This is a genomic window from uncultured Chitinibacter sp. (assembly GCF_945957625.1).
Classification (GTDB): domain Bacteria; phylum Pseudomonadota; class Gammaproteobacteria; order Burkholderiales; family Chitinibacteraceae; genus Chitinibacter; species Chitinibacter tainanensis.
The window spans coordinates 115343-173013 of the sequence record NZ_CAMFLP010000005.1 but is presented as its reverse complement, the minus strand read 5'-3'; the positions used below and the strand labels follow the sequence as shown (position 1 = coordinate 173013).

At 57.4% G+C, this 57671-nt stretch carries 47 protein-coding genes and 1 tRNA gene (2 of these 48 running past the window's edge); 23 read left to right on the top strand and 25 right to left on the bottom strand.

Annotated elements, in window-relative coordinates; all coding sequences use genetic code 11:
- The 4 genes from QV747_RS08530 to QV747_RS08515 all read left to right on the top strand — a co-directional run.
- Positions 1-1525: the 3' portion of a FecR domain-containing protein gene (locus QV747_RS08530; RefSeq protein WP_273432723.1), read on the top strand. The gene continues 131 nt to the left of window position 1, outside the view; the window shows 1525 of its 1656 coding nt (coding positions 132-1656); its start codon lies off the left edge, out of view; the stop codon is at positions 1523-1525.
- Between the two features lie 3 nt (positions 1526-1528).
- Complete coding sequence (locus QV747_RS08525; RefSeq protein WP_273432721.1) at positions 1529-3790, top strand: CHASE2 domain-containing protein; 2262 nt, start codon at positions 1529-1531, stop codon at positions 3788-3790.
- A gap of 194 nt (positions 3791-3984) precedes the next feature.
- Entirely contained in the window at positions 3985-5793 is a 1809-nt protein-coding gene (locus QV747_RS08520; RefSeq protein ID WP_288791497.1) for a TolC family outer membrane protein, read from the top strand.
- A gap of 77 nt (positions 5794-5870) precedes the next feature.
- Positions 5871-6464 carry a response regulator transcription factor gene (locus QV747_RS08515; protein WP_047391359.1) on the top strand — a complete coding sequence of 198 codons (594 nt, stop codon included), beginning with the start codon at positions 5871-5873 and terminating at the stop codon, positions 6462-6464.
- On the opposite strand, the gene QV747_RS08510 is transcribed toward QV747_RS08515, so the two are convergent.
- The 4 genes from QV747_RS08510 to orn all read right to left on the bottom strand — a co-directional run bounded on the left by QV747_RS08510 (position 6461) and on the right by orn (position 8766).
- Positions 6461-6850: a VOC family protein gene (locus tag QV747_RS08510; protein ID WP_273432108.1), complete on the bottom strand. Its 390-nt coding sequence runs from the start codon at positions 6848-6850 to the stop codon at positions 6461-6463. The genes QV747_RS08515 and QV747_RS08510 overlap by 4 nt on opposite strands.
- A gap of 75 nt (positions 6851-6925) precedes the next feature.
- Positions 6926-7636, bottom strand: a complete 711-nt coding sequence (locus QV747_RS08505; RefSeq protein WP_273432106.1) for a YafY family protein — start codon at positions 7634-7636, stop codon at positions 6926-6928.
- Positions 7636-8148 (bottom strand): CinA family protein, encoded by a 513-nt coding sequence (locus tag QV747_RS08500; RefSeq protein ID WP_273432105.1) that lies wholly within the window; start codon positions 8146-8148, stop codon positions 7636-7638. Before QV747_RS08500 ends, QV747_RS08505 begins: the two co-directional genes overlap by 1 nt.
- Positions 8149-8169: 21 nt before the next feature.
- Positions 8170-8766, bottom strand: a complete 597-nt coding sequence (gene orn / locus QV747_RS08495) for an oligoribonuclease (RefSeq protein WP_052190494.1) — start codon at positions 8764-8766, stop codon at positions 8170-8172.
- Here orn and QV747_RS08490 point away from each other — a divergent pair.
- The 3 genes from QV747_RS08490 (at position 8758) to rsgA (ending at position 11396) form a co-directional block, all read left to right on the top strand.
- Positions 8758-10110 (top strand): M48 family metallopeptidase, encoded by a 1353-nt coding sequence (locus tag QV747_RS08490; RefSeq protein WP_308445258.1) that lies wholly within the window; start codon positions 8758-8760, stop codon positions 10108-10110. The genes orn and QV747_RS08490 overlap by 9 nt on opposite strands.
- A gap of 71 nt (positions 10111-10181) precedes the next feature.
- A complete protein-coding gene (locus tag QV747_RS08485) occupies positions 10182-10496 on the top strand; it encodes a 4a-hydroxytetrahydrobiopterin dehydratase (protein WP_028449309.1) in 315 nt (104 codons plus the stop codon).
- A 15-nt stretch (positions 10497-10511) separates the two neighbouring features.
- Positions 10512-11396 carry a ribosome small subunit-dependent GTPase A gene (gene rsgA, locus QV747_RS08480; RefSeq protein ID WP_273432102.1) on the top strand — a complete coding sequence of 295 codons (885 nt, stop codon included), beginning with the start codon at positions 10512-10514 and terminating at the stop codon, positions 11394-11396.
- Between the two features lie 33 nt (positions 11397-11429).
- Here the strand turns inward: rsgA and QV747_RS08475 are convergent, their stop codons facing one another.
- Complete coding sequence (locus tag QV747_RS08475) at positions 11430-12008, bottom strand: DUF2062 domain-containing protein (protein WP_273432100.1); 579 nt, start codon at positions 12006-12008, stop codon at positions 11430-11432.
- 160 nt (positions 12009-12168) lie between these two features.
- Here QV747_RS08475 and QV747_RS08470 point away from each other — a divergent pair, with 160 nt between their 5' ends.
- A complete protein-coding gene (locus QV747_RS08470) occupies positions 12169-14382 on the top strand; it encodes a bifunctional (p)ppGpp synthetase/guanosine-3',5'-bis(diphosphate) 3'-pyrophosphohydrolase (RefSeq protein ID WP_273432098.1) in 2214 nt (737 codons plus the stop codon).
- A 172-nt stretch (positions 14383-14554) separates the two neighbouring features.
- A complete protein-coding gene (locus tag QV747_RS08465) occupies positions 14555-16441 on the top strand; it encodes a methyl-accepting chemotaxis protein (RefSeq protein WP_273432096.1) in 1887 nt (628 codons plus the stop codon).
- A 123-nt stretch (positions 16442-16564) separates the two neighbouring features.
- Here QV747_RS08465 and pyk read toward each other — a convergent pair whose 3' ends face one another.
- The 16 genes from pyk to QV747_RS08380 form a co-directional block, all read right to left on the bottom strand.
- Entirely contained in the window at positions 16565-17998 is a 1434-nt protein-coding gene (gene pyk / locus QV747_RS08460) for a pyruvate kinase (RefSeq protein ID WP_273432094.1), read from the bottom strand.
- A 175-nt stretch (positions 17999-18173) separates the two neighbouring features.
- A tRNA-Arg gene (locus QV747_RS08455) sits at positions 18174-18248 on the bottom strand.
- A 77-nt stretch (positions 18249-18325) separates the two neighbouring features.
- Entirely contained in the window at positions 18326-18760 is a 435-nt protein-coding gene (gene fliJ, locus QV747_RS08450) for a flagellar export protein FliJ (RefSeq protein ID WP_034619092.1), read from the bottom strand.
- A gap of 21 nt (positions 18761-18781) precedes the next feature.
- A complete protein-coding gene (gene fliI, locus QV747_RS08445) occupies positions 18782-20170 on the bottom strand; it encodes a flagellar protein export ATPase FliI (RefSeq protein WP_028449303.1) in 1389 nt (462 codons plus the stop codon).
- Positions 20171-20175: 5 nt separating this feature from the next.
- Positions 20176-21087: a FliH/SctL family protein gene (locus QV747_RS08440; protein ID WP_273432092.1), complete on the bottom strand. Its 912-nt coding sequence runs from the start codon at positions 21085-21087 to the stop codon at positions 20176-20178.
- 8 nt (positions 21088-21095) lie between these two features.
- Complete coding sequence (gene fliG / locus QV747_RS08435) at positions 21096-22103, bottom strand: flagellar motor switch protein FliG (RefSeq protein ID WP_231550461.1); 1008 nt, start codon at positions 22101-22103, stop codon at positions 21096-21098.
- 12 nt (positions 22104-22115) lie between these two features.
- A complete protein-coding gene (fliF, locus tag QV747_RS08430; protein WP_273432089.1) occupies positions 22116-23837 on the bottom strand; it encodes a flagellar basal-body MS-ring/collar protein FliF in 1722 nt (573 codons plus the stop codon).
- A 26-nt stretch (positions 23838-23863) separates the two neighbouring features.
- Complete coding sequence (fliE, locus tag QV747_RS08425) at positions 23864-24187, bottom strand: flagellar hook-basal body complex protein FliE (protein WP_028449300.1); 324 nt, start codon at positions 24185-24187, stop codon at positions 23864-23866.
- A gap of 75 nt (positions 24188-24262) precedes the next feature.
- The gene (locus QV747_RS08420) at positions 24263-25600 is read right to left on the bottom strand and encodes a sigma-54 dependent transcriptional regulator (protein WP_273432087.1); all 1338 of its coding nucleotides are present in this window, start codon (positions 25598-25600) and stop codon (positions 24263-24265) included.
- Positions 25601-25662: 62 nt separating this feature from the next.
- Positions 25663-26742 (bottom strand): chemotaxis response regulator protein-glutamate methylesterase, encoded by a 1080-nt coding sequence (locus tag QV747_RS08415; RefSeq protein WP_047391401.1) that lies wholly within the window; start codon positions 26740-26742, stop codon positions 25663-25665.
- Positions 26743-26765: 23 nt separating this feature from the next.
- Positions 26766-27377 carry a chemoreceptor glutamine deamidase CheD gene (gene cheD / locus QV747_RS08410; RefSeq protein WP_028449297.1) on the bottom strand — a complete coding sequence of 204 codons (612 nt, stop codon included), beginning with the start codon at positions 27375-27377 and terminating at the stop codon, positions 26766-26768.
- Positions 27374-28261 carry a CheR family methyltransferase gene (locus QV747_RS08405; RefSeq protein ID WP_273432084.1) on the bottom strand — a complete coding sequence of 296 codons (888 nt, stop codon included), beginning with the start codon at positions 28259-28261 and terminating at the stop codon, positions 27374-27376. Before QV747_RS08405 ends, cheD begins: the two co-directional genes overlap by 4 nt.
- Positions 28262-28325: 64 nt before the next feature.
- Positions 28326-31085 carry a methyl-accepting chemotaxis protein gene (locus tag QV747_RS16630; protein ID WP_373317315.1) on the bottom strand — a complete coding sequence of 920 codons (2760 nt, stop codon included), beginning with the start codon at positions 31083-31085 and terminating at the stop codon, positions 28326-28328.
- Positions 31086-31096: 11 nt separating this feature from the next.
- The gene (locus QV747_RS08390; protein WP_028449296.1) at positions 31097-31576 is read right to left on the bottom strand and encodes a chemotaxis protein CheW; all 480 of its coding nucleotides are present in this window, start codon (positions 31574-31576) and stop codon (positions 31097-31099) included.
- A gap of 11 nt (positions 31577-31587) precedes the next feature.
- A complete protein-coding gene (locus QV747_RS08385) occupies positions 31588-33717 on the bottom strand; it encodes a chemotaxis protein CheW (protein ID WP_273432081.1) in 2130 nt (709 codons plus the stop codon).
- 24 nt (positions 33718-33741) lie between these two features.
- Entirely contained in the window at positions 33742-34107 is a 366-nt protein-coding gene (locus QV747_RS08380; RefSeq protein WP_273432079.1) for a response regulator, read from the bottom strand.
- A gap of 174 nt (positions 34108-34281) precedes the next feature.
- Here QV747_RS08380 and QV747_RS08375 point away from each other — a divergent pair, with 174 nt between their 5' ends.
- The gene (locus QV747_RS08375) at positions 34282-34941 is read left to right on the top strand and encodes a glutathione S-transferase N-terminal domain-containing protein (RefSeq protein WP_273432077.1); all 660 of its coding nucleotides are present in this window, start codon (positions 34282-34284) and stop codon (positions 34939-34941) included.
- Positions 34942-35064: 123 nt separating this feature from the next.
- A complete protein-coding gene (locus tag QV747_RS08370; protein WP_028449292.1) occupies positions 35065-35796 on the top strand; it encodes a YebC/PmpR family DNA-binding transcriptional regulator in 732 nt (243 codons plus the stop codon).
- Between the two features lie 111 nt (positions 35797-35907).
- Here the strand turns inward: QV747_RS08370 and pbpC are convergent, their stop codons facing one another.
- From pbpC to QV747_RS08355, 3 genes are all read right to left on the bottom strand, one after another.
- Entirely contained in the window at positions 35908-38106 is a 2199-nt protein-coding gene (gene pbpC / locus QV747_RS08365) for a penicillin-binding protein 1C (protein WP_273432075.1), read from the bottom strand.
- 7 nt (positions 38107-38113) lie between these two features.
- The gene (locus QV747_RS08360) at positions 38114-43807 is read right to left on the bottom strand and encodes an alpha-2-macroglobulin (RefSeq protein WP_273432073.1); all 5694 of its coding nucleotides are present in this window, start codon (positions 43805-43807) and stop codon (positions 38114-38116) included.
- A 261-nt stretch (positions 43808-44068) separates the two neighbouring features.
- Positions 44069-44368 (bottom strand): DUF2325 domain-containing protein, encoded by a 300-nt coding sequence (locus QV747_RS08355; protein ID WP_028449290.1) that lies wholly within the window; start codon positions 44366-44368, stop codon positions 44069-44071.
- 252 nt (positions 44369-44620) lie between these two features.
- On the opposite strand from QV747_RS08355, the gene QV747_RS08350 reads away from it, so the two are divergent.
- The 9 genes from QV747_RS08350 to QV747_RS08310 all read left to right on the top strand — a co-directional run bounded on the left by QV747_RS08350 (position 44621) and on the right by QV747_RS08310 (position 52587).
- Complete coding sequence (locus QV747_RS08350) at positions 44621-45340, top strand: oligogalacturonate-specific porin KdgM family protein (RefSeq protein ID WP_273432071.1); 720 nt, start codon at positions 44621-44623, stop codon at positions 45338-45340.
- Positions 45341-45520: 180 nt separating this feature from the next.
- A complete protein-coding gene (locus tag QV747_RS08345) occupies positions 45521-46531 on the top strand; it encodes a sulfate ABC transporter substrate-binding protein (RefSeq protein WP_273432069.1) in 1011 nt (336 codons plus the stop codon).
- Between the two features lie 72 nt (positions 46532-46603).
- Positions 46604-47437 (top strand): sulfate ABC transporter permease subunit CysT, encoded by an 834-nt coding sequence (cysT, locus tag QV747_RS08340; protein ID WP_273432067.1) that lies wholly within the window; start codon positions 46604-46606, stop codon positions 47435-47437.
- Positions 47437-48303 carry a sulfate ABC transporter permease subunit CysW gene (gene cysW / locus QV747_RS08335; RefSeq protein WP_034619019.1) on the top strand — a complete coding sequence of 289 codons (867 nt, stop codon included), beginning with the start codon at positions 47437-47439 and terminating at the stop codon, positions 48301-48303. Before cysT ends, cysW begins: the two co-directional genes overlap by 1 nt.
- Positions 48304-48306: 3 nt before the next feature.
- Entirely contained in the window at positions 48307-49347 is a 1041-nt protein-coding gene (locus QV747_RS08330; RefSeq protein WP_028449286.1) for a sulfate/molybdate ABC transporter ATP-binding protein, read from the top strand.
- Positions 49348-49744: 397 nt separating this feature from the next.
- On the top strand, positions 49745-50743 hold the full coding sequence (locus tag QV747_RS08325; RefSeq protein WP_273432064.1) for a sulfate ABC transporter substrate-binding protein: 999 nt from the start codon (positions 49745-49747) through the stop codon (positions 50741-50743).
- Between the two features lie 166 nt (positions 50744-50909).
- On the top strand, positions 50910-51719 hold the full coding sequence (locus tag QV747_RS08320) for an EAL domain-containing protein (RefSeq protein WP_273432062.1): 810 nt from the start codon (positions 50910-50912) through the stop codon (positions 51717-51719).
- 16 nt (positions 51720-51735) lie between these two features.
- Complete coding sequence (locus tag QV747_RS08315; protein WP_273432061.1) at positions 51736-52344, top strand: alpha/beta hydrolase; 609 nt, start codon at positions 51736-51738, stop codon at positions 52342-52344.
- Between the two features lie 81 nt (positions 52345-52425).
- Entirely contained in the window at positions 52426-52587 is a 162-nt protein-coding gene (locus QV747_RS08310) for a hypothetical protein (protein WP_273432059.1), read from the top strand.
- A 96-nt stretch (positions 52588-52683) separates the two neighbouring features.
- Here the strand turns inward: QV747_RS08310 and QV747_RS08305 are convergent, their stop codons facing one another.
- Positions 52684-53952 carry a putative Na+/H+ antiporter gene (locus tag QV747_RS08305; protein WP_034619018.1) on the bottom strand — a complete coding sequence of 423 codons (1269 nt, stop codon included), beginning with the start codon at positions 53950-53952 and terminating at the stop codon, positions 52684-52686.
- Between the two features lie 318 nt (positions 53953-54270).
- On the opposite strand from QV747_RS08305, the gene QV747_RS08300 reads away from it, so the two are divergent.
- The 3 genes from QV747_RS08300 to QV747_RS08290 all read left to right on the top strand — a co-directional run.
- Positions 54271-56052: a serine hydrolase gene (locus tag QV747_RS08300; protein WP_273432057.1), complete on the top strand. Its 1782-nt coding sequence runs from the start codon at positions 54271-54273 to the stop codon at positions 56050-56052.
- Between the two features lie 90 nt (positions 56053-56142).
- Positions 56143-56838: a response regulator transcription factor gene (locus tag QV747_RS08295; RefSeq protein WP_028449281.1), complete on the top strand. Its 696-nt coding sequence runs from the start codon at positions 56143-56145 to the stop codon at positions 56836-56838.
- 3 nt (positions 56839-56841) lie between these two features.
- Positions 56842-57671 carry the 5' portion of an ATP-binding protein gene (locus QV747_RS08290; RefSeq protein WP_273432054.1) on the top strand. 535 nt of this gene lie beyond the right edge of the window, so the window shows 830 of its 1365 coding nt (coding positions 1-830); the start codon lies at positions 56842-56844; its stop codon lies off the right edge, out of view.

Genomic DNA, 57671 nt, shown 5'->3' with positions numbered 1-57671 from the left:
CACGCTGGCGCGCCAGCAATTACTGCGCCCCAGCGATTGGGCAGTGGTGGCCAAGCTGAACAAAATCAGCGACCCGAATATCCTGCAGCCCGGCAGCAGCTTGTCAATACCGGTGCGCCTCTTGCGTGGCCAACCGCAAACGGCCACGGTACAACTGGTGCGCGGTGAGGTCAGCATTAGCGCTGGTCCCAATCGCGGTAAACCGCTGGCTGCCGGCCAGACCTTGCGGGAAGGCGACGTGATTCGCGCGGGGGCCAATGGCTGGGTAGGCCTGCTGCTGAGCGACGGTAGCCAGCTGTATGTGTCACCCAATAGCCAGTTTGGGCTGCAAAAAATGCGCGCGATGCCCCAAGCCAATCTGCGCCAGACCGAATTACAGCTTAAAGCCGGCCGCGCCGATTTTGCCGTCCAGCCGCAAACTAGCGGTTCGCGCTTTGAAGTGAAAACGCCGCTGGCGGTCACCGGCGTACGTGGTACCCGCTTTGGCGTAGCCACCAGCGGGCAGCGCGCACTCACCGACTTGGTGGAAGGCAAAGTCGCGATCAGCAGCGCTCAGGCTCAAGCCGAATTGGCCCCGGGCGAGGGCTGGCTGCGCGAAGCCGGCCAGGCCCCCAGCGTGCAAGCCCTGCCGGCCGCGCCAGTATGGATAACGCCGCCCACACAAATCGATGCCCTGCCCTACACCCTGCCGCTGCCCGCCGTGAGCGATGGGGACCTCCTCGTGGGCCAGCTCGAAACCTTAGACACCCCGCCGCGGCTATTGTGGGTGGAACGCGGCCCACAACTCACGCTCACCGGCCCGCTGACTGATGGCGACTACCGCCTGCGGGTGCGGCTGCAAAGCCGCAATGGCCTGCAAGGCCTAGAGCAAATTCAAACCGTTAAACTGAAAACCACGCCACAAGCGCCACTGCTGCAGGCACCACTGGCTGGCAAGCCCATTCCCACCGGCGCGCGGAGTTTTATTTGCGCAGGCGATGAAGATGCCAAGGGGTATCTGTTTGAAATCAGCAGCAGCAAAGACTTTCTGAGCCATACCCAGCAACACATTAGCCAGGGCAGCCTATGCCGCTGGGATCACAGCCTCGCCACAGCCGGCCAATATTACTGGCGCGTGGCCACGCTAGAGCAAGCCGATAGCGCCGCCAGCCGCGGGCCGTTTAGCCCGGTGAGCGCGCTGCAGGTGGTGCCAGCCCCAGTCGCGCCCGAGCCCACTCTGGCGTTTGCCGATGGCCTGACCGTGCAATGGGCCGGCGAAGCGCAGCAGCAATATCAGCTCCAGATTGCCACCGAGCGCAGTTTTGCCCAGCCGCTGATTGATCGCACCGTCAGCGAGCCGCAGGCCAAGCTTGATCTACCACTGGGCTGCATCGATTACTTTATCCGCCTAGAAACCATCAATCAGTACGGCATGCGCTCGGGCTTTTCCAAGCCACGCAAACTGAATCTGCCCCCGGTACTGTGCAGCAGCAATGGTCGCGGGATTGTGGATGCCAATGGCCAGCCTGTGCGGCAGAAGCAGTAAGGCATGCGCCTGCCCTTGATCTGGTTCGCCAGGATCGCCCAGCACAGCCCACTGCGCCTGCTGGCGAGGATAACGCCATGGGCGCTGCCGCTTTTGCTGCTGACGGCCAGTGCGCTGCTTGGCTATCAAAATGGGCTGGGGCGCGGCGATTTATTGCTGCAGGATTGGGCCAGCCGCCAGCAAAACCGCCCCGCCGACCCCGAGATCGCGCTGATCGTCATCGATGACACCAGCATCGCCGCGCTGGGGCGCTGGCCGTGGCCGCGCGAATTACACGCCCAGCTGTTGGACCGCCTGCAGCAGCTACCCGCCAAAGCCATTGGCTACGATGTGATTTTTAGCGAAGCCGCCGAGCCGAGCAGCGATGCGCAGCTGGCCAAGGCGCTCCGCGCCAATGGCAATGTGGTGTTGCCGGTGTTTGATGCCTGGCAGAACTCACCCGCCGGCGTAACCACCCAAACTGTCTTACCGCTGCCCACGCTGGCCGCCGCCGCCGCGGGGCTGGGGCATATACACCCGACGCTGGATGCCGATGGCGTCGTACGGCAGGTGCCGCTCGCGCGGGCGCCCGGCTGGCCGCACCTGAGTGCCGCATTACTGGCGCTGGATAGTCAGGCGGTGCCCGCCGATTTCTCGCCACGACGGATTGCCTTTAGCGGCCCGGCGGGGCAATACCCCCAATACAGTTTTGCCGAGGTATGGGCCGGTAAGGTAGACCCCGCTTTGCTGCGCGGCAAATACCTGCTGGTGGGGGCGGCGGCCACCGGCTTGGGCGACGCCTACGCCACGCCCAGCACCCACGCCGAACAACGAATGACTGGGGTCGAAATCTTGGCCCACACCTTGGCGATGCTGAAACAGGGCCTGCACTGGCGCAGTGCCACGGGGCTAGAAAATGCGCTGTTTACCGCGCTGTGGACGGCACTGGCCTGGCTGGCCATCCGCTATACCCGCCCACAATGGGCGCTGCTGGCCTTGCTGATCAGCCTGCCGGCCATCGTACTCTGCACCAGTTGGCTACTTGCCAGCACCCAAGTGCTGGTGGCGCCGCTGGCGGCTTTATGTAGCGTGGTCTTGCTGTATCCGATCTGGAGCTGGCTGCGGCTGGAGCTGGCGGTGCGCTTTTTTGCCCGCGAGCTAGCGCGCATCCGTGCCGAAGACCCGGTCTTGGCCAGTCTGCCCCAATCTGGCGCCGGCGCCGATGTGCTGGGGCGCAAAATGGCCACCCTGGGCCATGCCGTGGGCCAACTGGCCGGCCTGCGCCGTTTGGTGCACGAAAGTCTGGCTCAGCTGGCCGATGGGGTGTTGATTTGCGATGCCGATGGCGCGGTGGTGCTGAGTAATCCGGCCGCCCAGCGGCTATTGCCCAAGCTGGAGAGCGAGTCACGACCGCAGGTTTTGGCACTACTGGCCGCGCAGGGCGCGCAGCTGGAGGCTGCGGCGTTGTTTGCACCAACAGGCTACACCCAGAATCTGCAGCTGGCAGATGGCGCAGCCGTCTTGCTCAGCTGCCGCCCGCGGCTGGATCGGCAGCAGCAATTGCTGGGCTGGGTAATGAGCTTAACGGACCTGAGCGTGGTGCAAGCTGCCCAAGCAGCCCGCGATGAGGCGCTGGATTTCCTCTCGCACGATATGCGCTCGCCACAATCGGCCATCCTCGCCTTATTGGAGCTGCACGCTGGGCACGCTTCAGCCGGGCCTGATCTGCTGGCGCGCATTCGCCAGCATGCCGAACGCTCGCTGGCGCTGGCCGAAGACTTTATCCAGCTGGCGCGCGCGCGCCACCAGCAATACCACTTTGCCCCCACCGATCTATTGGACCTGTGCTACGAAATAAGCGATAGCTGTTGGGAAAAGGCGCAATTGCATGCCGTACGCATTAACGTACGATGCGAAAGTACAACAAATCGCTGGGCCGCTTATCCGGCCGATCGCAGCTTGCTGGGTCGAGCCATTGGTAATTTAATCGAGAATGCACTCAAGTATGCCGCCAGTGGTGGGCAGATTGATTGCCTCATCCGCGATGGCCATGCCGGCGGGGTGATACTGGCGGTGCGTGATTACGGGCCGGGTTTATCGGCCGCGCAGCTAATGCAATTGGGGCAAAAATTCAAACAGTTAGCGAGCGGTGCATCCGGCGCTGGCTTGGGGCTGAGCCTGGTGCAAACCGTAGTGGCGCGGCATGGCGGCGAGCTGGAAATCAACAATGCAGCTGGCGGCGGACTATGCTTTCAAATGATCTTGCCAATGGCTGACAACTGTTAACAATTGTTAAGCGCATTGAAATAGCATATTTGCTTGGTTACTATCTGCGAAAAATTACCGCGCCAGACGGAAAAATTAGAAGATTTTAATATACCGGTGGTATTTTAGCAGTCTGCATGCTGGGCCCACTAGGGCTTACATCACATTTTACTAATATAAAAAGACATCAGTTATACACGGACAAAGGATCATCTATGAAACCGCTCGTTCTGCTGCTGGCTGGCCTTTTCGCTAGCCCGGTTTTCGCCGCCAACACGCTTAAAGACGCCGTAGAGCAAACCATCCTCAAAAACCCTGAAGTGCGCATGAAATGGCTGAGCTACAAAGCCGCGGGCGAAGAGCAAAATGCCGCCAAAGGGAATTACTATCCACGCGTCGATCTGAATGGCTATTACGGCGTGGAAAACAAAGATTATCCCAACAGCAAAACCGGCAGTTTCACTCACCCTGGCGTGAATCTGGAATTGCGCCAGATGTTGTTTGATGGCTTTGCCACCCAAACCGAAGTGCGCCGCCTCGGTTATGGCAAACTGACTCGCTATTACGAATTACTGGCCGCCAGCGATCAAGCGGCGCTGGAAACCACCCAGGCGTATCTGGATGTCTTGCGCTACCGTGAGCTGGTGAATCTGGCGCGTGACAATTACGCCATCCACAAAGAAACCTACGATCAGATCGCCGAGCGTGTGAATGCTGGCGTGGGCCGCCGCGTGGATCTGGAAACCGCCACCGGCCGTTTGGCGCTGGCCGAATCCAATTGGCTGACCCAGTCTTCCAATCTGCATGATGTGTCCGCCCGCTACGAACGCCTGACCGGCATGGCTCCAAGCAATGACATGAGCAAACCAGCTGATCTGGCCTCGGTGTTGCCGCGCGATACCGCCAGCCTGCGCACTCAGCTGGCAACCAACCCGCAATTCAAAGCTGCGGTGTACAACATCCGTTCCGCTCGCGCCGATGCGCAAAACAAGAAGAGCGATTACTACCCAACCTTCGAGCTGCGCGCCAGCCAAGGTTTGGATAAAAACCGCGACAATCTGGATGGCAACTACCGCGACGGTAGCATCCAGCTGGTGATGAATTACAACCTGTTCCGCGGTGGCACCACCACGGCACGTGCGGCGCAATACGCCGAGCTCTTGAATGTGGCCTATGAAGTGCGCGACAAAGTCTGCCGCGATATTCGCCAAACCACCCAGATCGCCTGGAACGACACCGCCAAGCTGAAAGAGCAGATCGGCTATCTGGATCAGCACGTGCTGGCCACCGAGAAATCGCGCGATGCCTTCCGCCGCCAGTTCGACATTGGCCAGCGCTCGCTCTTGGACGTACTGGATACCGAAAACGAATTGTTCGAAGCACGCATCGCCTTGGTGAATGGCGAGTTTGACTACCAGCTGGCGCAAGCGCGCGTACTGGCGCAAACCCACCAGCTGTTGGGCGCGCTGCAACTGGCCCCGCTGGAAAACACCGCCCCGGCGGATGATCTGGGCGACAGCATCAGCGATGATGAAAAAATCGCCTGCGGCGGCAATCTGATCGACAGCGTGAAACTCGACCGCGACGCCGCCCTGGCCGGTCGTCCACCACGCCCAGCCATGCCCGCTCCGGCCCCAGCCCCGGAAGCCAAACCGGCGGACAGCAGCACTTGCGAGAAAGCCGTCACCGATCTGGTCAGCAACTGGTCGGCCGCCTGGTCGGGCAAACAGCTGGACACCTATCTGGGCTTCTACGCGCAAAGCTTTGAAGCCAGTGGCGGCCGCAGCCGCGCCGATTGGGCTGCCAAACGCCGTGTGCGCGTGACCAAAGAAGGCCCGATCACGCTGAAACTGGAACAGCCAAGCTGCAAAGTGGTGAGCAAAGAGCGCAGCGAAGTGACCTTCACCCAGCAATACCACTCGCAAGACTACAGCGACACCGTGCAAAAGACGCTGGAGCTGGTGCAGGAAGGTGGCAAATGGAAGATCCAGCGCGAGCGCGTGACCAGCGGTCGTACTGAGTAATACTACCCCTACCTATTGTGCTGCAGGCATTAACTATAATGCCCTGCAGCACAATACCCGCTTAGATTGGAATACGCATGAGTCAGTTGATTTATCTGCTCAGCCAAGATGCCGGCCTGCTTAAGCACTGGCAGCAAGCGTGGGGGGAGCGTTGTCAGCCCGTCGCTTATCCACTGCCGGATTTGGCTCCGGACAGCATCGTGGTGCTGGATACCCAGCATCCAGCATGTCAGATTGTTGAAAAATGGCGGGCCGCTTTACAGCGCTACGCCAGCATTGCCACCAGTACCGTGCCCAGCGATGAGCAAGGTCACCAGTGGCTGAGCATGGGAGCACGCGGCTACTGCCACGCGCTCGCACCGAATGAATTATTGCAGCAAGTTATGGCCGTGGTTAGTGCTGGCGAAATCTGGGCCGGCCGCAGCCTGGTACAGCGGATTCTGGCCGCGATCAACCATTTACCCGCGCAACAGGCGCCCGATTTATCGGCCCTGAGCGAGCGGGAACTGGAAACCGCCCGCTACGCCGCCAAAGGCTATGCCAATAAGGAAATCGCCCGTTTTTTGAATATTTCCGAACGCACGGTCAAGGCGCACTTGACCAGTTGCTACGAAAAACTGGGCATTGCCGATCGGGTGCAGCTCACCTTGCGCTTAAATGGCCTGAACTAAACCCCGCCTTCAGCTTGGGCTGGCACGAAGTAACGCAGGCGATGGCCATCGATATCGGCCAGCACCAGCGTCGTGCCAAAGTCCATTTCCGTAATCGGCTGGATTAGCGTCCAACCCGCCGCGACACCGGCGGTTTGGGCGGCTTCCAGCGCCGCCAGATCAGCCACCGTGCTGCACAATTCGCCCCGCGCGCCCTGCCCCTCTGCCACCGGCAAGACCCCAGCCTGCTGCCACAAACCCAGTTTGCGCCCAGACGGCAGCACAAACAACGCAAACGTCGGGCTCAGCTCGACTGGTGCTTGCCCCAGTAAGCGCTGATACGCGGCGGCACTGGCTTGTGGATCTTGGACATAAAGCAATACATAGCTAGGGTCAAAAGCAGACATGGTCATTCTCCGTGGTTTGGTCAGTGAGCTGGCCACTGTGGCCTGCCCGTACCCCCACTATGCGCCATGCCAGTGTCAGAAAATGTCAGCAGTCGCCACGCTACGGGCAATGCCTTCCTGCGCGCGCCAAGCCTGCAGTAACTGCGCCCGCGAACCAGCATAACGCGCCCCCGATGGCTCGCAGTGGCTAATGCGGTCGGTGCGAAAATGGCGAAAACTCTGACGCAACTCGCACCAGGCCACGAGCACCCGCACTTGCTCAAAGTAGCCAATCGCCAGTGGCCAGATGGCGCGGCGCGACGGAATCTGCTGCAGATCGAGGTAATGAATCTGCAGCACCTGCTGGCGGCGGATCGCTTGGCGCAATTGCGCCAGCAAGGTATTACTCTCGGGCGCCAAGGGTACAGGCCCCACCAGCTGCACCGCTTGCCCCGGCTGCGGGCGGCGCTCCGGGGGTAGCACCGCACTGATTTTGGCCAAGGCCTGCCGCGCGGCGCTTTGCAAGGCCGGATCGGTGCGCTCGGCCACCCAGCTCAAACCGAGCAAGACAGCATCCAGCTCATCTTGATCAAACATCAGCGGCGGCAAAACAAAACCGGGCTGGAGCACATAGCCCAGCCCGGCTTCGCCGCTAATTTCCGCGCCCTGCGCCTGCAGGGTGGCAATATCACGGTACAGCGTGCGCAAACTGATACCCAGCTCCGCCGCCAGCACCTGCCCGCTCACCGGAAAACGATGCTGGCGTAAGAGCTGCAGCAAATCCAGCAAGCGGGCCGCGCGTGCCATCAGGCTGCCTCTAGCAATAATTGGGCTAGACGCTCCAAGGCACGGTATACCGTGGCAGCCCTGATCTGTGAACGGTTTCCGGCAAATACCTGCCGTTCGGTCACAATACCAGCCGGGGTCGCCCAAGCCAGCCACACCGTGCCGACTGGTTTTTCTGGCGTGCCGCCACTGGGCCCGGCGATGCCGGATACCGCAATCGCCCAGCGGGCGCTGGCATGGCTGGCCGCGCCTTGCGCCATCGCCGCCACGACCGGTTCGCTCACCGCGCCCAGCCCGTCAATAAACGCCGGTGGCACATCCAGCATCTCAGCCTTGGCGTGGTTGGCATAAGTGATATAGCCGCGCTCAAACCAAGCGCTGGAGCCGGCAATCTCGGTGATCGCCGCCGCAATCAAACCACCGGTGCACGATTCAGCCGTCGCCAGCGTTTCACCCCGCGCGAGCAAGAGCTGGCCAATTTCGGTGGCTAGCGCGTCAACTTCGCGGGCAAACGGTGCAGGAAAATCAGTCATCGCCGCTCCTAGGCCGAATGCTTACGCGTCATCTTCTTCGGTTTGCAGTAGCGTCACATCCACGCCCTGCCCCGGCAGCTTGATGAAATGCTCACGGTAAAATTTCATCTCGTCGATGGATTCCTGGATATCCGCCAAGGCCGTGTGCGCGCCACGTTTTTTAAATTGCTTAGCCACTTGTGGAGCCCAGCGTTTGCACAGCTCTTTCACGGTAGAGACATCCAGATTGCGATAGTGGAACCAGCTTTCCAGTTGCGGCATGTATTTCACCAGGAAGCGGCGATCCTGATGCACCGAGTTGCCGCACAAAGGCGAAGCGCCTTTAGGGCAATATTGCGCCAGAAACTCGAGCATTTGTGCTTCAACCGCGGCTTCATCCAGCGTTGATGCTTGCACGCGGGCGGTAAGGCCGGAATTGCCGTGCGTTTTCGTGCACCATTCGTCCATCGCATCGAGCACGCTCGCAGGCTGATGCACCACTAGCACCGGGCCTTCGGCCACGATGTTCAGATGGCTGTCGGTGATGATCAGCGCGATTTCCAGTACGCGGTCGGTTTCGGGCTCCAGGCCCGTCATTTCCATATCAACCCACGCCAAGTAGTTCTGGTCTTGTGGCATACTTACTCGCTTGAATTTAATCCAAACCGCTATTTTAGCCGCAAACCGTACCGCTGGGCGCACGCCCGCTACGGCCGGCTTGCCCCACCGATGACTGCCAGCCAATTTTCTATTCTGTTTGTGTTTGCCCTTGTCGCCAGCGTTGCGCTGCAACTATGGCTGGGCATGCGCCATATCAACCATGTTTTGCGCCATCGCCAGACGGTGCCGGCGGAATTTGCCGCGCAAATCAGCCTCGAATCGCATGGCCGGGCGGCCGCCTATACCGTGGCCAAAACCCGCTTTGGGCTGTTTGTGAGTATTTTTGATGCCATGGTGTTGGCCGCCTTCACCCTCGGCGGCGGTATCGAGTGGTTTAGCCAGCTGAGCCAAAGCTGGTTCAGCCATGAAATAGCCCAAGGGTTGGCCCTGATCAGCCTCTTGGCCATCGCCAATTCGCTGCTAAGCCTGCCGTTTGCATGGATTTCCACCTTTGTGATCGAAGCGCGCTTTGGCTTTAATCAGATGAGCCCCAAGCTCTTTATTGCCGACACCCTCAAATCCACCGCATTGGCGGCGCTGATTGGCCTGCCGCTGGTCGCTGCGGTACTGTGGCTGATGGCGCGTATGGGCGAGCAATGGTGGCTGTATGTCTGGGGTACTTGGCTGGGCTTTTCGCTGCTCTTGATGTGGCTATTTCCGACTTATATTGCCCCGCTGTTCAATCGCTTTGAGCCGCTGGCCGATGGCGAAATGAAAACGCGGATTGAAACCTTGCTGGCGCGCTGCGGTTTTCAAAGTAATGGCCTGTTTGTGATGGATGGCAGCAAACGCTCTAGCCACGGCAATGCCTACTTTACCGGCCTAGGCAAAGCCAAGCGCATTGTGTTTTTCGATACCCTGCTCAATCATCTGGCTCCGCAAGAAGTGGAAGCCGTGCTCGCGCATGAGCTAGGGCATTTCAAACACCGCCATATTGCCAAACGCCTGATCTGGACTTTTGCCCTGATGCTGGGCCTATTGTGGCTATTGGGCCAGCTCAAAACCGAGCTGTGGTTTTATCAGGGCTTGGGCGTGCAAAGCGCTTCAACGGCCAGCGCTTTGCTGCTGTTTTTCCTGGTCTTGCCAGTGTTTACCTTTATCTTTTCCCCGCTGGGCTCACTGATGTCGCGCCGGCATGAATATGAAGCCGATGCCTATGCCGCCAGCCAGACTGCGGCCAGTGATTTGGTGGCGGCTTTGGTGAAGCTGTACCGCGATAATGCCGCCACGCTCACACCTGATCCGCTGCACAGTATGTTTTATGACAGCCACCCACCGGCCAGCTTGCGAATTGCTGCCTTGCAACGCTTAGCCCAAGGATGAGATTGCGCTGGCGAGGGTAAAAAACCGTGCTAGAAAGACACTGTTTACCCCCGCCAAACAAGGAGCGCACCATGGCACTGGCTGACGAACACTGCGCCGCAAAAGCTGACAAACTCGATGAAGTCGCCGCCGAAATGTTGTGCACCGAGGTGCACGACTGGATTATCAATAATGGCTCGCTGGAAAAAATCTTCCGCTTTCGCAATTTCCACGAGACCATGGCCTTTGCCAACGCGGTGGCTTATCTTGCGCACCAGCAAGATCACCACCCGGCCATGGAGTTAACCTTTTCGCGCTGCAAGCTGAGCTGGAATACCCACTCGGCCGGCGGCCTTTCACGTAATGATTTTATTTGTGCCGCGCGGGTGGATTTACTTAAGCCCTAGCGACTTCAGGACCTCATGACCGACACCACCGCCCGCATCGTTACCAGTTACGGCAAAGTTTATATTGTGGAATTAGCCGATGGCCAACGCCTGTCGGCCTCCACCCGCGGCAAAAAAACCGATTATGCCTGCGGCGATCGGGTAGCCATCACCGTACTGAATCAAGAACAAGCGGTGATCAATAAGGCACTAGAGCGGCAAACCCTGCTCTATCGCTCTGATCAGTGGAAAAGCAAACTCATCGCAGCCAATGTCACGCAAATCATCATCGTGGTGGCGCCAGTGCCCAGCTTTTCGGATGAACTGATTGGCCGGGCACTCTTAGCCGCTGCCGAAGCCGGCATCCGCCCACTGATTTGCCTGAATAAATGTGACCTCCCTGAAAGCGAGCAAGCCCGCGCGCGGCTGGCCTACTATCAGCGCTATGCATATCCGGTCGTAGAAATCTCGGCCAAACAGGATTTAAGCCCGCTACGGCCATGGCTAGCCGGCCAGGTGAGCGTACTGGTGGGGCAATCGGGCATGGGCAAATCCACCATCACCAATGCGCTGATTCCTGACGCGAATGCGCGGGTGAATGAGATTTCACAGGCGCTGGATTCCGGCAAACACACCACCACCCACGCGCAGCTATATAAGCTAGATGAAACGGCCGAGTTGATTGATTCACCGGGTTTGCAATCATTTGGGCTCGCCCACGTGGCGGCTGAAGACTTGCCGCGCTTGATGGCCGATTTTGTGCCGTATATTGGCCAATGTCGCTTTGCCAATTGCCGCCACCGGCAAGAGCCCGGCTGCCAAGTCACCGCCGCCGTGGCAAGCGGCGACATCGCCCCCGGCCGACTGGAGCTCTTGCACCGGCTGCAGGATGAAATCTATCTGGCCAAAAACAATTACTGAGTCAGCGCAGCAGATGCGATGAAAAGCGAGCGATTAGCTCGCTTTTTTATACCCACCCTCGGTATTGGCCTGCACACGTTGATTACGCTTGGCCACCGAGCGATACACCGATAGGCGCCACCCCAGCTGCACCAGTACAAACGCCCCAAGCGCCAGCAAAATCCCCAGCAGTGGCAGCCCAACCAATAGAGGCGCGCCCAGTGCTGCCAGCCAATCTGGCAACGCCAGCAGCCAATCCCACAACCCCAGTTGCCACAGCGACGGCATTTGCGCCATGGTGGCAACGCCATCCTGGCCCGTCACCCAACTCCCCAAGGTGAAGGCCAGCCAATACAAAGGGCCAATAGTCAGGGGATTAGTGTAAAAAGTGCCCAGCACCGCCACCGGTAAATTCACCCGCCACCACCAGGCCAGCAGCGAAGCCGTGATAATCTGCAAAGGCCCCGGAATCAGCCCGCCCAGCATGCCGGCCGCCAAACCACCCGCCACCGAGCGTCGATTCAGATGCCAGTAATTAGGGTGCTCAAACCAGTGCGCAAAGCGCCGTAGCACCCGGTTTTCTTGCAACTGGGCTTGATCTGGCAAATATCGACGCAATAGTTTTCTGGGCATGACAGGTTTCAGTTCATAATTTCGCTATCACAGACCCACTATTTTCGGCAAAATTCAGTGTGCTGGCAGTTTTTTCTGCCAATCGGAGCTCACCGGCGCCTGCCGGCCCCCGCTTGTGCCCGTTTTGCTGGCCGCCCGACTGTTAGAGGCTACGTTTTTCATGGTTGCAGTTACCCGCCCCCTTGCCCAATCGATTGCTGAAGCGGCCGACCCAGATCGCTGGCTGGCCGCGCTGGCCGAGCGCTATGCTCCGGCCGAGCTCACGCGCCTGCGCGAAGCGCTGGACTGGATTGCCGAGGTGTATGGCGATGCACTCAATACCGATACCGACGAGCCGCTGTTTTTACACGCGGTGGCCAGCGCCTCCATCGTGGCCGATTTGCGCATGGATGCCAACGCGGTCATTGCCAGCCTGCTATTTTGCATCCCGGACAAACTGGATAAATCCGCCGAAGCGATTGAAAAACGCTTTGGCCCGGTGGTCAGCAAGCTGGTGGATGGCGTGAGCAAAGTGCGCAAGCTACGCGCGCTGGCAAAACCCGCCAGTGGCAAAGCCGATGACTACGCCCAGCAGGTTGAAGCGCAGCGCAAAATGCTGCTGGCGATGGTGGAAGACATTCGCGCAGTGCTGATCAAATTGGCTTGGCGCACCCAAACCATGCACAGCATTGCCAAATTGCCCGAAGAGCGCCGCCGCAAAATCGCGCAGGAAACACTGGATGTGTTTGCCCCACTGGCCAACCGGCTGGGGGTGTGGCAAATCAAATGGGAGCTGGAAGACCTCGGTTTTCGCTTCCTGCATACCGACACCTACAAAAAAATCGCCAAGCTCCTGGACGAGCGGCGGGTAGATCGCGAGCATTTCATCACCGATGTGCTGGAGACGCTGCGGCGCGAGCTGGCCAAAGCCGGCGTTACTCACGTGGATTTGATGGGGCGGCCTAAACACATTTACAGCATCTGGAAAAAGATGCAGAAGAAAAAGCTCGATTTTTCCGAGCTCTACGATATCCGCGCCGTGCGCGTGCTGGTGGATGATGTAAAAGATTGCTACACAGTACTCGGGATTGTGCACAACCTGTGGCAGCCGATCCCGGGCGAATTTGACGACTATATCGCCCAACCCAAAGGCAATTTCTATCGCAGCCTGCACACGGCGGTGATTGGCCCGCAGGATAAAGCGGTGGAAGTGCAAATCCGCACTTTTGAGATGCACGATCATGCCGAACATGGCGTGGCAGCCCACTGGCGCTACAAAGAAGGCGGCCACGGCGATGCGCGCTATGAAGAAAAAATCGCCTGGCTACGCCAGCTGCTGGATTGGCGTGAAGATGTCGCCGCCGATGATAAGTTTACCGACGCCTTCAAAGCCGAGCTGTTTCAGGACACCATCTATGTGCTCACCCCCGCCGGGCGGGTGATTGCCCTGCCCAAAGGCAGCACGCCGGTGGACTTTGCCTATCACCTGCACACAGATCTGGGGCATCGCTGCCGTGGGGCCAAGATCAATGGCCAGATCGTGCCCTTGAATACCGCGCTGGAAAACGGCCAGCGTATTGAGATTCTGGCCACCAAAGAAGGCGGGCCTAGCCTTGATTGGCTGCACCAAGGCTATGTGAAAAGCCATCGGGCAGCGCAAAAAATCCGCCACTGGATTCGCCAGCAAAATCTCGATGTAGCGCTCGAAGCGGGCAAAAACCTGTATGACAAGGAAGCGTCGCGCGCCGGCGCGAGCAATCTGAATCAGGATACCGTCGCCAGCCGCCTGCAGTGCAAAACCATTGATGAGGTGTATGTTGGCCTGGGCCAAGGTGAAATCAGCCTGCGTGAGCTCAATCTGGCCTTTAGCGATGCACAGCGCCCCGCCGAACCACCGGCCGAAGAAACACCAGAAGACTTCGTGAAAGCGGCTCGCGCCAGCCAGCATGGCGAGGGGATCTTGATCGAGGGCATCGACAAACTGATGACCATGCTGGCCAAGTGCTGCAAGCCCGTGCCACCCGACCCGGTTATGGGTTATGTGACCAAAGGACGCGGTATTTCTATTCACCGCTGCGATTGCTTAGCGCTGAAACGCCTCGCCGCCGATACACCAGAGCGACTCATTAAAGCCGAATGGGGTAATTTGCAGGGTAATGGCCATGTTTTTGCGGTGGATATTCAAGTGGAAGCCAATGAGCGCCCCAATTTATTGCGCGATCTCACCGATATTATGTCGCGCGAAAAAATCAATGTGAGCGCGGCGAATATGCAAGCCCGCGATGGCCGCTCGCGGATCGCGCTCACAATTGAAATCCGCGACAACGAACAATTACAAAAAATATTCGCCAGAATTCAGGAAGTGTCAGGCATTATTCGCTGCCAACGCCATTGATGCTATTAAAAATGCGACAGCAGAAGCGCATAGAATTCAATTACTTGAAATAAAGGCGAAAGCCAAACCCATGTTGGCTTTCCATCCCTAAACCGGCCCTTTAGAATTTGGCAATATTACCGATCTTGGTCTATTGCTAGATAACCACCTCGCAGTTCAAAAGGGCCTCACTATGTTTACTTCTCTGCGCGTCCGTCTGATCGCCTTCGTTGCCGTTCTGGTGCTCATCATCGCCTCCCTGCTCACGATGGGCGCATACATCAAGATGCGCAGCCAGATGCTGGAACAGGGCTTACGCAGTGAAGTGAGTGGCATTGCCACCGGTTACAACGTGATGCTACGTAACTGGATCGACGACAAAAAAATGATCGTCAGTTCTGTGGCTAAAGCCTTGGAAACTGCACCAGATCCGATCCCTACCTTGCTGCAAGCCGAGAAAAGCGCCAAATTTGATTCGGCCTACTTGGGCGTACACGACAAACAAATGATCACCACCCGTGATCTGGGTCTGCCTCCAGGCTACGACCCAACTGGGCGTCCTTGGTATCAGCAGGCGCTTAAAGAAGACAAAACAGTGATGACCCCGCCCTATATCGATGCGGGCACCAAAAAACTGATTTTGTCTTTTGCCGCCCCCGTCAAAAAGCAAGGCCAAGTTTATGGTGTGATCGGTACCGATATTATTTTGGATGACATCGTTAAAGACGTACTGAACATCAAACTGATCGGCGATGGCTACGCCCTGCTGGTAGATAAAACCGGTGCTGTTTTGGTTGCCGCAGATCAAAGCAAAGTCACCAAACCCAGCACCGAAGTGAGCCCAGCCCTGACCGCCGATGCGCTGGCGGGCATTGCCAGCAGCGGTGATATGCTGCGTGCTGATGTCGCAGGTGCCGGTAAATTTATCTTCGCCCGCGCGATTGATAACAGCGATATTTATCTGGTGTTGATTATCGATGAAGCCGCAGTACAACAACCGCTGCAACAATTGCTGCTGCTAGCCGTGGGTACTTTGGTGGTGATTCTGCTGGTGATCGTACCAGTGGCCAGTGTGTTGGTGAATCGCATGCTCAATGGCCTGCGCCGCGTCCGCGACGGGATGATTGAAATTGCCCAGGGTGAAGGTGATCTCACCCGCAAAATTCATATCGAAGGCAACGACGAAATCGCCGAAACCGCCAAAGCCTTTAATCAATTTACCGATCGCCTGCGGCTTATGTTTAGCGACCTGCGCAAGGAAACGGAAAACCTCACCAGCGGGGTGCAGCAGATCAATCAGGTGATCAACACGCTGGCGAATGATTCACGCGTGCTGTCGGATATGGCCGCGACCAACGCCGCCACCATTGAGGAAATCACCGTCAGTATCAGCCACATTGCCGACAATGCAGGCGAAGCCAACGATCTGGTGAATAACACCGGCGCCCTCTCGGCCGATTCAGCCAAAACCATGAACGAGGTCGCGGCCGAAGTGGGCAAATCAGCCAGCGAAGTCAGCGAATTGTCTTCCCTGCTCGATCGCCTGAATCAGCGTAGCCAAGAAATCAGCGGCATTATTCAGGTCATTAAAGAAATTGCCGACCAAACCAATCTGCTGGCGCTGAATGCAGCGATTGAAGCGGCGCGGGCTGGCGAGCAAGGCCGCGGGTTTGCCGTGGTGGCGGATGAAGTGCGCAAACTGGCCGAACGCACCAGCTCGGCCACGCTGGAAATTACCGGCATGATTGACGGGATTCGCGGCGAGACCAACGCAGCCGTGCGCAATATGGAATCGACACTGAATGCAGTTCAAAGCGGGGTGAGTTTGTCGAACGAAGCCGCTGGCAAGATTGTGGATATTCGCCAGAATATGAGCCAAGTGATGGAGAAAATGAGCGAAATCGCGCTGGCCACCAAAGAGCAGCAAGATGCCACCACCATGATGGCCCAAAGCGCCGAAAACATCACCAACCAGATGCAGCAATCCGATGCGGCGTTGTATCGTGCCAATCAGTCAGTAGAGCAACTCAACCACTTGGCCGGCTTCCTGCGGCAAATGTTTGGGCGCTTCAAAGTTTAATACTCAAGCAGGGTATTGCTAGGTAAGTATTAAATTGAAATGCTTTCAGAGCAATACCCCATTAAAAAAGCCACCTTACGGTGGCTTTTTTCATAGGCGAAATAAACACCGCCGACTAGCATCTCAGCGGCCGGAAAAACCCGCTTTCACAATTTTCAGGCAATTAGTACCGCCACCTAAGCCAACAACATCACCAAAGGTGAAAGCAATCAGATCGCCTGGCTGCACAATCCCACGTTTAAGCATTTCACTCTCGGCGCGTACCAGCAGCGATTCGCGATCCGTGTTGTCATGCGAGAGCATCACAGGCTCAACATCACGGAACAAGGCCAGCCGGCTGTAGGTTTCAGCTTCCGGCGTCAGCGCATAAATCGGTACACCCGAAACCACGCGCGACATCCACAATGCGGATGAACCTGACTGGGTCAGCGCTGCGATCACCTTGATATTCAGGTGGTTGGCACTAAACAGGGCGGCCATCGAGATCGCCTGATCAATGCGCGAAAACTCACCGTCCAGCAAGGCCGCACTGCTCACCTTATAGTCTTGCGATTGCTCGGCTTCCAAACAAATGCGCGACATGGCCTCCACGGTTTCCACCGGATACTGGCCTGATGCGGTTTCGGCCGACAACATCACCGCATCGGTCCCATCCAGCACCGCATTGGCCACATCCGACACTTCGGCGCGCGTCGGCACCGGGCTGGAAATCATCGATTCCATCATCTGGGTGGCGGTGATGGTGAGTTTGTTCTGCTTGCGGGCAGCCTTGATCATGCGTTTTTGCAGCGCCGGTACGGCCGCATCGCCCACTTCCACCGCCAGATCACCGCGCGCCACCATAATGCCATCGGAAGCCTCAAGGATTTCATCCAGATTGGTAATTGCTTCGGTGCGTTCGATCTTGGCGATCAGTAGCGCTTTGCTACCGGCGGCGCGCAGCAAGGTGCGCGCCATATACATATCGGCCGCACTTTTCGGGAACGACACCGCCACATAATCAGCATGTAGCTTGGCGGCGATTTTGATGTCTTCCATATCTTTGGCCGTCAGCGCCGGCGCAGTCAGCCCCCCGCCTTGGCGATTGATGCCCTTATTATTGGAGAGCACCCCCCCCACCAGCACGGTGGTATACACTTTCGGGCCTTCAACCGCATCAACAATCAGCTGGATCTTGCCATCATCTAAGAGCAAAATCGCCCCCGGCTCCACATCATTGGGCAGCTCTTTATAATCCAGCCCCACCGTGTCTTGGTCGCCCATTTCGCAATTGGCATCCAAAACGAATTTGGCCCCTTTGGCTAATTCAATTTTGTTTTTCTTGAATTTGCCGACGCGAATTTTTGGCCCTTGTAAGTCAACCATAATCGCCACCGCCCGACCTAGCTTTTTCGCCTGCTCGCGCACCAGCGCTGCACGATCCAGATGATCCTGCGCGGTGCCATGCGAAAAATTCAACCGCACCATATTCACGCCCGCCGCGAGCAAACGCGCCAAGGTAGCTGCATCACCCGAAGCGGGCCCCAAGGTGGATACAATCTTTGTGCTACGTAACATGCAGGACTCCTTTGCGGATTAATTCGAAGACTGACATCGACCAGTCATGGTCCAATGATTGTTAAGTATTGTGACAAGATATGGCGCTCAGGCTCTGAGCATGATCAATTTCCGCCAAATTGCTTTCAATAATAGAAAAAAAGTGGCGTAAACGCAGAAAAGTGCAGTGAGAAGATGGCGTCCCCAGCGGGAATCGAACCTGCATCAGCCCCTTAGGAGGGGGCCGTTTTATCCATTAAACTATGAGGACGCAATGCCGAATGGCAGGCGCCATTCTAACAAGAAAGCCGCCTGGGCGCACGGTATGTCGCGCAAGGGGAAGCGCAATCAGTGCTCGCGGCGGATACGGCTATTAAAATCATCGAGGATTTTTTGCTCGCGTTTGTTTTCTTTGGCCATTTCGCTGCGCTCATGCCGATCGCGTAGGGCTTCGAAAGCTTTCACCTTACGCTCACAATCCTGCCAGCTGATTTTGCGCTCTTGATACAACTGGGCTAGCCGCTGCACCTCATTCCCCTGCTGCTGGGCGGCGCCATCCAGCTTGGCCAGAAAGAGCTGAAAATCCCGCCACTGAATCACCGACATGCCTTGCTGGCCATTTTGAGTCAGGCGGGCGCGGTATTCATTGCGAAACGCGTCCACCTGCTCGAGTTTGGCTTGCGCTTGTAGCCACGCGGCTTGCGCGGTTTGCATCGCGCGCGAGGCTTCCTCGCGCTCATCCAGCGCCAACTGCAGTAAAAAAGCAAAACGGAATGCGGCCACGATCAATCCCTAGCGGGTGGCTTAGCCAAAGAGCTGCGCCAGCTTCATTCTAGCGCCCTCATACCCTTCACGCTCGGTGATGGCCTGCTGCAAGAAAGCCTCAAAGGCCGGATGGCGACGAATGGCCTCATCCAGCACCGGATCGGAGCCTGGCACATACGCGCCGACGCTAATCAGATCTTTACTGCGCTGATAGCGCGAATACAGATATTTAAAGCGGCGCACGAGCTCAAATTCGTCGTGGCGGATAATGTCGTGCATCACCCGCGAGATCGAGGCTTCAATATCAATGGCCGGATAATGGCCAGCCTCGGCCAGCTGGCGGCTTAACACAAAGTGCCCATCCAAAATAGCCCGGGCATTATCGGCAATCGGGTCTTGCTGATCATCACCTTCCGAGAGCACGGTATAAAAAGCGGTAATCGAGCCACCACCTTCGCGGCCATTCCCGGCCCGCTCCACCAATTGTGGCAGCCGGGCAAACACCGAGGCCGGATACCCTTTGGTGGCGGGGGGCTCGCCAACAGCAAGGGCAATTTCGCGCTGCGCCATCGCATAGCGGGTCAGCGAATCCATAATCAGCAGCACATTCCGCCCCTGATCACGGAAATACTCGGCAATACTGGTGGCATAAGCCGCACCATACAGCCGCAACAGCGGGGAGGTATCGGCTGGCGCCGCCACCACCACACTGCGCGCCCGGCCCTCTTCACCCAGAATATTCTCGATGAAATCCTTCACCTCGCGGCCGCGCTCACCAATCAGGCCCACCACCACCACATCGGCTTCTGTGTAGCGCGCCATCATCCCTAGCAAGACCGACTTACCCACACCAGAGCCGGCGAACAAGCCCAAGCGCTGCCCACGCCCAACCGTCAGCATGGCATTAATGGCGCGTACCCCGACATCCATCACGTGGCGGACGGGCTCACGATCCATCGGATTATAGGCGCGGGAAAATAGCGGGTAGTAGGCTTCGTTATGCAGCGGGCCTTTGCCATCGAGGGGGCGGCCCAAGCCATCGAGAATCCGCCCCAGCAAGCCCCAGCCCACCGGCACTTGCCGGCCATGATCTTCGGCGCGGCGCTGCGCGGGGCGTGGCCGGCCGTATTCGGGCCGCCACGCCGCCACGTCTTCACGTGGCATCACGGCAGCCCCCGGCTCTACGCCGTAAATTTCGGTAATCGGCATCAGAAACAGCCGCTGCTCGTGAAAGCCCACCACCACGGCTTCGACTTTATGCCCGCTGGGCGTCATCACATCGCAGGATGCGCCAATGGGTAAGCGCAGGCCCACGGCTTCCAGCACCAAGCCGGAAACCCGCGTGAGCCGTCCACGTGGCAACCATGGCCGCACCGCCTGCACCGCGGCGCCGCAATCACGCAGATAGGCCTGTAGATCATTGAGCATGGCGATTAGCTGTCCGGCGCGGCTGGCGCGGCGACATCGGTATCGCGCAGCAAATATTCATCCGCGACTTCGGGCTCGGCAAGTGGTGCAGTCGGAGCGACCGTAGATACATCACCCATGTATTGCTCGCCAGGCCATTCAATAGGCTGCTTTAAGGGCAATACCCCGGTTATTTTTTCCCAGCGACTAGCCAGCGAATACTCAAGCTGGGTCACCGGGGTTTCGATTCGGCAGCTACCACTGGCCAGCTGCTCATCGGGGATGATTTTCCAAACATCGGGGGGTAATTCAAACTGCAAATCTTGCGCCAGTAAATCCAGATCGCTGGGCGCCAGATATAGCCGGGAAGGATTGCTAGGGCTGGGGATCAGATCGAGCGCCTCGCGAATTTGCGCCAGGCGCAATTTCGGGTTCTCATGCATTGCCTCACCCACCATGTGCCGCGCCACCAACAAAGCCAGCTCCAGCACGCTATCGGCCAAAGTGGGCTCCGCCGCTTGCAGCTGCACGGTGGCATTACTGAGCACGTTTTGCAATTGCTGCAACTCGGCGGCCGCTTGCGCTCGGCCTTCAGCCAAGCCCGCCTGATAGCCTTCTTCATGCGCCTGCTGCTGAATCGCTTCGATTTCTTCGGCCGTTGGATACGGCATCGCATCGGCCACTGGGGCGAGATCTGCTGCCACATCAGCCTGCTCTTGCTCTACCGGCTCGTGCGCTGACTCAGCCAGTTCCTCTGCCACTAGCTCGGCTGCCGCGCTCATTTCGGCAGCGGGCTCGGCCTCGGCACTTGCTGGAATATGCGCCAGCGGGTCGAGAAAAGCCGGGCGCTTATGGTCGCCCAGTAGCGAATTAAACTGCCAGCGCTGAAACTCCGAAAGCTCTTCGCTCGGGATAATACGACGGTTTGGTGCAGTCACAGCGCGCCTTATTCAATCATGCCTTCGCCGCCGCTACCGCCGAGGACAATCTGCCCTTCATCGGCCAGGCGACGAACGATTTTGAGGATTTCTTTCTGCTCGCCTTCCACCTCGGACAATTTAACCGGCCCTTTGGCTTCGAGGTCTTCGCGCAGCATTTCTGCCGCCCGCTGTGACATATTTTTGAAGATTTTTTCGCGCAGCGCCTGGCTGGTGCCTTTCAGTGCCACCACCAGCGCATCGGATTGCACTTCGCGTAGCAGCAATTGAATGCCACGATCGTCGATGTCCATGACGTTGTCGAAGGTGAACATCTTGTCCTGAATCTTCTGCGCCAGCTCAGGGTCGTATTCGCGAATATTGGCCACCGCCGAAGCTTCGACCACGCCGCCCATAAAGTTGAGGATGTCGGCGGCCATTTGTACCCCGCCCATTGCACTTTTCTTGAGTTTGTCCGAGCCAGACAGCAGCTGGGTCAGCACATCATTCAGCTCTTTGAGCGCGGCTGGCTGCACGCCTTCCAGCGTGGCGATCCGCAGCAAGACATCGTTGCGTACCCGCTCGCTGAAATTACTCATGATTTCGGACGACTGATCGGGCTCGAGGTGCACCAGAATCGTGGCGATAATCTGTGGGTGCTCATTGCGGATTAATTCCGCCACCGCGGTGGAATCCATCCACTTCAGTGATTCGATGCCGTTATTGTCATTGCCCTGCAAAATCCGGTCGAGCAGATTGGCCGCTTTGTCGGTACCCAGCGCTTTAGTTAATACCGAGCGAATGTACTCATCGGCAGCGCCCAGATTGGCGCGGTTTTGGGTGGCAGCGATAAAGTCCCCCAGCACCGAGTCGATTTGCTCGCGGGTAACCGATTGCATATTGGCCATTTCAAAACCGAGCTTCTGCACTTCTTTCGGGCCAAGAAACTTAAACACCTCAACGGCGGCTTCTTCACCCAGCGACATCAGCAGCAGCGCGCTTTTGTGCACACCATCTTCATTCATATTGGACGGCATATGAGCTCCTGCTTAAGCGACCTTGTTCGGGTTTTTGTCCTTCTCATCCGGTGGATTCATCCACTCACGCAAAATGGTGGCCACCATCCGGGGATCATTTTTAGCCAGCTCTTTAGCCTGCTGCAAGAGATCGGCAAAGGCCGCCATTTTGTTCTGTTCTTCCGGTGATTCATCACCTGTGCCCTGCTCCAGCGCAAAGATATTGCCGCTGCCAGCCTCGCCCAAATCAAGCTCGACATTGGTTTCCTGCTCTTTGCTGCGCGTGAGGTCTTTCATCAGCGGCCGCACCACGAAGAACAGCAGATACAGTGAAGCAATACCGATCACCAGCATCTTAATCACGTCGAGCGCATTGTTCTGTACGTAGGTAAGCGCTTTATCCTGTAGCGGCTTTTCTTCCAGCGGAATCGACTCCGCAAAGGCCGCATTCACCACATTAATCGAATCACCGCGCTCTTTGTTGTAGCCAATGGCTTCGCGCACCAGATTATTGATCTGGGCCATTTCCGCTGGGGTAAATGGCACGTAGGCCACTTTACCACTCTTATCCTTGCCCGCTTTGTAGTTCAGCACCACCGCTGCCGACAAGCGCTTCACCACGCCAACGGGCTGTTTCACATGCTGAATGGTTTTATCCACCTCGTAGTTGGTGGTGGCTTCTTTACGCAAATTGGTCGCGCTCACCGCCTCCGCCGCCGAAGCACCACTGGCGACCGGGGCTGTAATCGGCGCAGTAGCAGCGCCTGGCGGCTGGTTGGACAACGCGCCGGGAACGCCCATCGCACTATCGGTGGCAGAGCGCCCGGACTGATCCAGCGTCTGCTGGCTGCGAATTGCGGCAGCATTGGGCGGCGAGTTGGGTTTAAAGGATTCGGACGTTTGCTCGATTTCGGCAAAGTCAATTTGGGCAGTCACTTCGGCCCGCACATTGTCTTTGCCCACAATCGGGGTGAGGATGGCTTCAAGCCGCTCAACAAAGCCACGTTCGATTTGCCCGACATATTGCAACTGCCGCTGATCAAGATTGCCACGCGCATTTAGATCAGCGCTGCGCGACAAGAGATTGCCATCCTGATCCACCACGGTGACATTCGCCACCGGCATACCGGGAATGCTGGAAGAAACCAGATGGATAATCCCGGCGATTTGCCCGCCATCCAGCTGCCGGCCCGGATGCAAAGTAAGCACCACCGACGCAGAGGGTTTTTGTTGGTCCCGCAGAAATACAGTCTGCTTGGGGCTCGCGAGGTGTACGCGCGCTTTTTCAACCGCCGAGATGGACTCGATCGAGCGAGTAAGCTCACCTTCTAGCGCGCGTTGATAATTCACTTGTTCGGCAAACTGCGACACCCCGAATTTCTGGTTGTCCAGCAATTCAAAGCCTACATTGCCGGCTTTGGGGAGTCCTTGGGCAGCCAGCTTGAGGCGAACATCATAGATCTGCTCGGCGGGCACCGAGATCATGCCGGCATCGAGTTTGTAGGGGATTTTCATCTGCTCGAGCGACTGAACGATGGCGCCGCCATCTTTGTCGGGCAGATTGGTAAAGAGGATACGGTAGCTCGGCTCGCGAGTGTAAAGCAGTGAGCCCGCAATCGCCGCAATCAAAACGGCGAACACCACCATGGCAAGAATCTTGCGGCCAGCAGGAAGCGCGTCAAAGCGTTGCCGCAGACCACCAATATTTCTTCCCGTCACCAAGGTGTTATCTGCCGCGACGCCTGCTTCTGCCATACCCTACCGATAAGCTGGTTGCAGGATTAAACCTGCATGTTCATAACTTCCTGATAGGCAGTCACCAGCTTATTGCGGACTTGGACCATGGTTTGAAAACTTAAGCTCGCTTTTTGCAACGACACCATCACATCTTGCAAATTGGCATCCGGGTCACCTGCTTGAAAAGCGACCTGTTGAGCTTGAGCATCCTGCTGCACTTGGTTGACTTGATCGATCGATTGCTTGAGCACGGCCGCAAAATCGGGGCCTTCGGTCGCACCTGTCGGCGCATTTGCTGGTTGCCCAGCAGCCAGAGCCGACATCGATCGTAATTCACCGAGCAGCTGATCAATTCCTTGCACGCTCATGACTACTTACCTTCCTTGCAAAATTGTAGGGGCGCACGCTGCGGGCAGCAAGCACTTCCTACACCCTGTCGTCTTTTAAATGGGCAATTCGCCATCTTCTTCACGGTATTGCGCTAGCTTATAGCGCAGAGTCCGCTCACTCATCCCTAATCGTTCCGCCGCTTGCTTACGCACGCCGCCACAGGCCAGTAATGCATCGAGGATCATGGTCTTTTCCATATCCTTGATATTTTTGCCTACCGGCATGGGCTCAAGCATTGATTCAACGCCCGCAACCGCGGCAAAACTTGCCGCCACCTGCGGCAAATGCAAATGTTCGGCGGCAATTTCTTCCGCCGGCGCCATAATTAAGGCTCGCTGAATAACATTGTCGAGCTCCCGAATATTGCCCGGCCAGCGATGCGCACATAAGGCTTGCTGGGCACTGAGCAGTAAAACTGGCACTCGGCGCTTTTGCGCACCGGCATACCGATGAAGCATGTTTTGTGCCAACGGCAAAATATCCGCCGCCCGATCACGCAGCGCCGGAATCGCCAGCGGAAACACATTCAGTCGATAAAACAGATCCTCGCGAAAGCGCCCTGCTGACACCTCCGCCGCTAAATCTCGATTGGAGGTGGCCAAGACCCGGATATCAAGCGCAATCGGCTTATGTCCGCCCACTCGTTCCAGCTCCCGCTCTTGCAACACCCGCAACAACTTGGCCTGTAGTGCCAAAGGCATTTCGCTCACTTCATCCAGCAGCAGTGTGCCGCCCTGCGCCTGCTCAAACTTACCCAAATGCGTGGCGGCAGCACCAGTAAACGCCCCTTTTTCATGGCCGAATAAAGTGGACTCCAGCAGTTGCTCTGGAATCGCCGCGCAGTTAATCGCCACAAATGGCTTGTTTGCACGAGGACTTTGCCGATGAATAAAACGTGCCATCACCTCTTTGCCGACCCCCGACTCACCAGTCAACATGATCGAGGCATCTGAACTCGCCGCCCGCCGCGCAATTGCCAGTAGTTGCTGCATTGGGGCCGACTCGGCCACCATCGCATCCTCGCCCAAATCAGGTAGCAGGAAGCGCTCCACTTGCTCCAGCAATTTGTGTGGCTCAAACGGCTTGGGCAAGTAGTGACTCGCCCCCGCATGCATCGCGGCCACGGCCTTCTCGATCACTCCATAGGCGGTCATCAAGATCACCGGCAAGCATGGGTAGCGCAGCTTGATTTCCTGTAGCAGCGTTTCGCCATCCATAGGCTGCATCTGCACATCCGACACCACTAATCCCACTTGATGATTTTCCAGAATTGCCAACGCGCTTTGGCCATCTTCCGCCACGAGCACGCTATAGTGATCCAGCTCCAGCGTATCAATCAGCGCCTCTCGCAGGTCATCGTCATCTTCAACGATCAATACCGGCAAACCCATCCATTTTTCCTTTTTACTTCAAATCACTCAGCGCAATCTTGCTTCTGAAAATGCGCATTAAATTAAATCCGTAACGCGCGGCTACTATTGGCATTCACCCACGCCATTACGCGCTGCGACATGTCTTTCAGCGGCACAATCTCGTCCACGCCGCCCATCGCAATCGCTTCTTTCGGCATGCCAAACACCACGCAGCTTTGTTCGTCTTGCGCAAAATTGTGCGCCCCCGCCTGATGCATTTCCAGCATGCCCTGGGCGCCGTCTTTCCCCATTCCGGTAAGGATCACGCCTACCGCGTTGCGGCCGGCGATATTGGCTGCAGAGCGAAACAAAACATCTACCGAAGGCCGATGCCGATTAACCGGCTCGGCTTTCGAGAGCTCGCAAATATAGTTGGCACCCGATACCCCCAGCAGCAAATGCGAATGCCCCGGCGCAATATACGCGTGCCCCGGCAAAATACGCTCGCCGTGCTCAGCTTCTTTCACGGAAATACGGCATAAGCTATCTAGGCGGTTGGCAAACGATTTGGTGAACGACTCGGGCATATGCTGGGTAATCAGCACCGCCGGGGCATCGGGCGGCAAAGGCATCAGAAAATCTTTCAGCGCCTCGGTCCCGCCGGTTGATGCGCCGACGATAATCAGCTTTTCCGACTTCAGCAGAGGCCGCGAGGTTTTAGGCAATACTGCGTCCGCCGTCCGATTGGGGGCAACTGGAAGATGCGTCATGCTATGGGGTTTCGCTTTGGCGGCCATGCGGATTTTTTCGCGAATCTCTTCGGTGTAAGCATCGATTTTACTTGCAATATCGACTTTCGGCTTAGCAATAAAATCAATTGCCCCCAATTCCAGCGCTTTAAGTGCCACCTCGGAGCCTTGCTCAGTGAGCGAAGAAATCATTAGCACCGGCGTCGGCTTGAGCCGCATCAGCCGCTCTAGAAAATCCAAGCCATCCATTTTGGGCATTTCGACATCAAGGGTGATGACATCGGGATTCAAATTGCGAATTTGCTCCCGCGCTACCAGTGGATCTGGAGCAGTCGCCACGCACTCCATGTCCCCGGATTTATTGATAATTTCCTTGAGCAAGCTGCGGATTAAGGCCGAATCATCCACAACTACAACTTTGATTTTTGCCATCTTGTCACTCCCTACGCCACGCTCTAGCTAAATAGCTCGACATCGCCACCCATATCCAAATGCGTAAGGCGAGATTCGTAGCTTTTTTCGCGTTCCACGATGGTGTTGTTGTGGACTGTTTTGAGTTTTTTTACCAACACTCGGCCCGTTTGCGGAAAGAAATAGACTTTCCGTGGATAGATATCGAGCAAATCCTGCGCCACAATTGGGATGCGTTCGAGCGCTAAAAAGGACTTCACAAAGTCAGCGTTGCGCAGCCCTACATTGTTGACCGTAAACCCGCGCAACACATTGCCACCACCAAATACCTTAGCCTCGAGGCGGTTTTTGCTCGCGCCATTTTTCAGCAGCTGATTAATCAGCATCTCCATCGCATAGGTACCGTAGCGCGTTGAGAGCCCATTCACCGAGGCCATCTCTTCGTGCGAATCAGGCAACATAAAATGATTCATACCACCGATCCCGGTCACCACATCGCGGATACACGCGGCCACACACGACCCCAGCACGGTCACCAGCACCATGTCGCGGGTGGTGACGTAGTATTCACCAGGCAAGATCTTGGCTGCTTCGGATTGAAAATTCTTGTCAAAATACAAGCTAGGCGCGAGGACTTCTTCATAAGGATGGGTCATGAGCGACGCCCCCACTCCTGCAGCGCCCGCTCTGTGAGGCTATAAGTGGTTTTGCCAAAGGGGCGATACCAATCGGACATATAGTGCAGATTTTCGGAGTGGCCCACGTATAAGAGCCCGTCAGGCTTTAAGCGTCGCCCCATTTTTTCCAGAATTTGCCGCTGAGTGGGCTGATCGAAATAAATCATCACATTGCGGCAAAAAATAGCATCAAACTGCCCTTGTAGTGGCCATTGTTCGCTCAGCAAATTAATCTGCCGAAAATCGATGAGGCTACGTAGCGGTTTTTTCACGCGGACTTTACCTTCATTGGGGCCAGCGCCTTTCAAGAAAAACCCCCGTTTACGTTCTAGCGACAATTTTTCCACTCGATCTAGCGGATAAACCCCGCGCTCGGCGGTGGCCAGCACATGGGTATCCAGATCAGAAGCAATAATCTCAACGGCGGGATTGGCGCTTTGGCAGGCTTCAAAGGCAGTCATCGCCAGTGAATAGGGCTCTTCTCCGGTGGATGATGCGGCACACCAGATCCGAAATGGTCGCTCACGCGTACGTTCAATTTGCTCAGCCAGCATATCGAAATGATGTGCTTCGCGAAAAAACGCCGTCAGATTCGTGGTAAGTGCATTTACAAATTGCTGCCACTCCTCCGCATCCGGATTAGCCTGCAACATATCCAGATACCCCGAGAAGGTATCCATCCGCAAAGCACGCAATCTGCGGGATAGACGGCTATACACCATCTGCATTTTGCTTTCATTGAGCCGAATGCCGGCATGCTGATAAATCAGCGCCACCACCCGTTTAAAGTCTTTTGGGGTGTAGGAAAATTCGTGCTCATTGGGCATCAATAAGCCAACGGGCTGCTCAGGATTGGGCACCATCAACTCCCGCCATCAGAGGGAAAAATGGGGGCCGCAGCCCCCAACTGGTTTGGGCGAGGCCTACTTAAAACTCTTCCCACGCATCATCATCGCCACCGATCTTCGGCACCGGCCGGCTCGCTTTTGGCGCTGCCGCCACTGCTGCCCGCTTTGCCACGGGCGCACTCACTGCGGTGCGCTTGCTCAGCGTGGGCAAGGTTTTGCCGCCCGCTAATTTAAAGATCCCAACGGTTTGCGTGAGGTTGCCCGCCTGCTCTTCTAGGCTTTCTGCCGCCGCAGCCGCTTCTTCGACCAAGGCTGCATTTTGCTGGGTGTTTTCATCCATGTGGGTAATGGCCTGATTCACTTGCTCGATTCCGGCACTTTGCTCGTTGGAGGCCGCCGAAATCTCACTCATGATGTCAGTCACTCGGCGCACAGCCCCCACGACGTCTTCCATCGTGTGGCCAGCCTGATCGACGAGTTTCGAGCCAGCCTCGACTTTCACCACCGAATCACCAATCAGGGTTTTAATTTCTTTCGCCGCCGCCGCTGAGCGCTGCGCCAAATTACGCACTTCAGAAGCCACCACCGCAAAGCCACGCCCCTGCTCGCCCGCACGGGCCGCTTCTACCGCGGCATTCAAGGCCAAGATATTGGTCTGGAAGGCAATGCCATCAATCACCGCGATAATATCGACAATTTTCTTGGCGGATTCGTTAATTTCCGACATGGTCGCCACCACCTGGCTCACCACTTCACCGCCTTTCACTGCGATATCCGAAGCTCCAATCGCCAGCTGATTCGCTTGCTTGGCGTTTTCGGCATTTTGTTTCACCGTGCCGGTCAGCTCTTCCATGCTGGACGCGGTTTCTTCCAAGCTTGCTGCTTGCTGCTCAGTACGGCTAGATAGATTGCTATTACCGGCCGAGATTTCTTGCGCCGCCACATTAATGGCCCCAGCCGCTTCCTGAATGCTGAGCACGATCTCAGCCAAGCGCGCACAGGTGAGGTTGCAATCGTCTTTCAAACGTCCCAGCAGGCCGTGGTAGTCGGCAGTGATATTTTGCGTGAGGTCACCCTGCGCCAAACCGGCCAGCACCCGGGCGATATCGTTCATCGCCCCTTCGGTGGAGCTCGCCATCTGATTCATCCCTTCGGCCAGTTTGAGCATAAAGCCCTCTTTACCTTCGGGATTAATCCGGTGACTGAAATCACCATTGGCTGCCCCCCCCACCAGCGCATTCACCTCATTTTCCACCGCCACTTCCGCGGTGCGATCAACCCATTCCACCACCGACCCCAACCGTTTACCGGTGCTATCGACCACGGGATTAGCAATTAGCAAAAAGGTCTGCCCGGCTACCGTGATTTGCGAGCGATAAGTGCCCTGCAGATTGGCGAGCAAGCTGGCTTGATGACTTGGATTGCGATGGAAACCATCCATACTGCTACCCAGTAATTTATTTACATCAAAATTCGGCAGCACTTTGCGCAATTCATGCTGCACTCGCGACAGCATATTGGTCACGGCACGGTTCATATAGATGATGGTGCGGTTTTCGTCGGCCAGCATCACATTGGTGGAAGTGGAATCCAGCGCGCCCAAAATACGGGCTCGCTCATCCGACACCACTTTTTCGCGCTCCATCTGTGCTATCAATTGCGTCTGATCCAGCCACTCCACCACATACCCGCTGCGCTGGCCGTTTTCGCCCCAGACTGGATTTATGGTCAAGGCAAAATTACGGCCACCAATCGTGAGCTGGGCTTTATGGGTATGGCTCAGTTGCGCCAGCATATTTCGTTGATGCTGCGGGTTTTTATGGAAGCTATCGATATTGGTGCCAACCACTGTTTGGGCGCTAAATTGCGGCAGCTCTTTGCGCAGATCGGCTTCGGCCGCGGCTAGAAGCTGATTTTGCGCTTTATTGCAGTAAATGATATTGCGTTCGGCATCGGCAATCATCACGCTGGTTGATACCGAATCAAGTGCGGTACGGATACGGGCATTCTCAATCGCCACACTCGCAGCTTGGCGCAGCGCTTGCTGCATTTGTCGGATGCGTGCGAGCAAACTCTGCTCATCGCCGGCATGGCTGGGCAAGTCTTGTTGCAAATTGCCTTGGGCAATATTGGCAACCATTGCTTGCAGATTTTCCAGCTCATCGCCCAGTTGGGACCGAACTCGACGCAATAGCACAAAGCCGATAAACACGGACAAACCCACGGCAATCGCCCCCAACAAAAGGGCTAATTGCTCCGCATGGCGGGCTGCCTCTTGCAGTTCTTTCGCGGAGCTCAAGGCGCCCTGCTCTTCCTGACTACCCATCGCCAAAATGGTGTCGCGGTAACTGTTATACACGGTGCGCATTTCACCCAGCACCAGCGAACGCGCGGCGCCTACATCACCACTATCCAAGAGTTGCTTAAATTTATTCTGCACCTGAATAAAATTGGCGCGCTGAGCTTTAATACTTTCCAGCTCTTTTAATGCCTCATCGTCATTGAGGTTTTGTGCCTGCTTATCCAAGTCGGTCACTAAATTACCGATTTTTTGGCGCGCTTCCAACACCCGCTGCCACTCTTCTTCAACCAGCCGTTTATCCTCGGGTGTAGCTACCCCAATAATTTGCATATTACGCAAAGCACGGGCAATCGTATTCACTTCATTAAAAATATGCTGGGTTTTTACATAATGAGGCAAATGATCATTGGTTAATGCTTGCACCTCAACAAATGTATTGCTTGCTGCCCGATAGGCAGAAATTGATTGCACCATCAAAACTAAAATAATTGAGAAAATACCCAGCAGCAGTAATCGAGTTAATCGCAGATTATGCATTTCACCCCTCCCTAAGCGGCCACAGCTTCAACCAAAGCCATATCCGCACTGGTCATTAGTTTTTCGATATCCACTAGAATTATCATGCGCTCTTCGACGGTACCCAAACCAAGGATATAAGCGGTGTCGAGTGCACTACCAAACTCAGGGGCCTGGCGTAATTGTTCGGTCGACAACGTCATTACATCTGAAACACCATCCACCACAATCCCGATGGTGCGCTGAGCAACATTTAAAATAATCACCACCGTAAATTGATCATAGGTCACATTGCCGATATTGAATTTAATCCGTAAATCGACAATGGGTACGATATTGCCACGCAGATTAATCACGCCTTTAATAAAATTCGGTGCATTCGCAATACTGGTTACGGCGTCATAACCCCGAATTTCCTGCACTTTTAAAATATCGATCCCGTATTCTTCCCGCCCCAGCGCAAATACCAGCAATTCGCGGCTGACATCGTCTTCTTTATGAGCCAGTTCCATGACCCTACTCCTTACACCAGTTCAGCAATTTGTTCGGCTGGCGTTACTTGCTGGGCCATTTTCACCAGCGCCGCCACATCGAGAATAAACGCCACATGCCCATCGCCCATGATGGTGGCCCCAGCCACGCCGCTGACTCGGCGATAGTTGGTTTCCAGATTTTTCACCACCACCTGATGCTGACCGAGCAAATCATCGACAAACAGCGCTACTTTCTGGCCTTCGGCCTCCAGGATGATGACCAAGCCTTCTTCGTAGCTGGTTTTGCGCGCGGTAAGGCTGAAAATGTCATAGAGGGCAATTAAAGGCAGGTATTCACCGCGCACATTGATCACCGTACCGCGCCCAGCCATGGTTTTGATGTCAGCCGCGCGCGGCTGCAGCGATTCGATAATGAAGGTGAGCGGAATAATGTAGAGCTCGTCAGACGCAGAAATCGACATGCCATCCAGAATAGCCAGCGTCAGCGGCAGGCGAATGCTCATGGTTGAGCCCACGCCGGTCATTGACTGGATTTCAACCCGGCCGCCCATCGCCTGGATGTTTTTGCGCACCACATCCATCCCCACCCCACGACCTGACACATCGGTGACTTCAGCGGCGGTGGAGAAGCCAGCCTCGAAGATCAGCATCCAGACTTCGTTATCGCTCATATTGTCGTGCACATTCAGCCCACGCTCGCGGGCTTTGGCGAGGATTTTCTCGCGATTGAGCCCCGCGCCATCGTCGCTGACTTCAATCACGATATTGCCGCCTTGATGAAAGGCTTTGAGGGTGAGCGTGCCCTGCGCCGGTTTATTGCGACTGAGGCGCACTTCTGGCGCCTCAATCCCGTGATCGAGGCTGTTGCGCACCAAGTGCGTTAAGGGGTCGCTCAGTTTTTCGATAAAGCCTTTATCCAGCTCGGTGTTTTCACCGATCATGCGCAGCTCGACTTGCTTATTCAATTTACCCGCCAGATCACGCACCAAACGTGGGTAGCGATTAAACACAAACGAAATCGGCATCATGCGGATCGACATCACCGATTCCTGTAGCTCACGGGTATTACGTTCTAACTGCGCCACCCCAGCCAGCAGCCGCTCATGCGTAACGGGGTCAAGCTGCAAGGCGTTTTGCGCCAGCATCGACTGGGTGATCACCAGCTCGCCAACCAGATTGAGCAACTGATCGACTTTTTCGACACTAACCCGGATCGAAGTATCACCGCCACGTTCGGCCTGGCGCTCGCTACTGGCGCGCGCTGCACTGGGTTTAGCCTCAACCGGCTTCGTAGCCACGGCGGCGGGCGCATTGCTACCCGCAATGGGCACAAAAAAGCCATAGCCCTCGCCCCCTTGTTCCGCCACTGGCGGCGCCGGAGGCGCAAAGAAGCCATAGCCTTCCCCATCCTGCAAAGCGGGCGCAGCCGTCGCGGGCAACGGGTCAAAAAAGCCAAAACCTTCATCCACGCTTAAATCAGTCGCCGGGAGAGGCAAAGGCGCAAACAGACCAAAATCTTCATCCAGCTGCCCCGTTACCTCGATACTGATGCGGGCCGGATCGAGCAAAAAAGCCATCGCATCAATAAGCTTGGCTTGGCTGCTGGCGGTTTTCAGACGGAATCGCCACGGAGTCTGGGCGTCGCCCGGTGAGAAGTCTTCCAGCTCACCATGCCGCTGCAATTCATGGCACAGCACGTCGTGCTCAAAACCTTCACCTGCCGCGATGATCACCGTTAGTGCCTGCTGCGAGTTGGCCACGGGCAGCACTTGCTCGCTAGAAAGCTGATTCAGCTGGGCGGTAATCTCGGCAATCGGCGCAGCAACGACAGGGGCATTGTCGCGATGGGCGGCGAGCATGTCTTTTAAGACATCACCCGCGCGCAGAAAAATATCTACCATCGCCGCAGTGAGGGTGATTTCCTGTTTACGCACCCGATCCAGCAGGTTTTCCAGCACATGGGTTACTTCCGCCAGATCGGCAAAACCGAAGGTGGCGGCGCCGCCTTTAATCGAGTGCGCGGCGCGGAAAATGGCATTCAGGTCTTCGGGATCGGGGCTGCCAACATCCAGTTCGAGCAACAAGGATTCCATATTGGCCAAATGTTCTGCCGCCTCGTCAAAATAGACAGCGATAAACTGGCTCATATCGATAGACATACACCCCCCTAACCCGCGCTGCGGCTAGCCAATGACTTTACGTACGACTTCGAGTAATTTCTGCGGATCAAACGGCTTAACCAGCCAGCCAGTGGCGCCTACTGCGCGGCCTTGCTGTTTCATCGCATCGCTGGATTCGGTGGTCAGCATCAAGATCGGCGTGGCGGCATACTCAGGCAGACCGCGTAAGGTGCGAATGAGGGTGAGGCCATCCATACCGGGCATGTTTTGATCGGTGAGCACCAGATCGACCTGTGTGGTTTTGGCCTGATTCACCCCGGCATTACCATCCGGTGCTTCGACCACTTCATACCCTGCACTGCGTAAGGTGAAACTCACCATTTGACGTATGGATGCAGAATCGTCAACCGCCAATATCTTCTTGGCCATACTCCCCCCTCGTACAATATCGTTTACGCCACCATGCTGCGGGTGCAACATGACGAGAACCTGTTTTTTTATAGGCAAGAGTTTGGCGGATTGCCATGGCGCAGCCCGTCTTATTTTCAACCCTTGTCAAGTTGTGTTGATTTTTATGCCAGCTTTAACGAAGTCCAAACCATCATGCCGCTGATTTCGCCCCTGCCCATTTTGTATTCTTTCCGCCGCTGCCCTTATGCCATGCGCGCACGGCTGGCCTTGTGGCTGGCCAAGCTGCCACTGGAAATTCGCGAAGTGAGCTTGAAAGCCAAGCCGCCCGAACTCTGGGCCTGCAACCCTGCCGGTACCGTACCGGTGTGGGTCAATCCCAACGGAGAAGCCATCACTGAAAGCTTGGAGATCATGCGCTGGGCGCTGGCGCAACGGCCCGAGCTGGCGACATTACTGCAGAATGAAAGCGCGCAGCTCGCGCTGATTCATGCGCATGATCGCGAATTCAAGCCGCTACTGGATCGCTATAAATATGCCGACCGCCACCCAGGCAAAACCGCGGCCGAGCACCAATACCTCGCCCTGTATTGGCTGCAAAGTCATATCGAACCTAGGCTAGCTGGCTATACCTACCTTTTCGGTAATGAACTCCGCCTTGCCGATCTGGCCATTGTGCCCTTTATCCGCCAATGTGCCGCCGTGAATGCCCATGCTTTTGCCACGCAGATGAGCGCGCCGCTGCAAGCCTGGCTAGCCCAGCTGACGAGCAGTGATTTATTTACCGAGTGCATGCACAACTACAGCCCATGGCAAGCAGGCCAAGCGCCGGTGTTTTGCCACCTTGGTAAATAAATCGACGACAGGAAGACGACGCTCAGCCGGCTTGATACAGCGCAAGCGCAGCGCTGTCGGGGCGGTGGCGGCTCGTGCTAGAATACGCCCCATTTTTCGAATGAACTGATTTCAAGGTGCATCATGGCTGGACACAGTAAATGGGCAAATATTCAGCATCGTAAAGGCCGTCAGGACGCGAAACGCGGCCAGGTCTTCACCAAGCTGATCAAAGAAATTACCGTTGCGGCCAAAATGGGCGGCGGCGATGTGGCAATGAACCCGCGCTTACGTCTGGCCATCGATAAAGCCAAAGCGCAATCGATGCCCAAAGACAATATCGAAAGCGCCATCAAACGCGGCACTGGCTCGCTGGAAGGCGTGGATTACATCGAAACCCGCTACGAAGGCTATGGCCTGGGCGGCGCGGCAGTGATGGTGGATTGCCTGACCGACAACCGCACCCGTACCGTCGCGGATGTGCGCCACGTGTTTAGCAAATACGGCGGCAATATGGGCACCGACGGTTGCGTGAGCTTTCAGTTCAAACACTGTGGCTACCTGATTTTTGCTCCTGGCACCAATGAAGACGCCCTGATGGAAGCAGCGCTGGAAGCTGGCGCCGAAGACGTTGTCACCAATGAAGACGGCTCCATCGAAGTAATCACCCCGCCGTACGAGTTTGTCACCATCAAAGAAACGCTGGAAGCCGCCGGCTTTAGCGCCGAAATGGGCGAATCGACGATGCGTCCGCAGGGCGAAACCGAGCTCACCGGCGACGATGCGATCAAAATGCAAAAACTGATCGATGCGATGGAAGCGCTGGATGACGTTCAGAACGTTTACACCACCGCGGTGTTCGACGAGCAAGACTGATACACCCCAGCTGTATAGCCAGCTAAGCCTTACCCCCAAAAGGCTATAGCCATATACCCAAAAGCCCGCGAATGCGGGCTTTGTTTTTGCTGCGTTACAACTTGCTTTCCTTCACGGACTCACGGGTTTGCTTTTGGGCGCGCTCGCCGGCGGGCGGACAAAGGCGCCGCGCACTTCAAACTTCACGCTTTCAATTACTGCACCGCGCGCATCGCGTAATTCAAGCTGATGCCGGCCGGGCCAGGGAAACCATTTGCAGGGGTTGGCGCGGCAGATGAGCTTACCGTCCAGCAGCCATTGCGGCTGACTGACGCCGCGCGCGCGCAGCATTACGCGCTGATGTTTGGGCGGCACATCGGGGTCGACGGCATAAATACTGCCATCCAGCGGGCTGATGATGCCCGGCGCCTGATTTCGGATCGCCTGGGTTTCGGCCACGATCTGCTCGCGCTCGGTGCCGGCCAAAAACCATTCCACTCGGCTGGCTTCGATCTGATTCTGATAGCGCACCGTGCGCTGGGTAACGCCGGCGGGCGCCGCGGGGGCGCGGCTGGCCGGGGCGGTTTGCTGCGCCCGATCCAGCACCGCCAGCCATACGGGCGCCGCACCATGCATGCCCGAGACATCCCACATCGGTTCGCCACTGGCATTACCCACCCACACCCCGACAGTAAACTGACGGGAAAAACCGATCGTCCAGTTATCGCGCATGTCTTTGCTGGTGCCGGTTTTTACTGCGCTCCAATAGCGCGTCGACAGCGCGCTTTCCAGCCCGAAGGTGCGGGCCCGGGCGGTACGATCGGCCAGAATATCCGCCACGATGAAACTGCTAGCGGGGCTGAGCAGCGCCTGCCGGCGCGGCAGCGGATCAGTGCGCAGCCAGCGCAGCGCGCTACTTTGGCCGCCGTTGGCCAGCGTGCGATAGGCATTGGTTAGCTCCAATAGCCGCACATCGGCCGCCCCGAGCGCAAGGCTGGCGCCATAGTAATCCCCATCTTGCTGCAAACTACTGAGCCCCAGCGCAGCCAAGCGATCCCGCAAGGCTGTGGGGCTCACCATTTCAATCGTGCGCACGGCCGGCACATTCAGCGATGCGCCCAAGGCACTGCGCACCGACACCAGTCCTTTGAAATCTTTGGCGTAATTTTGCGGCGCATACAGGCCACCGGCGGTTTGTAAATCCAGCGGGCTATCGTCGAGCAAACTGGCGGCAGTGAGATAACGGCGCTCAAACGCCAGCTGATACAAAAAGGGTTTGAGCGTTGAGCCGGCCTGCCGTAGCGCGGTTACTCCATCCACCTCGGCGGCATTCGACAACCCCGCCCCGGCCGAGCCCACCCAGGCCAGAATATCGCCGCTGGCATTATCCAGCACCACCACGGCGCCATCTTGCACATTGCGCTTGGCCAGCGCCGCCAAATGCCGCTGTAGTGCGGCAGTCGCAAAGCGCTGCAAGGGCAAAGACACGGTACTACGCAACGTGCTGCCCGCCGCGAGCGGCCGCTGCGCCAAGAGTTTGCGCGCGAAATGCGGCGCATCGTGCTCGGCCAGTGCATTGCCCGCCCGACTGCGCGACAGTGCCATCTCGGTCTCCACCCGCACGGTGCTGCAGGGCTGAGGTTTGGCCATGTCTTGCAAAATTTTGCAGGCCCGGCTGGCGACTCGCGCCGCGTCCGCATTGGGCCCGCGCAGCAAAGCAGCCGCAATCGCCGCCTCGGTGGCATTGAGGCCACGCGGCAATTTGCCAAACAGGGTGTGGCTGAGGGCACTGAGCCCCACCAGCTCGCCCCGAAAGCTCACCAGATTGAGATACGCTTCCAGAATCTCGCTTTTCTGCCAATGCGTTTCCAGCCAGCTGGCCGACCAGCCCTGCCCGACTTTTTGCCACAGCGAGCGGCCCTGCTGACCAGCGCGCAAATCCGCATCCAGCAAGCCCGCCAGCTGCATGGTGAGCGTCGAGGCACCCCGGGTACGGGTATTCCATAAATTTGCCCAGGCCGCGGCGGCCACGCCCGACCAATCGACGCCACTGTGCTGATAAAAGCGCCGATCTTCCGATACCACCAGCGCATGGCGCATGGCGGGCGAGATATCAGCCAGCGCCACCCAATCGAGCCGGCGCTGCTGCATATCCACCCGTAGCCGTTGCAGCGGCTGGCCCTGACGATCCAGCACCAGCACATCGGAGGAGCGCCAGGCGGCCTTGACCTCGCGAAAACTCGGGTTAGCCAAGGCCACCTGGCTGGCCAGCAGTAGCGCCGCCAACCCCACGCCCCAGGCTCCTGGCCCGGTGATTTTCAAACCTAACATCACAATCCTACGGCGCGGGCTGCACCTTCAGCGCCGCATTGGGCAACATACCAAACACATCGGGCGCGTACATCGCTTCAACCCGGGTTGGCGGAATCTGGAAAGTACCCACCTGATTGAGCCGCACCGTGTATTCCAGCACCAGCTCGCCGCGCGGCACATAGCTGTAATAGGCGCGATAGCTGCTGAAAGTCCGCTCCACATAGTCCGCACCGCCATCACCAGTGGCCGTTTTGGCCTCGATCGCCGAATCGCGGCCTAGGCCGCTACCCAGTATCGTGGCCCCGGCCGGAATGGGGTCGTTCACCACCACCCAAGTCATATCGCTTTGGGCGGTGATTTCGAGCCGCACTTTCAGTACATCGCCCGGCTGATACTGGCCGGCGACTTTCTGGCTGACCGGAGTCACGGTTTTCTTGATGCCATAACCGGCAAAGCGCGGGGCTTTGAGCACAAGCGCCGCCTCGGCCTGCACTGTGGCCCATGGCTCGCCACTGCCGTTGTGTTTCAAGGCCAGATTGCCCTTACCGCCGGTTGGCCAAGGCAAGAGGCCCAGTACTTGGCTGCCTTCTTTAGGCCAACTCAGCGCCAGGGTTTTCTCGCCCAGCTGAGCGCTCGTACTCCCCGATACCGGCACGGTTTCATACTGGCGCGAGAAGGCCGCTACCGCCAGCGTACCCCACAGATTGGCCGTGGTCGTTTGCCAATGGCCTTTTTGCTGGCGCGCCAACAAGCCGGTGAGCAGACGCGGGATATCGCCCTGCCAATCGGGCAGGCTTCGCGCCACCAGCAAGAGCCGCGCGGCATTGACATCGGGGCTGCCCATCAGCCACCACGCATAATCATCCCGCTCGGTGCTAAAGCCCAGCCGCGGCCCTTGGTAAGTCAGGCGGGCGCGCAAGAGATTGCTGGCTTCCTGCTGCTTGGCCGCCACATTAAAGCTCGCCGGCAGGCTGGCCTTGGCGCGCTGCAAAAGCGACAGCCAATCGATCAGCATGGCGGTATTCATTTTTTGCGGATTAGGCTCCAGCACATCGAGCATGGCCGGCTTGAACTGGCCATAGCGCGCCAAGACTTCCATCGCGGCCAGCAACCGAGCTTCCTGATCTTGGCGCCCCAGTGGCAGCTGGCGTTTCAAACGGCCTTCCACCAGTGCCACCAGCGCATTGAGCATGCGCTGCCGCGGCGCATCGGGGAGGGTTTCACCGGCTTCCTGCGCCACCGCCAACAGATACACCGTGAGGGTATCGCTACCAATGCTGCCATTTGATTCGCTTACCGGCCAATACCATGCCAGACCATCTTGATCGAGATACAGCGGCAATTCGCTCATCAGCCGCTGCCAGCGGGTTTTGTCCCCCAGCCCCAGCGCGACCGAAGTACGCTGCTCCAGGCAGGAATACGGGTATTCGCTAAACCAGCGTTTCACCGCCGGCAGCTCATTGCCCAGTTTGCTTTGCAAGCTGATGCGAATACCGCCACGGCCCGCCAGCGCGTTGGGTGGCAAGCCCACCGGCACAGTCACACCAGCGCTATTCACCCGCAGCAAGGTGGCCTGCTCTACCGTCACCGGCACCGCGGGCTCCACTTGCTGCTGCACGGCCAAGCGATCGCTAGCCTTGCCGCCCACTTCCTGCGCGCTAAACTGCCACGCCAGCTGGCTAAGATTTTGCCCTACAGTCAGCGGCCAGCTCACAAAGCGCGCTTCACCTGCCGGAATCTCTACCTGCTGCGGCGTCAGCGCAGCCACGCCCGAGGCGCTGGCCGTCACTTTCACCGCCATTTTGCGCTCGCTGCCATTGCGCACATTCACCCCGGCCGCCAGCTGATCACCTTCGCGCACTAGCGGCGCCACGGCCGCGGTCAGCTGCAGATCTTGCCGCACGCTAAAGCTGGCTTCGCCGGTGCCAAATAAATCTGGCCCGGCATCCACCACCGCCACCAGCTTGAAGGTCGTTAGCGCATCATTAATTGGCACCTGCACCTTGGCCATACCTTTGGCATCCAGCACCACGGCAGGCTGCCAGGTCAGCAGCGTTTCCAGCAACTCGCGGGTGGGGGCTTTGCCGCCACCGCCACCCGGTGGCAAGGCTTTGCGACCGTAATGGCGCTTACCGACCACTTCGAGCTGCGCGGTGGCGATTTCCACCCCAAAGCTATGCCGCTGATACATGGCTTGCAGTAAATTCCAGCTCTCATTGGGTTGTAATTCCAGCAAGGCCTGATCGACCGCAGCAAAGGCCACCTCGGTGCCGGCGGGCGCTGGCTGGCCATTCGGTAGCGTGACTTTCACGGTAACTTCGGCCTGCTCGCGAATACCATAACTCGCCTTCGCCGGGGTAACGCTGACCTGCAGCCGCTTGGCCGCTTCACCCACCTTGATTTCCGTCACCCCATATTTAAAAGCCGGTCGCGATAGATCAACCAAGGCCGTTGGCGGGGTGTAATCGCGCCCTTCCTGCCAATAGGCCTGCCACCATTCCACGGGTGATTTCCAGCCCCAGGTAAAGAAGGAATACCACGGCACATCACGCACGCGACCGCGCACCGCCAGCACCGACACATACACATTCGGCGTCCAGTCAGCGGCAATCGGCAGGCTAAAGCTAGCGGTTTTGCCCTCCAGCTCGACAACGCGGGTTTCCAGAATGCCTTCGCGCTCGATCCCGATCCAGGCCGTGGCTTTGCGAAACGGCATCCGTACCTGGAAAGTCGCGGTTTCACCGGGGGCGTAGCTGGTTTTCTCGGGCAGCACGTCGATGCGGTCGTTGTTATCGCCATCAAACCACAACTCGTCATGCTGACTCACCCAGACTTCCTGCGCGCTGCGCACGCGCTGACCTTGCGCATCCTGCACTTCGGCCACCAGCTCCATATTGCCGGCGGCTTTAAAATTCACCTCGCAATACGCCAAGCCCTGCGCATCGGTGGTGGTGCTGCACACCTCGCCTTTGTCTTCGATCTCTTCGTTGTGCTCCCAGGCATAAAAGCCGCCCACCAGCCGCTTGCGGCTAGATAGGTAGCGGTGCTCGCGCAGCTTGATGCTGACTTTTTGCCCTTTCACCGGTTGATCATTGGTATCCAGCACCACGGCCTTGGCTTGCAAAGCCCGCGCGGTGGTAATCCAGCTATCCATCTGCAAACCCACTTGCAAGGCCGCGGGCCAGAGTGGAATGCGCCGGCTGATGGTTTGCACTTCGCCATTCGGGTCAGCCAAGGCCATTTCGCTCACCAGCTCGTAGCGGCGATCTAAAGCGGGCAGATTTTTCACTACCACCTTGCCGTTGCCATTGGCATCGAGCTTGACGGCGGCTTTATCCAGCACCACTTTGCCATCCAATGACGATTCGCTTTGATTGGCCGCGCGGGGGGGATCAAAGGTGAACGCTTCATAATTGGCCGGCGAGCCATAGCGGCTAGCCAGCATGGCGCTCACTTGCACCGGCCAGTTTTTCGCCGGCCCACCATTGCCCCATGCCAGCGAAAGGGCCAGGGGTATTTCCTTCGCAGCCACGCCAGAGTTCTTGTTGGCGACAATACCCCCGGTCATGGTCGGCAACTGGAATTGCTCAACCCGGAAAGTGCCGCTTTGGAGCGAATAGCCATCCAGCACGGGATTCGCAGCCTCGCCGTGCATTTCGCGCTGGCGCGTGCCTTTACGCTCAAGGTAAAGGCTGTATTCACCCAGCTTGGCTGCTGCCGGCAAGGTAAAGCGGCTCTCGGCATAGCGGCCTTTGCGCCAGCTGAGCGGAAATTTAAATTCATCCCCACTGGCTTCGTGCACGATGCGCAGCTGCTGCGGCAACGCTTCGGCTTGCAACAGCTTCAGCCCGCGCGGGGTGCGCAAGCGCAGGTAATGCTTCATCGAGACGGTTTCACCAGCGCGCAGCAGGCTGCGATCCAGCACACTGTGCGCGGCGATGGCCGAGGTTTCGTCAAAATAGCTCGGATAAGGGAAGCGCCAAGCTTCCAGTCCGCGATTCCAGCTGGAGCGCACAAACGAGACGTCTTCCTGCCCTTTGGCGTTTTTCGCTCGGGCAAACACATACAGATCACGATCATCGTCGCAATCGCGCTGCTCGGTGAGCGCGCGCTCCACCAGCACAAAGCCTTGCGCATTGGTCTGCCCTTGCCACAAGGCCTGCCGGCGGCAATCGTAAATCGCTACCTTGGCCCCGGCTACTGGCTTGGCTTTATCCAGCGTGGTCACCCACACCGCCTGATTATTGGAAGAAGTTTTCAGATGCACCGCCAGATTGGTGACCAGCGCCGTGGTGCGCACATACATCGGCTTGTCCGCCCCCAGCAAGGCACGGCCCAACAGGCGGGATGAGACTTCCAGCACATAAAAACCCGGCTGTGGCAGCGGCACGCCCACTACCTCAAATGGCCAGCGGCCTTGCTGATCGGGCTGGCTGGGTAGTTTGAGCGCCTGTGCATGCGGGTCTTTATTCAGCAGCGACAAGCGGCGGGTTTGCACGTCTTTATTGTTTAGCCGCACCGTGGTTTCGTGGTAATCATTGACCTTGCTGTACCAGGCCATGATGTCGGCGTCGGATTTGAGCTGCAGGCTCTGCCCACCCAGCTGCACACTTTGAATGGCGAGGTTTTTTTCCACCCCGCGCAGAGTGAGCGGCACCAGTGCATCGGGGCCCGATTCGATGATGCCAAAAGGCGCCGCAGCAAATTTGGCCAGCGGTGGGTAATCAGCCAGCTTCACCGGCAGAGGAAAACGCGCCGCATTCACCAGCGGCCGCCCCACCTCGTCGACCAAATCGGCGGGTAATTTAACCGTAAGCTCGGCCAGCGCGGGAAACGGCGGCTTAAAGCTAATACCCTCTACTGGCTCACCCCGATTGGCACCGTCAACCTCAGGGCTGCGCTCGACACCATCGCCCACCAGCCGAATCGCATTGGCCAATGCAGCCGGCACGGCCGAGCTAAATTGCAGCCGGATGGGCTTGAATGGAATACACGCGCCCTTGGCATTTTCACGCTCGCAGCTGAGCGTAGCTTTAAATGGCGCGCGCACTTTAAAGCGCAGCCGATCCGGCTGGCTCTGGCCACGCTGATGCACAATCAGGACATCACTCTCCGCCGGCAGTGGCTGGGCGCAGCGCGCCACTAATAACTGCCCCGCCACTTTGCGTAAATCCAGCGCTTGCACGATTTGCTCGCGCTCGCTGGCCGACACCAGCTGCATGCGCAGGCGCTCGGGCAAGCTGCTGGCCTGGCAATACAGCTGCTCAATCGCCGGCGGCTGACCGTTAAATTGCAGCACAAAGGCTTGCTCTTCTTCGATCAGTGTTTCCTCCGGCCAGCTGCGGGTGATTTGCGGCAGGCCGGTGTAAAAACGGAAACTCAGATTGGCCGGCAGCGGCTGGCCTTGCAGGTCTTTCCAGCCGGCTTTGGGGGTAAAGCGGCAATCGGTCTTGGCAGGCAAACGCTGCTGCAGATCAAGCACCCAGGTTTTGTCATCCACCCAATGGCCTTGGCCTTTGAGTGGGCAGTTCCAGGTCAGCGGTGCGGGAGCCGCACTATTGCCCAGCGCCACCACCGGCGCAGCAAAGCTCACCCTAACCTGATCGACCTGTTTCACTTCGCCCTGCGGGCTAAAGAGCGCCACCGTGGCGGCTTGCGCCAGCGCGGTCAGGCCGCCCAGTAGTGCACTCAGGATGATTGCCGCCGATTGCTTGCGCATAGCCTGTCCTCGTCTGCCGGGATAAACAACCCGTGCTTTCAAATTGATTACAGGATTGTACTTGGGAAGACAGGCGAGCAGAACCCTAGCCACGCAGACGGTGCGCTAGCGCACAGCGCGCCAAGACTTGCCATGCGCAAAATACAGGGCCTAGCATGGCTTGGCCAATGGCGCCGTCACGCGTTGCCCTTGGCTACACAGTTGGCAACACGGCCGCCCGCAGGCCCCCACACCACGGCCAGCAGGCCAGCGCTGGCTCAGCTATTGCAGCTGGCGTTTAGCGCCCAGCCTTTCCAGCGTGCGGATCAAATCAGCACTGCTGCGCCGGCAGGCCACGCAAGGCAGCTGACGATGCTGGGCCAGATCGCGGTAATTGCGCATGGTGTTGTGATTGAGAAAATCAGTAAACAAAATCACCACCTCCATGCCTTTGAGGTTTTTCGGGCTGCGCTGGTGCACCGGATTGCGGCCGGTCACATGATGACCAACCGAAATACCAAACTCGGCCAGCGTCGCGGGGATAGCGCCCAGATGATCAGCGCCGACGATCAGTGCCTGCATGGTGAGCTCCTTGCTGTGCGGCTTACACAATGACTACTCAGGCTACCATCATCACTATATTTCTTTTAATTATTAATTTGAATTTACATATAACTAAGTATGCAATTTATTACAACCAAACCAAGGTGTGTTTTTGTTATATGAAAATTACATTTAATTATTGTTAAGAAAATATGACATCCAGTAGGATGCAGCTCATCGGCACTGCCACTGCGCAGTCACCCAGTTTTGACCCAACCTGAGGATGAGCACATGCATAACAAAACCCCAATTCTGGCCCTGGCCCTAAGCCTGAGCGTGCTGGCTGGCAGCGTTAGCGCCGCCAGCGTGGATGTCCGCGGCCAATATCGCAGCGAGCAAGATAAATTTGAATCCCGTGTCTTGCTGAATCATGAGTGGAGCAACGGCATTGGCGCTGGCTTTGAGTATGTTGTTGACCATACCAGCAAAGCAGGCGAAGGCATTGATCAGGCGCGCTGGAAAGAAAACGAGCTCGAGCTGTATTACAAATACAAAGTCAGCGACACCCTGACTCTGCTACCGAGTGTGCTGTTCCAAGATACCAAGGCCAGCGGCGACATCGCCAAGATCGGCTTGCGCGCCAACTGGGCTTTTGCCCCTACCTGGCGCCTGGATGCCCGCGTACGCTACGAGCACAAAACCCGCGACACCCGCGATTTAGCCAAGCAATGGGATAACGATGACACCACCCGCAGCGAATTGTGGCTGCGCAAAACCTTCAATAAAGATCTGGAAACCTATTACAACTTCCGCTGGGATCACAAGCTGAATAACTACGCTTACCCAGATAAAAGCAGCAATCTTTATGAGCACAATGTCGGCGCGGCCTACAAGCTCAACGCCAACTTCAAGCCTTATGCCGAAGTTGGCTACCTGCCCGATGCGCTGATCAAAAACAAAGCACTGACCGACGATTGGCGCTTCCGGCTGGGTCTGGTTTACAGCTTCTAAGGCACGCACCCACCGTAACACAAGGCTGGCCGCTTCCGCCGCCGTCTCACCCCTTTGCACGCAAAGGGGTTTTTTATGCCCAAAGATAAAACGGTTATATCAAAATCACCTTAAATTCTTTGTTCTGGCTTCGGCAGCTTGTTACAGTCAGCGTCACCTCAATCAATTTGGAGCTTCACCATGACTTCATTGCGCCACTGGGCAGTTGCCCTTGCTCTGGGTTCAGCCGCAGCCTTGAGCCACGCCGAAACCACTTTGCTGAACGTCTCCTACGATGTGATGCGGGATTTTTATAAAGATTACAACCCGGCCTTTAGCAAATACTACGAAGCCAAATTCAAAGACAAAGTCACCATTCAGCAATCGCACGGCGGTTCAAGCAAACAGGCGCGCTCGGTGATTGATGGGCTGGAAGCCGATGTGGTCACCATGAATATGGCCACCGATATTGATGCGATTGTCGAGAAAGGCAAACAGATCAACGCGGGCTGGGATAAGAAATTCCCGAATGAAGCGGCGCCATTTTCCAGCCTGCAAGTGCTGATTGTGCGCAAAGGCAACCCCAAAGGCATTAAGGATTGGGCGGATCTCACCAAGCCTGGTATTCAGGTGGTGGTACCCAACCCAAAAACCAGCGGCAATGGCCGCTACACCTTCCTGGCGGCCTGGGGCGCGGCACTGAAACAAAATGGCGGTAACGAAGCCAAAGCGCGCGAATTCACCCAAGCGCTGTTTGCTAATGTGCCGGTGCTCGATGCTGGCGGCCGCGCAGCCACCACGACCTTTATGCAGCGCCAGATTGGCGATGTGTTGGTCACGTTTGAAAACGAAGCCGAAATGATTGCGCGCGAATTTGGCCGCGGCAACTTCGAGGTGATCTACCCAAGCGTATCGATTGATGCCGACCTGCCGGTGGCCGTAGTGGATAAAGTGGTCAACAAAAAAGGCAGCCGCAAAGCCGCCACCGAATACCTGAGCTATCTGTGGAGCCCTGAAGGCCAGGAAATCGCCGCGCAAAACTACCTGCGCCCCCGCAATGCAGCGGTCGCTGCCAAATACGCGAAGCAATTCCCGGCGATCAAACTGTTTGGTGTGGCCGATTTTGGTGGCCTGAAAGCGGCGCAGAAAAAATTCTTTGATGATGGCGCGATTTACGATCAGATTGCCGCCGACATCGCCAAAAAGAAATAAGCCCACTAGGTATAGCCAGCCAAGCCAATCCCAAGCTTGGCTGGAGAGCAATACCCTGCAAAAGGAAATCCCATGAAGTTCAAACAGCACAGTGTGCTGCCCGGCTTTAATCTCTCGCTGGGCTACAGCATGCTGTATCTCTCACTGATTGTGCTGCTGCCGCTGGCGGCGCTGATCAGCAAATCGCTCGGCTTAAGCTGGGCCCAATTTTGGGCCATCGTCAGCGAGCCGCGCGTGGTGGCCACCTATCAGGTGACCTTTGGTGCGTCGCTGCTGGCGGCCTTGATTAATCTCTTTGTGGGCCTTTTGATTGCCTGGGTGCTGGTGCGCTACCCCTTCCCCGGCAAGCGCTTTATCGATGCGCTGGTCGATCTGCCCTTCGCCTTGCCCACTGCGGTGGCGGGGATTGCGCTGGCTACCCTGTATGCGCCCAATGGTCTTTTGGGCGAGCCGCTGGAAAAGCTCGGCATCAAAATCGCCTTTACCCCGGCTGGGATCGTGCTGGCGCTCACCTTTATCACCCTACCTTTCGTGGTGCGTACGGTACAACCGGTGCTGGAAGACATGGAGCGCGAGCTGGAAGAAGCCGCCTCAAGTCTGGGTGCCACCCGCTGGCAGATTTTTAGCCAGGTGATTTTGCCCACGATTTTCCCGGCGCTGCTCACCGGCTTTACGCTGGCCTTTGCCCGCGCGATTGGTGAATTTGGCTCGGTGATTTTCATTGCCGGCAATATGCCGTTCAAATCGGAAATCACCCCGCTGATGATTATCTCCAAGCTCGAACAATATGATTATCTGGGCGCTACTGCGATTGCCGTGGTGATGCTGCTGGTGTCGTTTGCCCTGCTGCTGCTGATTAACGGCCTGCAATGGTGGATGGCTAAACGCCTGGGGAGACGCAAATAATGGCGACAACAACGCGAAGCCTCGCCACGACCGAAGCGCCGTGGATCCGCTACACGCTCACCACGCTGGCACTGGCGCTGATTACTCTCTTGCTGATCGTGCCGCTGTTATCAGTGTTTTATGAAGCGCTGCATCAAGGCTGGCAGCTGTATCAAGATTCGCTGCTGGAAAGTGATGCCCTCGCTGCGATCAAACTCACGCTGATCGTTGCCGCGATTTCGCTACCGCTCAATCTGGTGTTCGGCGTGGCGGCGGCCTGGGCAATTGCCAAGTTTGATTTCAAAGGCAAAAGCATACTGATCACGCTGATCGACCTGCCCTTTGCCGTCTCGCCCGTGGTGGCTGGCCTGATTTATGTGCTGCTGTTTGGCGCGCACGGCTGGTGGGGGCCGTGGCTAGCCGAGCATGACATCAAGATCATCTTTGCGGTGCCCGGCATTGTGCTGGCGACGGTATTTGTCACCTTCCCCTTTGTGGCGCGCGAGCTGATTCCGCTGATGGAAGCGCAAGGCAGCGAAGAAGAGCAAGCCGCCTTGGTGCTCGGTGCCTCGGGCTGGCAAACCTTCTGGCATGTCACGCTGCCCAATATCAAATGGGGCCTGTTGTATGGCGTGATTCTGGCCAATGCCCGCGCCATGGGTGAATTTGGCGCGGTGTCGGTGGTGTCGGGACATATCCGCGGCATGACCAACACCATCCCGCTGCACGTCGAGATTCTTTATAACGAATACAACTTTGTCGGCGCTTTTGCCTGCGCTTCGATTCTAGCCCTCTTGGCATTGGCCACGCTGGCCATCAAGAGCTACATCGAATGGCGCACCGAGCAGCAAGCCGCCGAAGATCGCAAACACGCGACCGAGGAATAAACCATGAGTATCGAAATTCGCAATATCGTGAAAAGCTTTGGCGAGTTCAAGGCGCTCAATGATCTATCGCTGCAGATTGATTCTGGCGAGCTGGTGGCGCTGCTGGGCCCATCGGGCTGCGGCAAAACTTCGCTCTTACGGGTGATTGCTGGCCTGGAAACCCCCGACAGTGGGCAGATTCTGTTTCATGGCGAAGACACCACCGAGCGCCATGTGCGCGAGCGACAAGTGGGCTTTGTGTTTCAGCACTATGCGCTGTTTCGCCACATGACGGTGTTTGACAATGTGGCCTTTGGCCTGCGCGTGCGCCCCAAGGCCACACGCCCCACGGATGCTGAAATCAAACGCAAAGTGCACGAATTACTCAATCTGGTGCAACTTGATTGGCTGGCCGATCGCTATCCGGCCCAGCTCTCGGGCGGCCAGCGCCAGCGGATCGCCCTGGCGCGGGCACTGGCAGTCGAGCCTAAAGTGCTGCTCCTGGATGAACCTTTTGGCGCGCTGGATACCAAGGTACGCAAAGAGCTGCGCCGCTGGCTACGCCGCCTGCACGATGAAATGCACATCACCTCGGTGTTTGTAACGCACGATCAGGAAGAAGCGCTGGAAGTCGCCGATCGGGTGGTGGTGATGAATAAAGGCCAGATCGAGCAGATCGGCACGCCGAGCGAAGTTTACGATCATCCGGCCACGCCATTTGTGTATCAGTTTTTGGGCGATGTAAATCTATTCCAATCACGCGTGCATGATGGCTGGGCACAGGTGGGCGATGCTAAATTTGCCAGCGATGGCGAGCACGCCACTGTGTATGTTCGCCCGCACGAGATTGACCTCAGCCGGGTCGCCACCGCCAATGCCATTCGCGGCACCATCACGCATATTCGTCTGCTGGGCGCCACCGTGCGGCTGGAAGTCGAAGTGGCCGAGCATGATGTGGTCGAAGTCGAGCTAACGCGCGAGCGCCAGCAGGAAGGCGGCTGGCAAATTGCCGAGACCGTGTACCTGATTCCGCGCGAAGCCAAAGTGTATTCAACGGCGGCTTAATACGCCCCAATTCACGGCTAGAACGCCCCAAAACCGCCCGCATGGGCGGTTTCAGGCTGCGGACAAAGTAGAAACCACGATTTTTCAAGTCTCGGCAAAGCCGAGCCTAGGAAATAAGGGCTTGAATCTGCAGCCTTTATGTTTTATTCCCACCCCTCCCGTCCCCTCCTTGAGGGGAGCCTCGCTTTGCGAGTGGGGTTTATCATCAATCTAAAACCGCCCGCAAGGGCGGTTTTTTCTTGGCCATTGGCTCGCGCAAACCGCACCGCGGCACCCTGAATCAGCCCAGCTCATTTAATAACATCGGAATATAAAAAAAGCATTTCAAAGTATTTAGCAAACTAAAGACAATCCGGCATGATGGCTACATCAACTCCACACCACCGAGAAAACCACGATGAAAACCACTCGCGCTCTCCTTGCCGGTCTGCTCCTCACCGCCTTTGCTGGCAGCACCTTTGCCGCCAGCTTTGAACTCTTGAACGTCTCCTACGATCCGACGCGTGAGCTGTATCAGGACTATAACAAGGCCTTTGCCGCTTACTACAAAAAGAAAACCGGTGATGATGTCACCATCAAGCAATCACACGGTGGCTCGGGCAAGCAAGCCCGCGCCGTGCTCGATGGCCTGGAAGCCGATGTAGTGACACTGGCACTGGCCTATGACATCGACGAGCTGGCCACCCAAGGCAAATTGCTCAAACCCGACTGGCAAAAACAATTTAAAGAAAACTCATCGCCCTACACTTCCACCATTTTGTTCCTGGTGAAAAAAGGCAACCCGAAAGGTATTAAAGACTGGTCGGATCTGATTCGCCCCGATGTCAAAGTGATCACCCCTAATCCGAAAACTTCGGGCGGCGCACGCTGGAATTACCTCGCCGCCTGGGGCTGGGCGAAGAAAACCTACGGCTCGGATGACAAAGCCCGTGATTTCGTGCAAAAGCTGTATAAAAACGTGCCAGTGCTGGATACCGGCGCCCGTGGCTCTACCGTCACCTTCACCCAACGCGGCATCGGCGATGTACTGATCGCGTGGGAAAACGAAGCCGAGCTGGTGTTCCGCGAGCTGGGCCGCGATAAATTTGAAGTAGTGGCCCCATCACTCACCATCAAGGCCGAGCCACCTGTGGCAATTGTCGATAAAAACGTCGACAAAAAAGGCACCCGCAAAGTGGCTACCGAATACCTGAGCTATCTGTATTCGAAAGAAGGCCAGGAAATCGCCGCCCAAAACTACTATCGCCCGATCGATAAAGAAGTGTTTGCTAAATACGCCAAGCAATTCCCTGCCGTGAAGCAGTTTGATATCGATGATGAATTTGGCGGCTGGGCCAAAGCACAGAAAACCCACTTTAGCGATGGTGGCGTGTTCGACCAGATCTACAGCAAGTAATCCTGCGGGCTATCCGCTGCCGCACGCCCTGCTGCGTGCGGCATTTTTTATTGGGTATAGCGCTGCAAATCAATCACTATAAGCATCACAGCGCTATACCCATGATCTTTTAAACCGCCTTACTCTAGTGCGTGCGTACACTGGGCGCGGGCGGGAGAATGTCGCCATGAATCAGATCGTGCAGCCCCCTCTCAATTACCCGGTGCCCCCGGAAATCCGCCAGGATTGGCCGGAAAGCCTGTTTCAGATCGATAGCATCAAAGGCGTGGTGGTGAAAGCCATGGGCTCGACGCTTTCATCGGCGTTTCAGCCACTGCTGGATCGCCATGGCCAGCGCTTTGCCGATGAAGCCTTGCTACGCGCCACCGTGCGCGAGCGGCCAATCGCCCCGCAGCAGGCCTTTGGCGCGGCGCGGCAAGGCCATAAGCTGATTGCCTTTGATCGGCTCTGCCGCACCCTGCATGTGATGAATTTTGCCAGCTACGCCCAACCCGACCGGCTACTGTTTCTGAATGTGCACCCGGAGCTACTGGTGCAGATCAATGATCATGGCGCGTATTTTGAGCGGATTTTAAGTAGCCTCGGGTTTAGCCCGCAGCAGATTGTGCTGGAGCTACTGGAACACGAAACACTGGCCAGCGATGCGGTCGATATTTCGCGCGCGGTGCACAACTACCGCAAGAAAGGCTACCGGATTGCGCTGGATGATTTTGGCCATGGCATGGCCAATCTGGATCGCCTGTGGCTGCTCGAGCCCGACTACGTGAAGCTGGATCGCCATCTGATCACGCTGGCCGCGCAGCAAAGCAAAGCCCGCGCCGGCTACGGCCAGCTGGTGCAATTACTCAAAAATGCCGGCACCCAAGTGATCGCCGAAGGCATTGAAACCGAAGAACACAAGCAGCTGGCGCTGGCGAGTGGTGTGGATGGGCTGCAAGGTTTTTACTTTGCCCATCCCCGCCCTCGCCCGCTCTAAGCGCAAGGGAGAGCTGATGCAAGTAAGCGAACAATGGCCGCTAGAAATCGAACAATGGCTGGCCGAGGGTAAACGCATTTTGATCGCCCCGGGCTGGAAAAACTCGCCCGCCGGGCATTGGCAAAGCGAATGGCAAGCGCAATTTCCGGCCATGCAGCGGGTGGAGCAGCCCGATTGGGATTATCCCGTCGCCGCCGACTGGGTGCGCCAGCTGGATCAGACCGTGCGCGCCAGTAGCGCCCCGGCGCTGATTGTGGCCCATAGCCTCGCGTGCCCAACGCTCGCGCACTGGGCTGCATTGCATGGGCGCGAGAGCCCCGTCAAAGGCGTGCTGCTGGTCGCGCCTGCCGATGTGATGCGCCCGGAAGCACCTGAAGCATTTACCGGCTTTGCACCGTTGCCGATTATACCGCTGCCGTTTTTTAGCTGGATTATCGCCAGTACCACCGACCCGCATTGCAGCACCGACCGCGCCAGCCAGCTGGCACTGAATTGGCGCTGCAAGCTCTCGCTGATTGAAAACGCCGGGCATATCAATATTGCCTCCGGCCACGGTGAATGGCCGGAAGGACTGCAATTGCTGGCCAAGCTGATTCAGATTGTGAATGGCGATCAGGATGAATAAAGCCCCGCTGGCAGGCTGAACTTTTTACAAGCCGGCCACTCCATGCCAGAGCAATATGTCACTGCCCCTGCTGGAGCCGCTATGCCGCAACTGAGTTTATTTTTACTGATTTTCGCCGCCGCCTGCCTGCTTGCCCTGGTGAGCATGTGGGTTCAAAAAGCCGATAAAGTCGAAACCGGCATTATGGCCGGCACCGGCGGGCTTAGCCTGGCTGGCGCACTGCTCGCCTGGGCCAATGCCTAAGCCAGCCACCGCCCAATAAAAAAGCAGCCTCACGGCTGCTTTTTTATTGCGGCACTCTGAGCCCAGAAGCCCCAAGCGCCTGTAAACACCTTTACTTTATAAGAAGCGCAGCGCCGCCATGGCCACCAGGGTGGGGGTGAGCGCTGCCAGCGCCAGATAGCCAGCATTCACCGTGCCATCGCTAAAATGCCCACGCAAAATCGTCAGGCCCGCCGGATTGGGCGCGTTGGCAATTACGGTTAAACCCCCACCTGCCACCGCCCCGGCCACCAGCGCATACTGGAACTCGGGCGAGAGCCCCGGCACCAGCGAGCCCAGATAGGTGAGTGCCGCATTGTCGGTGAAGGCGGTCAGCGCGGTCGCGCCAAAGAACACCGCATCGCTACTCATACTCATCAGCACCGGCTGCAGCCACCATTGCTGATGCCCGCCCAAGACCACCAAGCCGGCGAGGAAAAACGCCACCAGCAGTGCCTCGCGCAAAATCAGTCGGTCTTGATGGCGCTCATAGGCGTGGGTAATACCGATAAAAAACAGCAACAGCCCCATGAAAATGGGTGGGTAATGCGCAAACACCACCACCCCAAGCAGAAACAGCAAATGGGTAATCACCAGTGCCATCGGCACTTTCGGCGCACTGCTGCTATCCGCGCTTGGCGCTTGCAGCTGCGCCAGCTCGCGCCAGAACAGCAGCGTAAGGCCGACAGCATTTACCGTCACAGCGATGGCGGCTTTCCAGCCAAACTGGGTCAGCATAAAGTGCAGATCCCAGCCCCATTGGCCGGCCACCATCAGGACTGGCGGCGCGGCAAATGGGGTGAGCGTACCGCCGATTGAAATATTCACAAACAGCACGGCCAAGGTGGCGTATTTAAAGCGCTGGCTTAAAGGCTGGGCAAAAAATTGCTGGCTGATAATCAGCGCCGCCAACGTCATCGCCGCCGGCTCGGTGATAAACGAGCCCAATAGCGGCACAAAAATCATCACCACCAGAAAATAACCCACCCGCCCCGGTAGTGGCAGCAGCCGCGCCAAGAGATTAATCAGCTCACCGGCCACATACAGAATCGGCCGCGTGGCGGCGATGACCATAATCGCAAACACAAACAGCGGCTCGGTGAAATTGCGGGTGTTCAGATATTCTTTGGTTTCAGGCACGCCCACCAGGCCAAACATCGCCAGCATCAGCACCAGCGCCCAAAAGCCAAACACCACCTCCACTTCGCCCAGCAAATGCCAGATGCCGCCGTGGCGAGGATAACGGTGGGCCAGCCCTTCAAAATATTTGGTGGCAAAGGTGTGCAAAATAGCGACGGCAAAAATTGCGGCCGCCAGCAGCTGAAAAGTGCTGGGTGATTGATCCATCGGCGTTCCCTGTCAGATTCATTGTTGTATGCGGCAGTGCCGTGCATAGCCTACCGCCACTGTGAGACCGGCGAAACCGTGCCAGAGTTCAGTGGTACTTTTGCCAACACGCCAGTGATCATCGCGCCCAGACTCGCCAGATACCCCGCCCAGTACTGCCCACAACCTTATTAAAATCATGACTTAGCGCGCCATACCCCGACCACTACATCTGGCCTCGGCCTTTTCACAATTGTTTACAACTGAGCAAACTTTGCGCCGGATTGCCTGGGCGCGGCTCTTTAGCATGGCGGCATCTTCTCCAACCCGAGGTGTACCATGCATTTTTCGCTGACGATTCCGCTTTTGTGTGCCCTACCCTTTACGCTGGCGGCTTGCGGTGGCGCAGGCCCCACACCCCCTAGCCCCACTCCGGCGCCGACCGCGCTGCCCACTCCGGCGCCGGTGAACTACGCGCCGGTCATCAGCGCCTGGCAAGCCAAGCTCCAGCAGTTTTTAAGCGCACAACAGCTGGCGGGCATGAGTATTGCGGTGGTGGATGGCGACCGGGTGGTGTGGGCGCAGGGCCTAGGCGTGGCTGATCTGGCCAGCGGGCAGCCCGCCACGGCCGATACGCTGTTTCGGGTGGGGTCGATTTCCAAGCTGTTTACCGCCACTGCAGTGATGCAGCTGGTGGAGCAGCAGCAATGGCAGCTCGAGCAAAGCCTGCCTAGCCTCTTGCCGGGTTTTAGCGTGCAATCGCGCTTTGCGGCCAATGCTAGCGCCGCCCAGCAAAGCGTGACGCTGCGCCGCGTCTTGAGCCACCACGCAGGCTTACCGGAAGAGATATTCGCCTGCCTGCAGCAATACGATGCTGCGCTCACCCGCTGTAGCCAAGGGGTGGAGCTCGCCCATCGGCCGGGCGAGCAATATGCTTATTCCAATTACGGCGTCGATTTATTGGGCGCGGCCTTGGCCCAACATTATCGGCAACCGTTTACCGAGCTAATCCGCAGTCAGGTTTTGCTACCACTGGGGATGCGTCAATCGAGCTTTGCGCCCGCCATTGCCCCCTTTAACCGCTACGCCCAAGCCCACGCCGGGCGGCAGGCGGTGGGCTATCAGGATGACTATGCCAATATGCCAGCCGGAGGGCTATGGAGCAGCGCCAATGAGATGAGCCGCTTTTTACGCTTTGCGGTCAATGGCGGCCAACTAGAAGGACAGCAAGTCTTGCAGCGCGCGAGCTTGCAGCAAATGTGGCAGCCGCAAAACCCCGATACCCCGCTGGATCTGGATTGCCAGACCGGCCTGGGCTGGTTTGCCAATGAATGCGGTACATCCAAGCTGGGAGATGGCTGGCGGGTGGTGCAGCATGGCGGCTCCACCAAGCTCTTTAATGCCGAGCTGAGCGTGCAGCCCGAACACAAGCTGGGTGTGTTTATCGCAGTCAATGGCGATGATCAGGGCCAGCTGAGCCAACTGGCGCGCGATTTGCTGGCCGATTTACTCAAACAGAAAACTGGCCAAGCGGTGAAAAAAACCACCCTGCCCGCCGCGCAAATCACGCAGCCTAGCGCAGCCGAGCTGCAACGCTATGCCGGCTGGTATTACCTGCACTCGATTGATTTACCCGCCGCCGCCTTGCAGCTGAAGGTACAGCAGGGCCAGCTCCTTGCGCAGTCGGCCGACCCCACCGCGCCGGCAATACCGCTGCAGCGCGACCAGGATGGCTGGTATCGCCTGCAAGGCCTGAGTGATGCACGCATCCAGCTGCAAACACTGGCCGGCCGCGAGATGCTGGTGGCACAAACCAGCGATGGTCGGGCGCTGCATTCAGAGCGCCTCAAAGCCCAACCACTCAGCGCAGCTTGGCAGCAGCGCATTGCCACGCCGCTGCAGGTGGGCGATCTCACGCTGAGCTGGGAAGTACTTGATGGTCTGTTGCTGCTCTTAGCCAATGATCAACCGCTGTACATCATTGAGCCCTTGGATGACCAGACTGCCGTCGTGGCCGGACAAGGCCGTGGGCGGGGTGATGTGCTGCGCTTTACCGATACCGGGGTACTGTATCAGGGTCTAGGCATTGAAAACGTTAGGCTGATCAAAGATACCCACTAGGCACACCCCCAGCCGCACCACTTGGCGCGGCTGGGTACAGGCGCAGCCCGCGAAAAGCGGTACACTGCGCCTGCCACCGAAGGAGCGCACATGAGCCGCATTTTGCTAATTGAAGATGATCTCAAACTGGCGAGCCTGACCAGCCGCTACCTGAGCCAGCAAGGTCTCACCGTGCGCTGTGTGCACGATGGGCGCGAGGCGCTGGCCGCCTACAGTGCGTTTCAGCCCGATCTGGTGATTCTGGATGTGATGCTGCCCGGCAAAGATGGCTGGCAAATTTGCCGCGAGCTGCGCCAGCACAGCGCGGTGCCGCTATTAATGCTCACCGCCCGCGATGAGCAATACGACCAAATCCTGGGGCTGGAGCTGGGCGCTGATGATTATGTGGTGAAACCGGTGGAGCCGCGGCTGCTGCTGGCGCGGATACGCGCCATTTTGCGCCGGCAAGAGGGCCATCTGCCTGCCCCGGCCGGCTTGCTGCAATACGGCCAGCTCAGTATCGACACCGCCAATCGGCAAGTGACACTGGCCGGGGCAGACATCCCGCTGGGCAGTGCCGAATTTGAGCTTTTGAATTTACTGGCCAGCCAGCCGGGCAAGGTGCTCTCGCGCGAGCAGATTATTCAGGCGCTCAGGGGGATTGAGTTTGATGGCCTCGATCGCACCGTGGATGTGTGCGTGAGCAAGCTGCGCAAAAAACTGGGGGACGACCCGCGTGAAGCCCGCCGCATCAAAACCGTGTGGGGCAAAGGCTATCTATTTAGCCCCAACCAGTGGGAGGGCTAAGCCATGTTGCGGCTGTTTTTCCGGCTGTATCTGCGGCTGATTTTGGGGTTTATCGTATTTGTGGCCGGCGTAAATTACGCCCTGTATGGCGTTATGAAACAGGAAAACCTGCGCATGACCCGCGCGATGGCCAGCGGGCAGGTGTATCAGCTGCAGCAGTATTTTAATCCCCTCGCTCCCGGCGCACGCCCGGCCGCGCTAACCGCGCTGCAAGCGCATTTTGGCCTGCAGCTGAGTCTACATCCGGCTGGCGGGCTGGCGTTGAGCCGCGCGCAGCAGCGCGAGCTAGCGGGCGGTGATTTTGTCGTGCTGAGCGAAGATGGCGCGCTCACTAGCACCGATTCGGCTTTGATTTTGCCCTTGCAGGGCGGGCAATGGTTGCAGGTGACGATCCCGCCCGACCCAAGCTGGCTCGGCTGGGCCAGCCTGGGCGCCAATCTGGTGGTTTTTGCGCTGCTGGCGGCGCTGCTGTGGCACTGGAGTAGCCGCCACTGGCGCGATCTGGCCCAGCTGGGCGCGGCCGCCCGCGCCATGGGGCAAGGCCATTTGGAAGTACGGGCCGATTTACCGAAAAAATCCGATCTGCATCAGCTCGCCACGCATTTTAATCAGATGGCGGCGCAACTGCAGCTCTTGGTCACGCAACAAAACGAGATGATTCACGGGGTGGCGCACGAGCTGCGCACCCCGATGGCGCGCATGGCCTTCGAGCTGGATTTACTGGCCGCCAGCAGCGATGCCGCCGAGCAGCAGCAATTGCAAACCGAGCTGCGCAGCGAGCTTCAGGAGCTGGAGCAACTGATCAGCGAAATGCTCAGCTATTGCCGGCTGCA

Coding starts and splice junctions, on each gene's coding strand:
- QV747_RS08310 (WP_273432059.1), top strand. CDS start 52,426: ATGCCGCAACTGAGTTTATTTTTACTGATTTTCGCCGCCGCCTGCCTG.
- QV747_RS08360 (WP_273432073.1), bottom strand. CDS start 43,807: ATGCGCAAGCAATCGGCGGCAATCATCCTGAGTGCACTACTGGGCGGC.
- QV747_RS08405 (WP_273432084.1), bottom strand. CDS start 28,261: ATGGTGCCCAATCCTGAGCAGCCCGTTGGCTTATTGATGCCCAATGAG.
- pyk (WP_273432094.1), bottom strand. CDS start 17,998: ATGTTACGTAGCACAAAGATTGTATCCACCTTGGGGCCCGCTTCGGGT.
- QV747_RS08525 (WP_273432721.1), top strand. CDS start 1,529: ATGCGCCTGCCCTTGATCTGGTTCGCCAGGATCGCCCAGCACAGCCCA.
- QV747_RS08345 (WP_273432069.1), top strand. CDS start 45,521: ATGACTTCATTGCGCCACTGGGCAGTTGCCCTTGCTCTGGGTTCAGCC.
- QV747_RS08350 (WP_273432071.1), top strand. CDS start 44,621: ATGCATAACAAAACCCCAATTCTGGCCCTGGCCCTAAGCCTGAGCGTG.
- QV747_RS08420 (WP_273432087.1), bottom strand. CDS start 25,600: ATGGGTTTGCCGGTATTGATCGTTGAAGATGACGATGACCTGCGAGAG.
- fliF (WP_273432089.1), bottom strand. CDS start 23,837: ATGGCAGAAGCAGGCGTCGCGGCAGATAACACCTTGGTGACGGGAAGA.
- QV747_RS08390 (WP_028449296.1), bottom strand. CDS start 31,576: ATGGAACTGGCTCATAAAGAAGACGATGTCAGCCGCGAATTGCTGGTA.
- cheD (WP_028449297.1), bottom strand. CDS start 27,377: ATGACCCATCCTTATGAAGAAGTCCTCGCGCCTAGCTTGTATTTTGAC.
- QV747_RS08505 (WP_273432106.1), bottom strand. CDS start 7,636: ATGGCACGCGCGGCCCGCTTGCTGGATTTGCTGCAGCTCTTACGCCAG.
- QV747_RS08515 (WP_047391359.1), top strand. CDS start 5,871: ATGAGTCAGTTGATTTATCTGCTCAGCCAAGATGCCGGCCTGCTTAAG.
- fliE (WP_028449300.1), bottom strand. CDS start 24,187: ATGAGCGTGCAAGGAATTGATCAGCTGCTCGGTGAATTACGATCGATG.
- QV747_RS08485 (WP_028449309.1), top strand. CDS start 10,182: ATGGCACTGGCTGACGAACACTGCGCCGCAAAAGCTGACAAACTCGAT.
- cysW (WP_034619019.1), top strand. CDS start 47,437: ATGGCGACAACAACGCGAAGCCTCGCCACGACCGAAGCGCCGTGGATC.
- QV747_RS08510 (WP_273432108.1), bottom strand. CDS start 6,850: ATGTCTGCTTTTGACCCTAGCTATGTATTGCTTTATGTCCAAGATCCA.
- QV747_RS08415 (WP_047391401.1), bottom strand. CDS start 26,742: ATGGCAAAAATCAAAGTTGTAGTTGTGGATGATTCGGCCTTAATCCGC.
- orn (WP_052190494.1), bottom strand. CDS start 8,766: ATGCCACAAGACCAGAACTACTTGGCGTGGGTTGATATGGAAATGACG.
- QV747_RS08295 (WP_028449281.1), top strand. CDS start 56,143: ATGAGCCGCATTTTGCTAATTGAAGATGATCTCAAACTGGCGAGCCTG.
- QV747_RS08370 (WP_028449292.1), top strand. CDS start 35,065: ATGGCTGGACACAGTAAATGGGCAAATATTCAGCATCGTAAAGGCCGT.
- QV747_RS08300 (WP_273432057.1), top strand. CDS start 54,271: ATGCATTTTTCGCTGACGATTCCGCTTTTGTGTGCCCTACCCTTTACG.
- QV747_RS08470 (WP_273432098.1), top strand. CDS start 12,169: ATGGTTGCAGTTACCCGCCCCCTTGCCCAATCGATTGCTGAAGCGGCC.
- cysT (WP_273432067.1), top strand. CDS start 46,604: ATGAAGTTCAAACAGCACAGTGTGCTGCCCGGCTTTAATCTCTCGCTG.
- QV747_RS08520 (WP_288791497.1), top strand. CDS start 3,985: ATGAAACCGCTCGTTCTGCTGCTGGCTGGCCTTTTCGCTAGCCCGGTT.
- fliI (WP_028449303.1), bottom strand. CDS start 20,170: ATGCTCAATGATCTACAGGCCTATCTGCGTGATTGCGGCGCCGCGGTG.
- pbpC (WP_273432075.1), bottom strand. CDS start 38,106: ATGTTAGGTTTGAAAATCACCGGGCCAGGAGCCTGGGGCGTGGGGTTG.
- QV747_RS08375 (WP_273432077.1), top strand. CDS start 34,282: ATGCCGCTGATTTCGCCCCTGCCCATTTTGTATTCTTTCCGCCGCTGC.
- QV747_RS08305 (WP_034619018.1), bottom strand. CDS start 53,952: ATGGATCAATCACCCAGCACTTTTCAGCTGCTGGCGGCCGCAATTTTT.
- QV747_RS08320 (WP_273432062.1), top strand. CDS start 50,910: ATGAATCAGATCGTGCAGCCCCCTCTCAATTACCCGGTGCCCCCGGAA.
- QV747_RS08315 (WP_273432061.1), top strand. CDS start 51,736: ATGCAAGTAAGCGAACAATGGCCGCTAGAAATCGAACAATGGCTGGCC.
- QV747_RS08385 (WP_273432081.1), bottom strand. CDS start 33,717: ATGTCTATCGATATGAGCCAGTTTATCGCTGTCTATTTTGACGAGGCG.
- rsgA (WP_273432102.1), top strand. CDS start 10,512: ATGACCGACACCACCGCCCGCATCGTTACCAGTTACGGCAAAGTTTAT.
- QV747_RS08475 (WP_273432100.1), bottom strand. CDS start 12,008: ATGCCCAGAAAACTATTGCGTCGATATTTGCCAGATCAAGCCCAGTTG.
- QV747_RS08465 (WP_273432096.1), top strand. CDS start 14,555: ATGTTTACTTCTCTGCGCGTCCGTCTGATCGCCTTCGTTGCCGTTCTG.
- QV747_RS08325 (WP_273432064.1), top strand. CDS start 49,745: ATGAAAACCACTCGCGCTCTCCTTGCCGGTCTGCTCCTCACCGCCTTT.
- QV747_RS16630 (WP_373317315.1), bottom strand. CDS start 31,085: ATGCATAATCTGCGATTAACTCGATTACTGCTGCTGGGTATTTTCTCA.
- QV747_RS08380 (WP_273432079.1), bottom strand. CDS start 34,107: ATGGCCAAGAAGATATTGGCGGTTGACGATTCTGCATCCATACGTCAA.
- fliG (WP_231550461.1), bottom strand. CDS start 22,103: ATGCCGTCCAATATGAATGAAGATGGTGTGCACAAAAGCGCGCTGCTG.
- QV747_RS08500 (WP_273432105.1), bottom strand. CDS start 8,148: ATGACTGATTTTCCTGCACCGTTTGCCCGCGAAGTTGACGCGCTAGCC.
- QV747_RS08330 (WP_028449286.1), top strand. CDS start 48,307: ATGAGTATCGAAATTCGCAATATCGTGAAAAGCTTTGGCGAGTTCAAG.
- QV747_RS08355 (WP_028449290.1), bottom strand. CDS start 44,368: ATGCAGGCACTGATCGTCGGCGCTGATCATCTGGGCGCTATCCCCGCG.